Raw genomic sequence first — 55816 nt, 5'->3', positions numbered from 1 at the left:
GCGGGGCGCCGACGGCCGTCAGGCCTCGGGCGAAGCGGGCGAGGCGTGGCGCACCGGCCTCGGCCAGTCGGCCCGTGGCGGCGTCGGGGCCGAGGCCGACCGGGGTGGTGTACCCGACCCAGGCGACCACGGCGGTGCGGGCGTCCGCTGCCGCGCGCAGAGAGTGGCCCATCCCCGCCGGTGTGCCGTACTTGTCGTTGCTGCGGTCGAAGGTGCTGAGGTCGATGTCGGAGCCCGGCACGACGACTGAGACATGCTTGGCAGCGGTCAAGTCGCCGTACACTTCCGCGATTTGTCCGCGGCCGCGCGGGTCGAACGCCAGTATCTGGCGTCCGGGGGACAGCAGTTCCTCGTAGCGCACAACCAGGGAGCGGGCCCGCTCGTGGTCCTGAAGGGTGAGGTCGGGGTCGGTCGCGCGGGTGCGCTCGCGGGCGCGCTCGGATTTCAGATAGCGGGCGTTGGCCTCGTAGCGGAGAGGGACGGGGGCGCCGTCCAGGTTTCCGACGACGGACGGGTGACGTGCGACCAGTCGCTGCCGCTGAGCGGGGCTCAACGAGTCGAAGAACGCAGCGATCCGGGCGGGGGAAGCGGTCGCCGGGTCGGGCAGCCGCATGTCCAGCGAATGGTCCGCCCGCCAGGAACTCGTGCCGGGCGGCGGGCCCGTGAGCGGCTGCTGTTCATTGCCGATGGCCCAGCCCGCCGTGCCCACCATGATGGTCGTCATGAGTGAGGCGGCGACGAGCGCCCTCTTGCTCCGTGCTTTCCAGGACCGAAGCCGCATGGCCTCTCTCCCTCCCCGCTTCGTGGCGCGCTGTGGCCTGACGAAGCGAAAAGTAGGGAGACGGTGGGCGGCGGCACGTCACACCGGGGAGCCAACTCGCAGGTGATACCGGGGTATGTCCGGGTGATACTCCGGTAGGGGGGGTGGGGGCTACTGCTCGCCGGGTGTGACCAGCCCGGATTCATAGGCGAAGATCACGGCCTGGGCGCGATCCCGCAGGCCAAGCTTGCTCAGCACCCGGCCGATGTGGGTCTTCACCGTCTGCTCGGCGAGCACCAGGCGGTCGGCGATCTCCTGGTTGGACAGGCCGCGCGCGATCAGCGCCAGTACCTCGGTCTCACGCGGCGTCAGGCCGTTGAGGCGGAGGGCGTCCTTGCGGGGCGCGGGCCGCAGCGCGGCGAAGTCCGCGATCAGACGGCGGGTCACCGAGGGGGCGAGCAGGGCCTCGCCCGCCGCCACCACGCGTACGGCCGAGATGAGGTCGGCGGGCGGCGCGTCCTTGAGCAGGAACCCGGAGGCTCCGGCGCGCAGCGCCTCGTACACGTAGTCGTCCACGTCGAAGGTGGTGAGCATCAGCACCTTCGGCCGGTGCACCACGCCCGCCGGCGGGTCCAACAGGATGCGGGCGGCGTTGAGTCCGTCCATCTCCGGCATGCGGACGTCCATCAGGACGATGTCGGGGTGCGTGCTGCGGCTGACCTCGACGCCCTTCTTGCCGTCCGGTGCCTCACCCACCACGTCGATGTCGCTCTGCGCCGAGAGCAGCGCGGCGAATCCCGCCCGCACCATGGCCTGGTCGTCGACGATGATCACGCGGATGGTCATGCGGTGCCGGAGTCCTTCGGGATGAGGGGGAGTTGGGCGGCCACGCGGAAGCCGCCGTCGGGCAGCGGACCGACGTCGACCGTGCCGCCGACCAACCGTACGCGCTCGCGCATGCCGACGAGCCCGTGCCCCGTGCCGCTGCCTTCCAGGTGGGCGGGTGGTGCGTCGGACGGGCCGTTGACGACGAGGATCAGGAGGTTCCGGGTGTCCAGGGTCAGCTTGATCGAGGTGCGTGCGCCCGGCGCGTGGCGCATCACGTTCGACAGCGCTTCCTGGACGATGCGGTAAGCGGACAGGTCCACGGCCGGTGTCACGTTGGCCAGTTGCGTGAGGATCGACAGTTCGAGGTGCGACAGCTCGATCGGTACACCGGCCCGCACCGTGGCCTCGACCAGGTGCGGCAGTCTGTCCAGCCCCGGCTGGGGCGCCCGTTCACCGTCCGCGCCCTCACTGCGCAGCACCGAGAGGAGCCGCCGCATCTCGGTGAGCGATTCCCGTGCGCTCGCCGCGATGCTCTCGAACTCCTCGCACACCTCGTCGGGCAGGTCGTAGAGCCGATAGGGCGCAGAGTCGGCCTGGACGGTGATCACTGACATGTGGTGGGCGACGACATCGTGCAACTCGCGGGCGATGCGGGCCCGTTCCTCGAGGAGCGTGCGCTGGGCGCGCTCGGTCTCGCTGATGCTCTCCTGCTCGACGAGCCTGCGCCGGGCGTCGCCACGCTCCCGCAGCAGCGCGCCGAGAAGCAGCACGGCGCCGCTGAGCACGGTCAGCAGCACACCGGTGTCCTGGCCGTCGCCGTCGCGGAACGCACCGAGCGCCACGCCTGCGACCACGGTGACCAGCCAGATCCCGAGGAGCGTGCGGCGGCTCTCCCGCAGGGACAGCACGATGCACAGGAACATGTACCCCACGATGATCATGGGGGTCCAGGGGCCGGGGCGGCCCGGATCCGCGGCCAGCGTCGCGACGGCCCCGAGGACGTCCGCGACGATTACGATCCACCACGCCATGAGCGGCCGGGTGACTGCGAGGAACAGCGGCGCGGCCTGCGCCACGCCCAGGGCACCGGCGAGACCGCCGGCGACGCCGTAGTCGTGCGTCAGCACCTGGACGGTGACCGGGATGAGGACGGCGACGAAGGCGGCCGCGATGACCAGCGGCAGCATCCGCACCCAGCGCCTGGGCGCGTGCGCGAGCAGCGGCTCGGTCGGCTCCGAGGGCGCCGACAGCGCGGCCCCCGCCGTGCGCAGGCCGTCGAGGAGCGCCGTCGTGGCGCGGCGGAGGGCACCCGGGCGCCCGTCCGGCTCGGACGCGGGACGGCGGGGCTCGCGATCGGGAGGTGTCGGGTCGGGAGGCGGTGTCGGGTCGGGCGGCGTGGGAGGGGGAGATAGGGGATCGGGAGGTGTCGATGCGCTGCTCATGGCCTGATCAGAGTAGGCGTGAAGCCCTCGCCGTGGCGTCATACCGTGGAGCCGGACCGCGCCTCATACCCAGGTATCACCAGCGCCCCGCGGGTGGCACGCGCACCCGCAGGGGTTCACGCGCACCCGCAGGGGTTACAGCTCCGCCAGCAGCTCGGTCTTCTTCATCGTGAACTCGTCGTCCGTGAGCAGGCCCGCCTGGTGCAGCTCGCCCAGGTGCCGGATGCGTTCGGCGATGTCCGCAGGATCGCGCCGCACGGACGGTGTGGCGGAGGCGCCGGTGCCGACACCGTCGGAGTTCAGGGCCGGGCCCGATGCGCGCACCGCGGCGAGGACCGACGCGGCGAACGGCAGCGACTCGTGGACCGGGCCGTAGCCGAGGCCGAAGACGACGGCCGCCGGGTCCTGGTCGGCCTGTCCGGGCTGCGCCACCGGCGTCTCGCGCCGCAGCAGGCGCAGATGGCCCTCGAACACCTCCGGCGAGCGCCACTCGATGCCGCTCAGGTCGGTGACGAGGAAGCTCTGGTCACCGGCCTTCCACTTCGCCGACGAGGCACCCGTCCAGAACCAGCGGAAGGCGACCAGCTTCCCGTCGAAGGTCGCCTTCCCGTCGTACGCCTTGAACTGCAGGGGCGCCTCGGGCGGCGCCACCAGATAGCGGTCCGCGGGCTCGCCGTCGTCGGCGGAGATCTGCGCGCGCAGCTCGTCCGCGTAGTACTCGGCGAGCGTCTCCCGCTCCGCGGGCAGCACCAAGCGGTACGGGTCGCAGCTCTCCTTGAGCTGCCCCGCCGCGGCCTCCATCAGAGGATCGGCGCCCGGTCTCGGCACGGCATGCAGAATCACGGTCCCGCGTTTGCCGGGGGAGAGCGTCACCGCCGAGATCGCCTCATGGGGGATGCGCCGTTCGCCGAGTGTCTGGAACAGCTTCGGCGTGCGGATTCCCCGTTCGAAGCGGATGAGCACAGAGTCGGACTCGAACTCCCAGGCGGCATGAAATCCGGCCAGAACATCACCCATGCGGCTCATCGTAGGCGGCACGAGCGCCTCCGTCCCTCCTGCGGCGGGCCGCTGTTTCATCGATTTCTACGCGCGTCAGGCCGCTGCCCCGCCGGAAATACCCTTCCGGCAGGCACCGTCATCGCTCGCGCATCGCACCGCGTGGTACGAACCAGTCCCGATTTCTGCGAAGTTCCGCAGACTCTCCGTGCCCGGCTCGAAATAGCCGGTGTGCCCCTGCGCGCCTGCCGCGGAGAGCACGCGCGCGCCGAACCCTTCGGCCACCGGGTCGGCGCCGTGGCCGAGCCCGCCGAACTCCATGTTCGGGACATCCTGAATCCAGTCGTCGCCGTCCCGGGTGGCCCAGATCCGGGCACCCGTACCCAGCTGGGAGGCCGAGTCGGCGCGCATGCCGGGGCTGCCCGCCACCGCGATGTCGGTGACCCGCGAGGGCAGGTCATGCGCGGCCACACCGCACACCACGGAGCCGTAGCTGTGGCAGTACAGCGCGACCGGTGTGCGGCCGGGCAGGCCGCGCACCATGGCTTCGAGGCGCGTGGCCCCGTCCTCGGCGCGCATCGCCGTGGCCGCGTCGACGCCGATCCCGACGGGTGCCGTGTAGTCGGCCCAGGCGATCACGGCGGTATGCGCGCGGGGGCTGACCGAGCGCTCCGCGCGGTAGAGCGATTTCGCCATGCCCACCGGCGCCGAGTACTTGCGGAACGTCCGCTCGAAGGTGAGCACGTTGGTGTCGACACCCGGCACGACTACGGAGACGCGACGGGCCTTGTCTATGTCTCCGAAGACCTCTGCCATGCGTCCGGAGCCCATGGGGTCGAAGGCGAGGACCTGGCGTCCCGGGCGCATCATGACGCCGAACCGCTTCATCCTGCGCTCGGCCTCCTGCTGTCCCAGGGGAGAGAGGCGCTTGTCGTGCATGCGCTCATGCTCGACCTTGCGGGCCTGCCCCAGGGCGATGTGGTTCGCGCGATAGCGAAGCGTGGCTGGCGCGCCGTTCATGTTGCCGACTGCGAGCGGGTAGCGGCCGGCGAGCCGGTTGCGCTGGTGCCCGTCGAGGGAGGCGAAGAAGCGGGCGAGCTTGCCGGAGGAAGCCTCGGGGTCGGGCAGTGGGTGCCCGTCGATGCTTCCCCGCTCCCAGGCGGAGAGCGCGGCTTGGAGCGGCGAGGCGTCGCCCTTGTTGTGGCGCACGGCGGTCCAGCCGGTGGTCGCAAGCATGACGAACACGACGGCCAGCGCGAGCAGAGCGCGCCATGCGTTGAGTTGGGGGGAGGAGTCGAAGGAAGTCACTACGGAACACCCTAGGAGAACCGTGATGCCTACCGTGCATCGCGTGAGACAGATCACGTTTCTGCAGGGGTAATTGAGGCATAGCGGGCGCATCCGATGTCGCCTGGTCACGCTCTGTAAGTGGCGCACGGGCGCGACGTGACAGGGGTGGCAATGGCTCAGAGTGTACGTACGAACACGTAACGCGTGGGCGATTCCAGCTGGTTGAAGGGTTACGCGGGCGGCGTCGACGGATGTGCGCGCCAGTCCTGCGCCAACGCGGGCCCCAGGTGGTCGAGATACCTCTCCGTGAGCTCGCGGATCGACTCCGGGCTGATGTCCTCGCCCGCGCCCCACAGGCGCCCCGTGATCCGCATGACGCCGCTGAACGCGGCCACCGCCACGCGCGGGCGCGGATCGCTGTCCAGGTCGAGTTCCTCGCGCTCGGCGATCACGCGGGCGACCTCGTCCTCCATCTCGATGGAGCGGCGCAGGTGGGCGGCGATCAGCGTGGGTGTCGACTCGATCATCTGGTAAGTGCGCATGTGGAGTTCGACCGGGACGACCTCCTCGATGGACTGCCCCATCGCCTCCCAGGTGCCGAGGACGGCGCCGCGCAGCGCCTCCAGTGGGGCTTCGTGGGCGGGGCGGTCGCGCACGGCCTGGACGAACCGCGACTCGATCATCTCCTGGACCGCGAAAGCGGCTTCCTGCTTGTTGGCGAAGTACCTGAAGAACGTGCGCTGCGAGACGTCGACTGCTTCGGCGATCTCGTCGACGGTCGTCTCCTCGTACCCCTTGGTCGTGAAGAGTTCGAGTGCCGCGCGCAGGAGGGCGTCCCGGGTGCGCTGCTTCTTGCGCTCGCGCAGTCCCGGCCTGCCGACGGGCCCGGCGGGGGCGTCCTCGGTGGCCTCCAGCTGCGCTTCCAAGGGGGCCGTCACTCGCTGCGTGGTCTTCACACCGTGGTCCTCTTTCTCGCCATTTTCCCAGTTCACCATACCTGTGAGCCACGTGACAGTTACCGACTTGTGAAATGGTTTGTCAACTGTCAGTCGCTGTCACTAATCTCGATCGCATGACTAGTCAGATCACCGTCGACAAGGCGGACAAGGCGCCGGAGCCCGTACCCGTTCCGGCCCCGGCCAAGGGGCTCCGTGGCCACCCCTGGCTGACGCTGTTCGCCGTTGCGATCGGCGTGATGATGGTCGCCCTCGACGGCACCATCGTGGCGATAGCCAACCCGGCCATCCAGAAGGATCTCGGCGCCACCTTCGCGGAAGTCCAATGGATCACCAACGGCTACTTCCTCGCGCTCGCCGTCGCGCTGATCACCGCGGGCAAGCTGGGCGACCGCTTCGGCCACCGGCAGACGTTCCTCGTCGGCGTGGTCGGCTTCGCCGCCGCCTCCGGCGCCATCGGCCTGTCGGACAGCATCGCGCTGGTGGTCACCTTCCGCGTGCTCCAGGGCCTCTTCGGAGCCCTGCTGATGCCCGCCGCGCTCGGCCTCCTCCGGGCCACGTTCCCGGCCGAGAAGCTCAACATGGCCATCGGTATCTGGGGCATGGTGATCGGCGCCTCCACGGCGGGCGGTCCGATCCTCGGCGGTCTTCTCGTCCAGCACGTCAGCTGGCAGTCGGTCTTCTTCATCAACGTGCCGGTCGGCATCATCGCTCTTGTGCTCGGCGTGGTCATCCTCAAGGACCACCGCGCGGAGAACGCGCCGAAGTCCTTCGACATCGTCGGCATCGTGCTGCTCTCGGCGGCCATGTTCTGCCTGGTCTGGGCGCTCATCAAGGCCCCGGAATGGGGCTGGGGCGCCGGTATGACCTGGACGTTCATCGGTGTCTCCGTGGCGAGCTTCGTGCTTTTCGCGGTCTGGGAGTCGAAGGTCAAGGAACCGCTCATCCCGCTGACCCTGTTCCGTTCGGTGCCGTTGGCCGCGGGCGTGGTGCTGATGGTGCTCATGGCCATCGCGTTCATGGGCGGGCTGTTCTTCGTCACGTTCTACTTGCAGAACGTGCACGGGATGAGCCCCGTCGACAGCGGTCTGCACCTGCTGCCGCTCACCGGCATGATGATCATCGGCTCGCCGCTGGCGGGCGCGATGATCACCAAGATGGGTCCGCGCATCCCGCTGGCGGGCGGCATGCTGTGCACCGCCATCGCCATGTACGGCATGTCCACGCTGGAGGCGGGCACGGGCAGCGGCCTCATGTCGATCTGGTTCGCCCTCCTCGGCCTCGGCCTCGCCCCGGTGATGGTCGGCGCCACGGAGGTCATCGTGGGCAACGCGCCGATGGAGCTCTCCGGCGTCGCAGGCGGCCTCCAGCAGGCCGCGATGCAGATCGGCGGCAGCCTCGGCACGGCCGTCCTCGGCGCCGTCATGGCCTCGAAGGTCGACAGCGACCTGGCCGACAACTGGGCCGAGGCGAAGCTTCCGCCGCTCGACGAGGCCCAGCTCGACAAGGCTGCGGAGGCCGTCCAGGTCGGTGTGGCACCGGTGCCGCCGAAGGCTCCGCCGTCCATCGCCGACCAGATCACCTCGGTCGCGCACGACACCTTCATGTCGGGCATGGGCATGGCCTGCCTGGTCGCCACCGGTGTCGCCGTGGTCGCGGTCTTCGTCGCGTTCCTGACCAAGCGCGGCGACAACGCCGAGGCGGGCGCGGGCGTCGGCCACATCTGAGACGCGAATCCGAGGCGCGAGCCCTCGGTGTCAGGGAAAGCCCCTCAGGGACAATCTGGGGGGCTTTCGCCTATCAGGGTGACGCACATTCGTACCCCTTCCGATGCCCCGGCCGACGGGTCCACAGTGCAGTCAGAAGATCCGCACGGCCCGGACGATCGAGCCGTGCGAGCGATACGTGGACAACTGCGCCACATCACACGGGGGTTGAGCAGATGCGTACGACCATGACCACGACCATGACAGTGGCCACAACCGTGACGGCAGCCGCACTCGCCGCGGTCATCCTCACACCGGTACACGCCGGAGCCGCCGCTCCGCCCACACTCCGCGGATGCGGTCCGGGCGAGCTCTGTCTCTGGCAGAAGGCGGGGTTCAAGGGCGCCCGCCATACGTACGAGCTGTCGGACATCGACATCGAGAGTTGCACCGCGCTGCCGGAGGGGGGCAGCGCGGAGTCTCTCGCCAATCGCACGGGACGGCCGGTCACCGTGTACCAGTCGGGGGAGTGCGCGGAGACCGGCGAGTTCAACACGTACCCGGGCAGTGGCACCTGGGCGCCCGAATCGCCATACCGCGTACGGGCTTTCAAAGTCTGGGAAAGCTGAACGGGGGTACCCGACGGAAAGGCCCGAACCGGCTGACAGAGGAGTGATGATGGCGGGCTTCGGACACACCACGCGCAAGCGCCCCGGCTCACGCGGCCGTACGTGGTCGCGGAGTCGGCCGGATCGCGCGTCGCTCGGGATCATGAGCGCCGTCTGCGCAATCGCCGGATTCTTCGTGCTGGGGATCATCCTCGGTCCGGTGGCGATTGCCTGCGGCTGGCTGGCCATGGGTCGAAGTTGGGCCGGTGCCCGCCCGGCGCCGGCTCTGGTGGCCCTGGTCCTGGGCGTGATCGACACGGTTCTCGCGCTGATATGGATAGCGGGGACGACCACGACGAACGGCATGTTCTGACACCGAACGACTGGCCCTGAGAGCCGGGGCGGCTCTTACGCTCCGGCTCGGGACGCACCGGAACCGCCTGCGCGGGTGTCATCCATGTCAGTACCATCCACATCACCTGCACCTGCCCCCGAGCCGCCATCCTCTGCCGCCCCGGGGCGGGGCACCACACCCGCACGCGCCCCCACGCCAGGCGTACCTGGCACCCCAGGCACCCCGGGCGCCCCCGGCGCCCCCGACAACGAAGCCACCTGCGCACGCAGCGCCCTCACCTCCGCCGTCAACGCCTCGATCGCGGCTGTCTGGCGCCGCTCCTCGACGTCGTCCTTCTCGAAGCGGGCGATGAACCACGCCGCGATGTTCGCGGTGACCACACCGAGGAGCGCGATGCCCGACAGCATCAGACCGACCGCGAGCATCCTGCCGAGGCCTGTCGTGGGTGAGAGATCTCCGTAGCCGACTGTCGTCATGGTGGTGAAGGACCACCACACCGCGTCGCCGAGCGTCTTGATGTTCCCGTTCGGTGACTCCCGCTCCACGGAGAGCACCGCGAGGGAACCGAACATCAACAGGCCCACCACCGAGCCCGCGACATACGTCGTCAGCTTGATCTGCGACGCCATGCGGGCCCGTCGTCCGACGAGTGCCAGCGTGGAGACGAGCCGCAGCAGCCGCAGCGGCTGAATCATCGGAAGGAGCACGGCACACAGGTCTAGCCAGTGGGTGCGGACGAACTGCTTGCGGTGACCGGAGAGGAAGAGACGTACGGAGTAGTCGACGGCGAACACACCCCACACGAACCACTCCACCAACGAGCAGATTCTCGTCACGGACTTGCTTGCGTCGGGCGACACGATCGGCACGGCGTAGGCGACGGCGAATGCCACCGCGAGTACGAGCAGCGGGCGTTGGGTGCGCCGCTCCCAACGGGTCTGTGCCGGTTCTTCCTTCATGGGCGCATCGTAGAAAGGCATCGCGGAAAAGCCGAAGGGCGACGGGACCCGAGTCCCGCCGCCCTCCGAATAAGGCTCGTCGCCCTCCGAATGAGGCGTATGCCGTGTTGCCGAGGCGTATGCCGTGCTACGCGTCGCCCCCGGCCGCGCCCGGGTCGGCGGCCGTGACGTCGAGAAGCTGGTAGCGGTCGACCGCCTGCTTCAGGACGGAGCGGTCCACCTTGCCCTCACGGGCCAGTTCGGTCAGCACGCCGACCACGATCGACTGCGCGTCGATGTGGAAGAAGCGGCGGGCCGCACCGCGGGTGTCGGCGAAGCCGAAGCCGTCCGCGCCCAGCGACTGGTACGTGCCGGGCACCCAGCGGGAGATCTGGTCGGGGACGCTCCGCATCCAGTCGGAGACGGCCACGAACGGGCCCTCGGCGCCGGAGAGCTTCCGCGTGACGTACGGGACGCGCTGCTCCTCCTCGGGGTGCAGGAAGTTGTGGCGCTCCACGTCCACGGCCTCGCGGCGCAGCTCGTTCCAGGAGGTCGCCGACCAGACGTCCGCCTTGACGTTCCACTCCGAAGCGAGGATCTGCTGTGCCTCGACCGCCCACGGAACCGCGACACCGGAAGCGAGGATCTGAGCCGGAATGGCGCCCTGCTCGCCGGACTTGAAGCGGTAGATGCCCTTGAGGATGCCGTCGACGTCCACGTCGGCGGGCTCGGCCGGGTGCTGGATCGGCTCGTTGTAGACGGTGAGGTAGTAGAAGACGTCCTCGCTGTCGGGGCCGTACATCCGACGGAGGCCGTCCTTGACGATGTGCGCGATCTCGTAGCCGAACGCCGGGTCGTAGGCGACGCAGCCCGGGTTGGTGGAGGCGAGCAGCTGCGAGTGGCCGTCCGCGTGCTGCAGGCCCTCCCCGGTCAGAGTCGTACGACCGGCGGTCGCGCCGAGGACGAAACCGCGCGCGAGCTGGTCGGCCATCTGCCAGAACTGGTCGCCGGTGCGCTGGAAGCCGAACATCGAGTAGAAGACGTACACGGGGATCAGGGGCTCGCCGTGTGTGGCGTAGGCCGAACCGGCGGCAATGAGGGACGCCGTGCAGCCCGCCTCCGAGATGCCGTCGTGCAGCATCTGGCCCGTCGGCGACTCCTTGTACGCAAGGAGGAGCTCGCGGTCCACGGCCTCGTACTGCTGGCCGAGCGGGTTGTAGATCTTCGCGCTCGGGAAGAACGCGTCCATGCCGAAGGTGCGGTACTCGTCGGGGGCGATCAGCACGAAGCGCTTGCCGATCTCCTTGTCCCGCATGAGGTCCTTCAGGATGCGGACGAAGGCCATGGTGGTGGCGATCGACTGCTGACCCGAACCCTTCTTCGCGGCCGCGTACGTCTTCTCCTCGGGGAGCTGCAGCGGCTTGGAGCGCACGACGCGGGTCGGGACGTAACCGCCCAGGCCCTTGCGGCGGTCGTGCATGTACTGGATCTCTTCGGAGTCGCGGCCCGGGTGGTAGTACGGCGGGGCGCCGTCCTCCAGCTGCTGGTCCGTGATCGGGATGTGCAGGCGGTCGCGGAAGCCCTTGAGGTCGTCGACCGTCAGCTTCTTCATCTGGTGCGTGGCGTTGCGGCCCTCGAAGTTCGGGCCGAGGGTCCAGCCCTTGACCGTCTGGGCGAGGATCACCGTCGGCTGGCCCTTGTGGGCCTTGGCCGCCGCGTACGCCGCGTAGACCTTCTTGTGGTCGTGGCCGCCGCGGCCCAGGTGCAGGATCTGCTCGTCGGTCATGTTCTCGACCATGGCGCGCAGGCGCTGGTCGTCGCCGAAGAAGTGCTCGCGGATGTAGGAGCCGGTCTCGGTCGCGTACGTCTGGAACTGGCCGTCGGGGGTGGTGTTGAGCCGGTTGACCAGGAGGCCGTCGCGGTCCTGTGCGAGCAGCGGGTCCCAGCTGCGGTCCCAGACGAGCTTGATGACGTTCCAGCCGGCGCCGCGGAACTGGGACTCCAGCTCCTGGATGATCTTGCCGTTGCCGCGCACCGGGCCGTCGAGGCGCTGGAGGTTGCAGTTGACGACGAAGGTCAGGTTGTCCAGGCCCTCGCGGGCGGCGATGGAGAGCTGGCCGAGGGACTCGGGCTCGTCCATCTCGCCGTCACCGAGGTAGGCCCAGACGTGCGACTTGGAGGTGTCGGCGATGCCGCGCGCCTCCATGTAGCGGTTCATCCGGGCCTGGAAGATCGCGCCGAGCGGGCCGAGGCCCATCGAGACGGTCGGGAACTCCCAGAAGTCCGGCATCAGGCGCGGGTGCGGATACGAGGAGAGGCCGTTCGGGGCCTTGGACTTCTCCTGGCGGAACGCGTCGAGCTGCTGCTCGGAGAGCCGGTCGAGGAGGAAGGCGCGGGCGTAGATACCGGGGGACGCGTGCCCCTGGAAGAAGATCTGGTCGCCGCCGTCGCCCTCGTCCTTGCCGCGGAAGAAGTGGTTGAAGCCCACGTCGTAGAGCGAGGCGGAGGAGGCGAAAGTGGCGATGTGGCCGCCGACGCCGATGCCGGGGCGCTGGGCGCGCGAGACCATCACCGCGGCGTTCCAGCGGGTGGCGTTCAGGACCTTGCGCTCGATTTCCTCGTTGCCGGGGAAGAACGGCTCGTCCTTGGTGGCGATCGTGTTGACGTAATCCGTACTGCGCATTTCGGGCACGGCGACGCGCTTCTCCCGCGCGCGCTCGATCAACCGGAGCATCAGGTAGCGGGCGCGCTCACGGCCGCGTTCGTCGACCGCGGCATCGAGGGAGTCGAGCCACTCCTGGGTCTCTTCGGGATCGAAGTCCGGGACCTGACTCGGCAGGCCGCCAATGATGATCGGGTTGCGATCGGATCCGGAAGCCACGCTGTTCCTTCGCTGTTGGGGCTCTCGCCTGGGTTATGCCTGGCCGTGCACCGCTTCCCATCGTGTACCTCGCGGACGCAAACGTCATGTCTACCGATAGGTAACCGAGACGTTCATCCGGCCACCCTGGGGTAGGCTCGGCCCAAATCGCAACGATACGCCCATCCTGCCTAACCGCTTCGCAGAGCCGTTCGGTCTCGCACAGATGTGGCGACAGTTGCGGCGACACGGTCGGGAACGTCACCGTTTCGGCGGTCTCGGCGGCCGGGTACTTGCGCGATCCGTCCCGCCCGTGTGGACTACGGCCAACGCCCCGCGCACGCGCGTGGCTGACAGGCATTCCCAAAAACATGATCAGGAGGCAATCCGTGAGCGCGACCGCGGACCACGCGGAGACGAACCTGGCCGTAAGGCTTGGTTTCCAGCCCGACCAGGTGGTCCAGGAGATCGGCTACGACGACGACGTCGACCAGGAGCTCCGCGAGGCCATCGAGCAGGCCACAGGCACAGAGCTCGTCGATGAGGAGTACGACGACGTAGCTGACGCCGTGGTGCTCTGGTTCCGTGAGGACGACGGGGACCTGACTGATGCGCTGGTGGACTCCATCGCGTACATGGAGGACGGCGGCTCGATTCTGCTGCTGACTCCGAAGACCGGTCGTGACGGTTACGTCGAGCCGAGCGAGATCGGCGAGGCGGCCACCACTGCGGGCCTGTCCCAGACGAAGAGCATCAACGCAGGCAAGGACTGGAACGGCAGCCGCCTGAATACGCCGAAGGCGGCCGCCAAGAAGCGGTAAACGCTCCACTGGGCACGCATTGCGCGGCCTCCGCGGCTACGACGCGGCGGCCGCGCAATTCCCCGTGCCCCTTCGGAGCGCTCTGAGGGCCCCTGTCGACAGCATTCGTCGACGGGGGCCTTACGCATGCGTGGGGTGCGGACTGCCAGGAACGGGCGGACGTAGGGTGGACTCACTCGAACAGCCCCACTCGAATGGGCCCGTCGAAGGGATGCGTACACATGGCGCTCGTTGGAATCGCGGCCGGCACCAAGGCCCCGGATTTCGAGCTGAAGGACAACCACGGCCGGACCGTGCGGCTCGCCGATTTCCGCGGCGAGAAGAACGTGGTGCTGCTCTTCTACCCGTTCGCGTTCACTGGTGTGTGCACCGGCGAGCTCTGCGCGCTCCGCGACGAGCTGCCGACGTTCGTCAACGACGACACCCAGCTGCTCGCCGTCTCCAACGATTCCATCCACACGCTGCGCGTCTTCGCCGAGCAGGAGGGCCTGGAGTACCCGCTGGTCTCCGACTTCTGGCCGCACGGCGAGGTCTCGCGCGCGTACGGCGTCTTCGACGAGGAGAAGGGCTGCGCCGTGCGCGGCACCTTCATCATCGACAAGGAGGGTGTGGTGCGCTGGACGGTGGTCAATGACCTGCCCGACGCACGTGACCTGAACGAGTACGTGAAGGCGCTCGAAACGCTCTGAGCGAGCTTTGTTTTCGCTCGCGGCCGGGAACCGGTCACTAGGATCCACACGTTGATCCGATGGCAACGCAACGCTTGGGGCTCCCCGCCCCTGGACATCAATTGGGAGGATTCGTGGGAGTCAGCCTCAGCAAGGGCGGCAACGTATCGCTGAGCAAGGAGGCGCCTGGCCTGACCGCGGTTCTGGTCGGCCTCGGCTGGGACGTCCGCACCACCACCGGTACGGACTTCGACCTCGACGCCAGCGCCATCCTGACGAACACGGAGGGCAAGGTCACCAGTGACCAGAACTTCGTGTTCTTCAACAACCTGAAGAGCCCCGACGGCTCCGTCGAGCACACCGGTGACAACACCACCGGTGAGGGCGAGGGCGACGACGAGGCGATCAAGGTCGACCTGGCCGCGGTCCCCGCCGACGTCGAGAAGATCGTCTTCCCGGTCTCGATCTACGACGCGGAGAACCGCCAGCAGTCGTTCGGTCAGGTGCGCAACGCGTTCATCCGCGTCGTGAACCAGGCGGGCGGCGCGGAGATCGCACGGTACGACCTCTCCGAGGACGCCTCGACGGAGACCGCCATGGTCTTCGGCGAGCTGTACCGCCACGGCGCCGAGTGGAAGTTCCGCGCGGTCGGCCAGGGCTACGCCTCGGGCCTGCGCGGCATCGCGCAGGACTTCGGCGTCAACGTCTGAGCCGAGCACGTCCCGGCGTTCAGCGCCCCGGCGCTCAGCGCTCTCCGTCCGGCGCCGCACAGGTTCGAAGTGCGGCGCCGGACGTGCTCGCCATCTCGTGCGCCCGCACCGCGGCGCGCGGGCTTCCGTCACCACGGAGACGTGTGTTCCCGTCCTCAGGGGGACACACGGTCCCGGCACCGCGGGAACTTCTGCTCCCGTCACCACGGGCTTCTGCTCTCGTCACCACGGGGAGGACTTCACCATGGGCGTCACGCTCGCCAAGGGAGGCAATGTCTCCCTCTCCAAAGCCGCACCCAATCTCACCCAGGTCCTCGTAGGCCTCGGCTGGGACGCGCGCTCCACCACCGGAGCCCCCTTCGACCTCGACGCCAGCGCGCTGTTGTGCAACGCGGGCCGGGTCCTCGGCGACGAGTGGTTCGTCTTCTACAACAACCTCAAGAGCCCCGACGGCTCCGTCGAGCACACCGGCGACAACCTCACGGGCGAGGGCGACGGGGACGACGAGTCGCTCCTGATCGACCTCTCCCAGGTCCCGGCGGGCTGCGACAAGATCATCTTCCCTGTCTCGATCCATGACGCGGACAACAGGGGCCAGACGTTCGGCCAGGTCAGCAACGCGTTCATCCGCGTCGTGAACCAGGCGGACGGCCAGGAGCTCGCGCGCTACGACCTCAGTGAGGACGCCTCCACGGAGACAGCGATGATCTTCGGCGAGGTGTACCGGTACGGGGGAGAGTGGAAGTTCCGCGCGGTCGGACAGGGGTACGCGTCCGGTCTGCGCGGCATCGCTCTAGACTTCGGGGTCAACGTTTCGTAAAGGGTCATGCACGCAGCGTGGCCCGGCGACGAAGACGGAGAGCCACCTGCTGCGCCTGGAAACGAGGCAGATGACTCTCCGGGAGCTCGCCGCCCCGAAGGACGGGAGTCTGTTCATTATGCCCAAGGAAGCTCAGCCGACGGGCTTGCGCCCCGTGAGTCATGTCCTCATGTACTGCGCCGCGCTCGCCGCCGGTGTGGTGCTCGTCGTCACCGGCGGAGCCACGCCGGTCGAGGCGTCCGGCTATGTCTCTCCGTTCCTTCTGGTCTTCGAGGGGGCGAGGGCGCGCAGCTGACGCAGCACGACCGCCATCCGAGCTCTGCGTCCGGGGAGGGTCGCCCTCCCCGGACGCGTAGCGGGACCTCTACACTTCGGGGTCAACGTTTCGTAAAGCAGGGGACCGGCGCGGGGGAGACCGCTACACGGGAGCCCGTACACACACGATTGGGTAGCCAGTGCTTCTGAAAACCTTCGGCTGGTCGTTCGCGGTCACCGCGCTCGGCCTGGTCGCCGCGGTGCTCTATGGAGGGTGGACCGGCTTCGGCGTCGTGGCGATCCTGTCCGTCCTCGAGATCTCGGTGTCCTTCGACAACGCGGTGGTCAACGCCGGAATCCTGAAGAAGATGAATGCCTTCTGGCAGAAGATCTTCCTCACCATCGGCGTGCTCATCGCGGTCTTCGGCATGCGGCTGGTCTTCCCCGTCGTGATCGTCGCCATCAGCGCCTCGATCGGCCCGATCGAGGCCGTCCGCCTCGCGCTCAACGACAAGGACCAGTACCAGCAGCTGGTCACCGACGCTCACCCGTCGATCGCCGCCTTCGGTGGCATGTTCCTGCTGATGATCTTCCTCGACTTCATCTTCGAGGACCGGGACATCAAGTGGCTCAGCTGGATCGAGCGCCCGCTCGCCAAGCTCGGCAAGGTCGACATGCTGTCGGTCTGCATCGCGCTCATCGTGCTCATGATCACCGCGATGACCTTCGCCACCAAGGCCCACCAGCACGGCGGCGCCCATGTGGACAAGGCCGAGACGGTCCTCATCTCGGGCATCGCAGGTCTGATCACCTATCTCGTGGTCGGCGGACTCTCCGGATACTTCGAGAACAAGCTCGAGGAAGAGGAGGAGCGCGAGCACGAGGAGGAGGAGAAGGCCAAGCGGGCAGGCAAGAAGGTTCCTGCGGTCGTCATGGCCGGCAAGGCCGCGTTCTTCATGTTCCTCTACCTCGAGGTCCTGGACGCGTCCTTCTCCTTCGACGGTGTCATCGGCGCCTTCGCCATCACCAACGACATCGTGCTGATGGCCCTGGGCCTCGGCATCGGCGCCATGTACGTCCGTTCGCTCACGGTCTACCTGGTCCGCCAGGGCACCCTCGACGACTACGTGTACCTGGAGCACGGCGCGCACTACGCGATCGGTGCCCTCGCCGTGATCCTCCTGGTCACCATCCAGTACGAGATCCACGAAGTGATCACCGGCTCCGTCGGTGTCCTCCTGATCGCCTGGTCCTTCTTCTCCTCCGTGCGGCGCAACAAGCGGCTGGCGGCAGCCGAGGGGCAAGGCAGCCCGGGTGACAAGGCGGAGGTCTCCTCGGGCGTCTGAGACTGACTGATTCCCTCGCCGAGCTGTCCGATTCCGGTTCCCGGAGTGTGACGACGGCCAGGGTGAGGAACGCTCTGTGCGGGGCGGCCGTCGAGGAGATGTCCTCATGGCCGCCCCGTCGGTATTCGTAGGTGGTACGAGGGCACTTGGGGGCGCAATGTCCTTCTGGGACGGTCTGTGGCGTGGGCGTTCGATGGACTTCGAATCGGGCAGCGCCGCCACCAACTCCATCGAACTGACCAAACGGCACCCGACGGTCTCGCTCTCCAAACAGGGCGCGGCCACCGGCAACCTGCGCGTCAACCTGTCCTGGCAGATGCGCACGTCCGACCTGCTCGGCAAGTCGCGCGGTGGCGGCGGCGGTCTGCTGCGGCACCCCTTCCAGATGTTCCGGCCCGAGCCGGTCCAGGCGCACACGCAGAGCATGGTCAACGTCGACCTCGACCTGGGCTGTCTGTACGAGCTGAACGACGGCGACAAGGGCGTGGTGCAGCCGCTGGGCAACTTCTTCGGGAGCCTCAACTCCCCGCCGTACGTGAAGGGCAGCGGCGACGACCGGTTCGGTTCGGGGACGGGCGAGACGCTTTACGTCAATCTCGACCACCGCGAGGCGATCAAACGGCTGCTGATCTTCGTGTACATCTACGACCAGACGCCCGCCTTCGACCGCACGCACGCGAAGGTCACGCTCTACCCCAGCAACGGTCCCCGGATCGAGATCGACCTGGACGAGCGGCAGCCGCAGGCCCGCTCGTGCGCGGTGGTCTCCATCGAGAACGTCAAGGACGAGCTGATCGTGCGCCGCGAGGTGAAGTTCGTCTACGGATTCCAGGCCGAGCTCGACCGGCTGTACGGCTGGGGGCTGCAGTGGGGCCGGGGCTACAAGGCCAAGGTCGGCTGATCCGGTGTGCCCGCCAGGCCCACCGGATCCACCGGGTCGCCCGGCCGTGCCCTCAGCGGGACAGGAACTGCGGGCCCTGCGGAGGCAGCCGGAAGTTCGGGTCCGGCATCGGGGTCACCGGCTGCGGATAGCCGTACGACGGCTGGGCGACGGGGACCGGCGGCGCGATCGGCGTGGGCTGGGTGGCCGCGGCCGGCGGATAGCCGTAGGCGGGCTGGGGCGCCGGGTGCCGGGGCGGCTCGGGCGGATAGCCGTACGAGGGCTGGGGCGGCGACTGCGGGGCGGGCTGGGCGACGGACGGCGGGGCCGCCGACTGCTGCGGCATGGGCTGCTGGGGCGGCAGCGGGAAGGAGGTGGAGGGTGCGGGCTCCGGCGAGGCGGAGTCCGAGTCGTCCACGGAGATCCCGAAGTCGGAGGCGAGGCCCTCCAGGCCGTTGGAGTACCCCTCGCCGAGCGCGCGGAATTTCCAGCCCTCACCGCGGCGGTAGAGCTCCCCGCAGATCAGCGCCGTCTCCTCGCCGGTCTGCGGAGTGATGTCGAAGTGGGCGAGCGGCGCGCCGTCGGTGACGGTGGCGTCGTACAGCAGGATCCGCAGTGCGGGTACGTGCTCGAAGGGGATGCCCTCCGCCGACGCGGCCAGGAGCACCCGGCTCACGGCCGGGTCCATGCCCGCCAGATCCGTCTGGATCGTGTCGGTCAGGCCTTCGGCGGTCCGCTTCTTGCCGAGCCGCCAGACCTTGCCGCCCGGGTGGCGCGGCTGGTTGTAGAAGACGAAGTCCTCGTCCGAGCGCACCCGCCCGTCGCCGCCGAGCAGCAGCGCCGACGCGTCGACGTCCGGGACGCCCTGTCCGGGGGTCCAGCGCAGCACGGCGCGGACCGCCGAGGCTTCGAGCGGGACGTTCGACCCCTTCAACATCGCGTGCGTCATGCGGTCATCCTGCCTTCCCCCACAGGGCCGGGACAACGCGGGGGGCCGAAGGCCCCGGCCGCGTCACCAGGCTCCTGACCTGCGAGTGGTGCGAGCGTGCGACGGTTGTGTGGTGAGCATGTGTGACATGGCCGGGTTACCTGAAGTTCATGCCCGGAGGGAACCCCCGGCACCCGTCTCTACGTACTATTACCGGCCACATCCGAACGGCCCACGTCGACGAAACAGGCGATAGCAGGGAATCACATGCGTCATTTCGGGCATATCACCCCAGAGGTGCGGCACCGCCTCTTCCACCGGGAGCCGTGTGCCTTCACCGCGGACTCCGCGCCCCACCTGCTCGCGCCCGCCTTGGGCGCCACGCTCTACAGCCCGGCCACCCGTCCCCGCCTCGCCGAGGACATCCTGAAACAGGCCGGGCGCGGGGTGGTCTCCATGGTGATCTGCCTGGAGGACTCCATCGACGACGCCGAGGTCGCCGACGCCGAGGAGAACCTGGTCCGGCAGTTCGCCGACCTGGCGGAGCGGGACGTGGAGCCGCCCCTGCTCTTCATCCGGGTCCGCGCCGCCGAACAGATACCGGACCTGGTCCGCAGGCTCGGGACGAACATCCGGTTGTTGTCCGGATTCGTACTGCCCAAATTCACCGAGGAGCGGGGCGTCCCCTTCATGGAGGCGCTGGTGGCCGCGGAGGCGGAGCTTCCGGCGGGACCCGACGGCCCGGCACGGCGGCTCTTCGCCATGCCCGTCCTGGAGTCGCCCGAGCTGCTGCACCTGGAGAGCCGCGCCGAGACCCTCGCCGGGATAGCCCGCACCGTCGACAAGTACCGCGACCGGGTCCTCGCGCTGCGCCTCGGCGTCACCGATTTCTGCTCGGCGTACGGACTGCGCAGGCCGCCGGACATGACCGCGTACGACGTGCAGATCGTCGCCTCCGTCATCGCCGACGTGGTGAACGTGCTGGGCAGGGCCGACGGCACCGGCTTCACCGTGACAGGACCGGTCTGGGAGTACTTCCGCGTCCAGGAGCGGATGTTCAAGCCGCAGCTGCGCCGCAGCCCCTTCCTGGAGGGCCGGGCCGACGAACTGCGCCAGGCCCTCATCGAGCACGACATGGACGGGCTGCTCCGCGAGATCGAGCTCGACCGCGCCAACGGCCTGCTCGGCAAGACCTGCATCCACCCCTCGCACGTGCTGCCCGTGCATGCGCTCTCCGTGGTCAGCCACGAGGAGTTCAGCGACGCCGAGGACATCCTGCGTCCGGAGCGGGGCGGCGGCGGGGTCCTGCGCTCCTCGTACACGAACAAGATGAACGAGGTGAAGCCGCACCGCGCCTGGGCCGAGCGGACCCTGCGCCGCGCCGAGGTCTTCGGCGTCGCCAGGGAGGACGTCGGCTTCGTGGAGCTGCTCACCGCGGGGCTTCCCGCCTGAACCGCCGGGCCTGTCGCCCGAACGGCCGGAACCCCCGGCCGATGAACCTAAGGAACATGACGTACGTGACTGAAGACGCGGTGCCGGAGACAGCGGCGGCGGGATGGTCGGGGACCTGGGTCGCCGAGCGGCTCGGGGTCGGCCTCGAAGGCGACGAGGCGCTGCGCGGCATGCTCGGCCTCGCCCTGCGCCGCAACCCCAAGCGGGCCCACCTCCTGGTGTCGAACGTCCTGGGCAAGCACGTCCCGCAGCACCCCTCGGCCGTGTACGCGGCCGGGCGCGACCTCGGCGTCCGGGTGCGGGACCTCCTCGGCGACGACGAGGCCGGGCGCGCCGTCGTCCTCGGCTATGCGGAGACCGCGACGGGCCTCGGCCACTCGGTCGCCGACGGCGTCGCCCTCGCCCCCTACCTGCACTCCACTCGGCGCCCCGTCGAGGGCGTCGAGCGCGCGGGCGGCTTCGAGGAGTCCCACTCGCACGCCACCTCGCACCTGCTGCTGCCCGAGGACCCGCGGCTGCTCGCCGGGGACGGGCCGCTGGTCCTCGTCGACGACGAGTTCTCCACCGGCAACACCGTCCTGAACACCGTCCGCGCCCTCCACGAGCGCTTCCCGCGCGAGCGGTACGTCATCGTGGCGCTGGTCGACATGCGCTCGCCCGAGGACCAGGGGCGGCTCGCCGCCTTCGCCCGCGAGATCGACGCGCGCGTCGACCTCGTGGCGACGTTGTCCGGCACGGTGCGGCTGCCCGACGGCGTCCTGGAGAAGGGGCAGGCGCTGGTCGCCGAGCACGAGAGCGGGCCTGATGGTGCCGCCGTCCCGCAGCCCCGGGGGGAGCGCGGCCGAATCGGCCGGGTCGAGCTCGGCTGGCCCGCGGGTCTCCCCGACGGCGGGCGGCACGGCTTCACGCCCACGCACCGCGCGGCCCTGGGCGCCGCCCTGCCCGGCATGGCGGCCCGGATCGCGAAGGCGCTGCCCGACGGGGCGCGCCGCGTGCTCGTCCTCGGCTTCGAGGAGCTGATGTACGCCCCGCTCGCGCTCGGCGTCGAGCTGGAGCGGCGGACCGGCGCGGAGGTGCGGTTCTCCACCACGACCCGCTCGCCCGTCCTCGCCGTGGACGACCCCGGCTATGCGATACGCACCCGCCTCGCCTTCCCCGCGCACGACGAGCCCGCCGACGGGCCGGGGACCCGGTACGCCTACAACGTCGCCGGGGCGGGCTTCGACGCGATCGTCGCGGTCGTGGACTCGGTCGCCGACACCCCCGAACTGCACGCGCGGGACGGCCTGTTGGCGCAGCTGGCCGCGCACACCGGACACGTCCTGCTGGCCGTCGTCCCCTCGTACGTACCTGAATACGCACCTGAATACGCACCTCAGCACGTTCCTGAAAGGTCCCGCATGCTCCCCGAGCCCCTCCGCGGCCCCGACTTCTCCTCGTACGCACCCGAAGACGTCGGCTGGCTGCTCCAGGACCTCTCGGACGTGACGCTCGAAGCGCCCACGGAGGAGCGCGAGGAGGCGATACAGAGCGGTGGCGCGCACTACGCCGAGTCGCTGCCCGTCGAGTACCAGCCCAGCGAGCGCTACCAGGACCTGTTCCGCGCCGCCCTCGAGACCTCCGCCGCCCGCATCGCGCAGGCCGTCGGAACCGTCACCGAGACCGTGCTCGCCGAGCGGTCGCCGCGCCCGGTGCTCGTCTCGCTGGCCCGCGCCGGTACGCCCGTCGGCGTCCTGATGCGCCGCTGGGCCACGCACCGGCACGGCCTCGACCTGCCGCACTACGCGGTGTCGATCGTCCGCGGCCGCGGCATCGACGCCAACGCCCTGCGCTGGCTCGCCGCCCACCACGACCCGTCCGACGTCGTCTTCGTCGACGGCTGGACCGGCAAGGGCGCGATCACCCGTGAACTGGCCGACGCGGTGCGGGAGTTCGAGGAGGAGGGGGGCGCCACCGGATTCAGCCCGGAGATCGCCGTGCTCGCCGATCCCGGCTCGTGCGTCCGCACCTATGGCACCCGCGAGGACTTCCTCATCCCCTCCGCCTGCCTCAACTCCACGGTCTCCGGACTGATTTCGCGTACGGTGCTCCGCGCCGACCTGGTCGGCCCGGACGACTTCCACGGCGGCAAGTTCTACCGCGAGCTCGCGGGCACCGACGTGTCCGGCCACTTCGTCGACGCGATATCCGCCCGCTTCGACGAGGTCGCCGACGCGGTCGACGTGCGGGTCAAGGAGCTGCTGGCCGCCGACCGCGCGCCGACCTGGGAGGGCTGGGCCGCCGTCGAGCGGATCAGCGAGGAGTACGGCATCCACGACGTGAACCTCGTCAAGCCGGGCGTCGGCGAGACGACCCGGGTGCTGCTGCGCCGCGTCCCCTGGAAGATCCTGGCCCGCAAGGGCGCGGGCGCGGACCTCGATCACGTACGCCTGCTCGCCGAGCAGCGGGGCGTACCCGTCGAGGAGGTCGACGAACTCCCCTACACCTGCGTCGGGTTGATCCATCCCCAGTACACGCGCGGCGCGACGGGCGCGGACGGCAAGGCGGTGGCTTCCCAGTGACCGTGACCAGGATCGTCGCGAGTGACCTCGACCGCACCCTCATCTACTCCGCCGCCGCCCTCGGCCTGACCATGCCGGACGCCGAGGCGCCGCGCCTGCTCTGCGTCGAGGTGTACGAGGGCAAGCCGCTGTCGTACGTCACCGAGGCCGCCGCCGGGCTCCTGGCCGAGCTGGCGCGCACGGCCGTCTTCGTGCCGACCACCACGCGCACCCGCGAACAGTACGGGCGCATCCATCTCCCCGGCCCCGCACCGAAGTTCGCGGTCTGCGCCAACGGCGGGCACCTGCTCGTCGACGGCGTCTCCGACCCCGACTGGCAGTCGGCGGTCGCCCGCCGTCTCGCCGCGGAGTGCGCCTCGCTCGACGAGGTCCGCGCCCACCTCGTGCGCACCGCCGACCCCGCCTGGCTGCTCAAGGAGCGCGTCGCCGAGGACCTCTTCGCGTACCTCGTCGTCGAGCGCGCGCTGCTGCCCGACGAGTGGGTCAAGGAACTCGCCGTCTGGGCCGAGGGGCGCGGCTGGACCGTGTCGCTGCAGGGCCGCAAGCTCTACGCCGTGCCGAAGCCGCTCACCAAGAGCGCGGCCGTGCGGGAGGTCGCCCGGCGGGCCGGGGCCGAGGAGATCCTCGCCGCGGGCGACTCGCTGCTCGACGCCGACCTGCTGCTCGCGGCGGACCGCTCCTGGCGGCCGGGGCACGGCGAGCTCGCGGACACGGGCTTCACGGCGGCGGGGTTGACGGTGCTGGCCGAGCGGGGGGTCGCGGCGGGGGAGAAGATCGCCGAGGCGTTCCTGTCGGCGGTGGGGCCCCGCTAGCCTGGGGCCATGCCTCGTTATGAGTACCGGTGCCGGTCCTGCGGTGACACGTTCGAACTGAGCCGTCCCATGGCCGAGTCGGGTGCGCCCGCGGAGTGCCCTGTCGGGCATGCGGACACGGTGAAGTTGCTGTCCACGGTGGCGGTGGGGGGCGCGTCGGCTGCGCCTTCGCCTCGGGCTGGCGGGGGCGGATGCTGTGGGGGCGGTTGTTGCGGCTGAGGTCGTCCTCGGGGCGCCTGGGGGCGGCTGGTTGTGGTGAGCCGCCGGTCCGTTGTGGCTGGTCGCGCAGTTCCCCGCGCCCCTGGGTAGTCCGCCTCAGCCTTGCCACGCGCCCCCTGAGCAGTCCACCTGGGCCTGCGCGTCAGCGGACCACCGTGCCAGGGCCCGCCGTCAGCAGCGTCAGTTCCTGTCGGGTGGGGGCGCCTTCCCAGTCGCCCCGGGATGCCACCGCGAACGCGCCCGTGGTGATCGCTCGGTCCAGGCGGGTCGGTACGTTCGCGTCGTCCAGGAGTGCCGACAGGTAGCCCGCGACGAACGCGTCGCCCGCGCCGACCGCGTCCACGGCGCGGACCTCGCGTGCGGGGGAGTGCAGCGTGTCGTCCGCGGTGTGGACCGTGGCGCCCTGCGCGCCGAGCTTCACCACGAGCTCGCGGATCCCCTCGGCCAGGAGGTCCTTCTCCGGGGTTGCCGAGGGCTGCGGCGGCAGGCACAGCGGCAGTTCGTCGTCGGAGGCGATGAGCACGTCGACGTAGGGGAGCCAGGCACGCAGCTCGGTCGCCGCCTGCTCGGAACTCCACAGGCGGGAGCGGAAGTTCACGTCCAGGCAGACCTGTGTGCCGTGCTCGCGGGCGAGCCGCAGGGCGCGTCGGCAGGCCTCCGCCGCCGACGGGCCGAGGGCCGGGGTGATGCCGGTGAGGTGCAGGACGCGCGGCGGCCCGGCGGCGAAGGCCGCCTCGACCGCTTCGGGGGCGAGCCGCGAACCTGCCGAGCCCGCGCGGTAGTAGTGCACGCGGGTCACTTCCGGCAGCCGCGGCTCGAAGAGGATCAGGCCCGTCGGGGCCTCCGGGTCCCGCGTGGCCGCGCCGACGTCGACGCCCTCCGCGCGCAGCGTGCGCAGGACCAGCTCGCCCGCCTCGTCGTCGCCGACCGCGCCCGCCCAGTGGACGGTGTGGCCGAGCCGGGCAAGGCCGATGGCCACGTTGCTCTCGGCCCCGGCGACCGACAGGTCCATGGAGCCGCCCAGTTTGAGGGGACCGCTGCCGCGCAGGGCGACCATGGTCTCGCCGAGGGTCAGGACGTCGCTCATCGGGCCACCGCCTCCGCGACCCGCACGAACTCCGCCGCCCTCGTCCGCAACGCACCCAGGTCGCCGCCGTCGGCCGCATCGCCGATCAGCGGCGAGCCGACGCCCACCGCGACCGCGCCGAGCTTCAGATACGCCTCGGCGGCCACCGCGTCCACACCGCCGACCGGCACGAACGGGACGTCGGGGAACGGCGCGCGCAGCGCCTTGAGGTAGCTGGGGCCGCCCATCGCCGACGCGGGGAAGATCTTCAGCGCGGTCACGTCCGCCGCCCGGGCCGCGATGACGTCGGTGGGCGTGAGGACGCCGCCGAGTACCGGAAGCCCCAGGTGGACGGCCTCGTCCACGCCCGCGCCGAGGCCGGGCGTGACGATGAGGTTGGCGCCCGCATCGGCGGCCCGGCGGGCGTCGTCGGCGGTGCGGACCGTGCCCGCGCCGAGCCAGGCGTCCGTGCCGAGCTCGGTCCGCGCCCGGCGCAGCACGCCCAGCGCGTCGGCGCCGCTGAGGGAGACCTCGACGAGTGGGACACCGGACTCCACCAGCGTCATGACCGTACGGAAAGAGGCGTCTGGGTCGGTGCCGCGCACGATGGCGACGAGGCGCCGCGCCCGGAGAGCCGTGGGGAAGTCGAGCATCTCCCCACATTCGCACAACCGTTTCAGCCGGTCCGATCCGGGTGGCGCGCCTTCCAGTACGGGTTGTCGTGCGGCAGCCCGCCGCTGACCCTGCCGTACATCCCGAAGGTCATGAGCAGCACGCCCACCACGAAGCTGAAGAGGACGTTCTGGATCCGGAACGCCAGGATGTTGTGGCTGGAGTCCAGCAGGGCGAGGTTGACGAAGCCGCTCACGATGAACGCGACGCCGAGGACCGTGTTCAGGGTCGAGGCGAAGTTCCCGCCGATCACCATGCCGACGAGGAGCAGCAGACCGGCGACGATCGACAGGACGCTGAGGGCGCCGTTCGTACTGAGTCCGGCGACCGTGTCACCGCGGGTGTCGAAGAATCCGATCTTGTCGATGAGCCCGAGGATGCCGAACGCGAGCAGGACCAGGCCCATCAGGCCCGCGCCCGCGCGGTAGACCTGGTTCAGCCGGTGGTCGACGGGCAGATGCTCGTCGAGCGTGATGTGGCGCCGGTTTCCCCGCTTCGTCCCTGGATGGAGCACATGCGTGGCCATGCCAGCCTCCTGGTGCGGGCGGAGGACGACGTACGTCCGCACGCCGAGCCCCGTACGCCACTCCAGGATCCGCCTGCGGGAGGCGGACTGCCAACCGCAGCCGCTCCGGGCCCCTCAGGCACCCTGCCCCCGCTCCTCCCTTATCTGCGCGACCACGCGCGCCACGGTCGTGCGGACCGCCTCGGTCTCGGTCAGGAAGTGCCAGTAGTCGGGGTGGCGGCCTTCCAGGGACGCCACCGCGCGGTCCAGGCGGGCCACGGATTCGTCGAGCGGGCGGGCGTGCCGCTGCTCGGGCGTCTGGCGGCCCGCCATCGCCAGGCGCTGCGCGTCCCGGATCGCGAAGCGGGTGCGCTCGATCTCCTGCTGCGGGTCCTTCGACACCGCGTTCAGCCGCTGCAGGCGGTCGCCTGCCGCGGAGACCGCCTCGTCCGTGGTGTTCAGCAGCGCACGGACCGTGGAGAGCAGCGAGGTGGCGTCCGGCCAGCGCTGCTCGGCGCGCGCCTGCTGGGCCTCCTTCAGCTTGGCTTCGGCCTGGCGCACGTTCTCCGCGGCCTGGTCGGGGACGTGCTGCAGGTCCTGCCAGCACGCGGCGGAGAACCGGCGCCGCAGCTCGCTGAGGACCGGCTCGACCTGGCTGGTGCGGGTGGTCAGCGCCTGCGCGCGGGTGCGCAGGGAGACGAGCCGCCGGTCGGTCTCGGCGGCCCGCTCGGGCAGCTGCTCGGCCTCGGCGCGCACGGCCTCGGCGTCGCGCAGGACGCGGTCGGCGCGCTGCAGCGTCTCCGGCACGCCGTGGCGGCCCGCGCCCTGGTTGAGCTTGGTCAGCTCGGGGCCGAGGGTCGCAAGGCGGGCGGCGAGGTCGTCGGCCTTGAGTCCGGCCGCGCGCACGGAATCGAGGGCGTTGCTCGCGGCGAGCAGGGTCTGGCGGGCCCGCTCCACCGCGGGGGCGAGCCGGGCGAGCTGGGTCTCCGCCTTGTCGAGCAGCGGGCCGAGGCCCTGCTGGAAGCGCTCCAGGTCCTGCTTGGCCTTGCCCAGCTCCGTCTTCGCGGCGGTGAGCTCGGTCCTTGCGCGGGCCGCGACGGAGGACTCCAGGTCGTCCCGGTCCAGGTCGTGGGCGTCCACGGCGCTGATGTACTGATGGCTGACCTCGTCGATGCGGTGCCCGATCGCTTCGAAGTCGGAGACGGCGCGCCGGGCCGCGGGCGAGGAGTCGACGGCCACGATCGTCTCGATGGAGATGCGCAGGTCGCGCTGGGCGGTGTCCAGTTCGTAGAACGCCGCGGCGGCGGCGTCCTTGGCGGCCTGCGCCTCGGCGCGCTGACTCTCGCCGCGCCCGCCGAACCAGCGCCGGGTGCCGCCGCCCGCGAACGCGGCCGGGACGGTGAGGGCGAGCAGGGGCAGGGAGAGGGTGACGACGGTGACGAGGGCGAGGGCGTCACGCAGGGGGCCGCGGCGTGCGCTCCCGCGGCGTGCGCTTCCGCGGGGCGGGTGAGAGGGGGCTTGCGAGCGCCGCCCGCCACCCTCGGTACCACCTGCCCCTACGGCCCCTGCCTCTGCCGCGCTCTCGGCCCCTGCTCCGTCCGGTGTGTACGGCTGCGAAGGTGTCGCCGTCACTATCCCTCTCCCGTGCTGTCATCCGCCCTGCCCGGTGTCACATTCTCCCACCGGTTAAAGACGAATACACGGGCCCGTTAGTTCGCGCTGCGCACCGTGACTTTGCCGTCGGAGCTGTGGACGGACACGTGGTGGGGGCTGCCGTCGTCCCGCGGCACCGACACGTCGACGGCGCTGTCGGAGGTCTCGGTCCGTACGTCGTACCGGACGCGCTTGCCGTCCTGCTCCTTCGGCACCGCTATGTCGACGGAGCCGTCCTTGCTGCGGGCCTCGACACGGTCGGGCACGGCGGCCAGCGCCAGCCGCACGGACCCGTCCTTGGAGTCGACGGCCACCCGCCCGGACGTGACGTCGCGCGCGGTGATGGAGCCGTCGGAGCTGTGCAGGCCGAGCGGTCCCTCGGCCCCCTCGACGGTGATCGACCCGTCGGAACTGTTCACGTCGAGCGGTGCGCCGGAGTCCTTGACGGTGACGGACCCGTCCTTCGTACGCACCTTCATCGCGTCCCGGAACCCGCCGGCCGAGACGCTGCCGTCCTTGTTCTCGACGGTCACGGCGACTCCGCGGGGCACCTCCACGCGGTGCTTGGCCGAGCAGTTGGCGATGATTCCGGAGCACTCCACGCCGAGCTTCAGCCGGTCGCCGTCCATCTCCCACGTCACCTTGGGGTCGCCGCCGAGCACGGTCTCCCCGTCGAACCACCGGGTCACCTTCACGCCCTTGGCGCCGCGGCCCGCCGGGACGAGTTCGAGCGAGGTGTCGCTGGACTCGACGGTCAGCGTCTTCCCCGCCAGGGCGAAGGTCCGGTGCTCCGGTTCCGTGTCGCCATCGGCGTCGGCCCCGCACGCGCCGACGAGCAGGGCGACGGCCACGGTCCCGCCGACGGCGGCGAGGGCGCGGGCGGCGCGTGGACGGCGGGTGCGGACGGTCATGACGGATCCCCCTGTAATGATCTTGCTCGTCTCCGACAGACTCTACGGAGCCGCCCGAGTCGGCAGGATCCGGACCGCCACCGGATTCGGGGTGGGGTTAACCCCCGGACGCGGGGCCTCCGGCGGCGCAAAAGGGGTTTGCGGGGCACTGCCTGCGGCAAGGTAGGCTGTCCACTCGTTCCCGGGCGCGTAGCTCAGGGGTAGAGCGCCTCCCTTACAAGGAGGATGTCGGCGGTTCGAAACCGTCCGCGCCCACCGGGTTTTACCTGCACAAAGGCCCCTCACCGTGATCGGTGAGGGGCCTTTTGCAGATCGTTGGGGAGTTCCTCAGGAGATCAACCCTCGGTCTCGCAGGGGTCGATGGTGAGCGTCCGGTTCGAGGGTCTCGGACCGTTGAGGTCCTCGGCTGGAAGGCGTAGCTCGAATGGGCTAATCGAGGGGTCGTGGGGCAGAGCGGGTGGATCGCCTCAGGCGTGCCGCTGGGCCGGTTCCGTGGCGCTCTCCGCGTACGTTCCGTCACTTTCCTGGTTGCGGTGGGCGGCAACGCGGAGCGCGATGGAGGGGAAGCGTGCGTCTGCCGTGGCGAGAGTCGATTTCGTCCGTCGCGCGCTCCGAGGGAGTGATCACCCATGACGCAGGGCGAAGGCTTCACCAACTCCGACGGACTCGCGGGCATGACGGCCTACGACCGGACCGGCGAGAAGATCGGCAGCGTCGAGCAGGTGTATCTCGACGACCGCAACGGTCGCCCCGAGTGGGTCACCGTCAAGACCGGTCTCTTCGGTATGAAGCAGAGCTTCGTCCCGCTCGCCGGAGCCCGCCGCCAGGACGACCAGCTGCACGTCGCGACGACCAAGGAGGCCGTCAAGGACGCTCCCCGTATCGACGCCGACCAGCACATAGAGCCGGGTGAGGAGCACGAGCTGTACGCCCACTACGGGCTCACCCGGCCCGAGGCGACCGCCCGTGGCGTGGCCGGCGGCGCGGCCGGTGGCGCGCCGATGGCCGGTAAGCGGGGCCGTGAGGGCATGCGTGAGCGTGAGGGCATGGCCGGAATGGCTGGTGCTGGTGCTGGTGCTGGTGCCGGGATGGTTGGTGCGGGGGCCGCCAGTCGGTCCGCCGGGCGTGACGACGGCAAGGCCGACGAGATGATCCGCTCCGAAGAGCGGCTGCGGGTCGGCACGGAGGAGGAAGTGGTCGGGCGGGCCCGGCTGCGCAAGGTCGTCGTCACCGAGAACGTGAAGACGTCCGTGCCCATCTCCCACGAGGAGGTGCGCGTCGTCCGCGAGCCCATCCGCGAGGGCGACGGCACGCGCGCCACTATCGGCGAGGCCGAGACCGAGGTGACCCTGCACGCCGAGAAGGCGGTGGTCCGCAAGGAGTCCGTGCCGGTCGAGCGCGTGCGGCTGGAGACCGAGAAGGTCACCGAGACGCAGGAGATCTCCGACACGGTGCGCAAGGAGCAGATCGAGTACGACGGCGGCAAGGGCGAGCGCGGTGCCAAGGGCGAGGGCTGGCGCGACCGGAAGCAGGGCCCGCGTCACTGATGGCGCTGATGTGCCCTGTCCGTGCGAAGGCCCCCCGCCGATCCGGGCGGGGGGCCTTCGCGCGTGCAGGTGACGACCTGCCCGACCTGCGGCGGTGTCAGCGGGAGCCGGGGTGCGTTCTGCGGTACCGACGGTCCCAGCGCTCCATGCGTTCCTTGCGGATGCGGTAGTCGCGGTAGGTCTTGGGGTAGCTGCTGCCCCCGCCTCCACCTCCACCGGCGCCCCCGCCCATGCCACCGCTCGCGGAGCCGCTCCCCGAACTGCCGCCCGAGTCGCTCTTCTTGGCGGACGAGCCGCTTTCGTAGAAGCGCGCCAGGTAGAAGACGAGCGCCGCTGCGGCAAGCCACAGCAGTGGTTGGCTGAAACCCAGGCCGAAGAGGGCCAGGATCGCGACAACTATCAGGACGTTCAAGGCAGCACCTCCATGGCTCGAAGGGGGCTCTCGTGCGGGGCTGATAGGGAGTCAACGCCCGCGGTCTGCGCCTGTCAATGGCTAGGCGGAGAGGGAGTCGCCGGCTTCTCATGGGCGTGCTTGAGGGCCGCGCGCGCGGCGACGGCGTCCGGTCCAGTGACTTGTTCCCAGTACTTGTGACACGTCACGAAAACAGCCAACTCACGCTCTCTGGAACGGAGTTCCTCCACTTCGGCCTGTTCGTCCCTGCTCCAGCCGGGAGAGGCGGGGCGTTCCACCTTTCGCCAGCCGCCGGTGTCGCTGAACCCGTCGAGGGGCTCGACCGACCAGGGCAGACGTTTGAGCAGTGCGAGGAGCACGGAGCGGATCTGGTGCAGTTCCTCCTGTCCGGCGAGGAGGTCGCTCGGGAAGTCATGGGCTGGGGTGACAGGCACGCCGTAATGGTACTCCTGTTCGAATTGCGTGTGCGAGTGGCGCGCGCAACGATCCGGCCGAGTTGTCAGTGGGCGGTGGCAGGCTGGAAGCATGTGCCGAAGCATCAAGACGCTCCGCCCGCCCGCGATCCCCGAGGACGCCACCGAGGAGGAGATCCGCGCGGCCGCGCTCCAGTACGTCCGGAAGGTCTCCGGCTTCCGCGCCCCGGCCGCCCACAACCGCGAGGTCTTCGATCACGCGGTGGACGCGGTGGCGAAGGCGACGACGGAACTGCTGGCGGGCCTGGAGGTGCGCGGGGCGGCGCGGGCGTCATAGCTGTGTAGGCGTGTCCGTGCCAAGGGCCACGCAAAAGACCGCGCCCAGGACGGAATCCTGTGCGCGGTCGGTTGCGCGGTCGGAGGGTGGTCGGTCCGCTGTCGCGGGGCGGGTCAGCTCGCCGTCGTGGGGCGGCGGACCAGGAACGCCGCGCCCGCGCCCGCCGCGAACAGCGCGAGCAGGGAGACGCCCGTGGCCAGCCAGGTCGCGCCGAGCCACTGCCCGCCGAAGTAGCCGAGGGCGACGCTGTAGCCCGCCCAGGCCAGGCCCGCCAGGGCGGACCACGGGAGGAACTCGCGCACCTTGCGGTGGGCCGCGCCCGCGCCGAGGGAGACGATCGAGCGGCCCGCGGGTGCGAAGCGGGCGATGACGACGAGGACGCCGCCGCCCCGCGCGAGCGCCGTGCCGAGGCGTTCCTGCGCGCTGGTCAGGCGCCGGGAACGGGCGATCGCGCGGTCGAGGCGTGCGCCGCCGCGCCAGGCGAGCCGGAAGGCGACCATGTCGCCGAGCACGGACGCGGTGGCGGCACAGAGCGTGAGCATCAGGATGTCGGGCACGTTGTGCGGGACCTGCCCCGCCGCCCCGGTCCCCGCCGCCGCGGCCGCGGTCGCCGACATGATGACGATGACCCCGCTCGGCAGGACGGGCACGAAGACGTCGAACAGGACAGACAGGGCCACGACCGCGTAGATCCACGGACTGCCGGTCAAGGCCCCCACACTCTCAAGCACCGTAACTCCCCGTTACTCCCCGATCGGCAGCGCGTTGCCGCTGTGTCGCGCGGAGAACGGCAGGGGCGGCCTTGGTGACAGCTGTACAGCGTACGCGGCGCGAAGGGCGGGAGATCCACTGGGGGCTTAGATGTTCCCTACATCACGTTCACCCGGCTGCCTCCCCTGGTGAGGCGTACGGCCCCGAAGTCCCGTACGAACGAGTCAGTACCCGAGCGGAGCACGGGCGGAAACGCGCGCGGAAACACGAGCGGGACACGGGCGCGACACGGGCGGTACGAGGGACGGAGCGGGCGATGGTGGCAGGGATGCTGGCCGGTGCGGTGGCGGCGGCGATGCTGGCCACGGGCGGCGGCGTGGCCGAAGCGGCGGTGGGGAGCTCATGGGCGCGGGCCGAGGCGTGGTTCGCGCCGCCGACGGCCTTCATCCCCTCGCCCGCGGTGACGTACGACGTGGGTCTGGTGCCCGCGGCGTCCTGGATCGAGGTCGAGCAGCGCAGCTTCGAAGGCGGCGACACGACCGTCACGCTGCGGGTCAGGGGCATGAAGCCGGGCCACGCGTACGGCGTGCACGTGCACCAGAAGCCGTGCGGCGCGAACCCGGAGGCGGCGGGCGGCCACTACCAGCACCGCGTCGACCCGGTCCAGCCGTCGAAGGACCCTGCCTACGCCAACGCGGAGAACGAGGTGTGGCTGGACTTCACCGCCTCAGTGGACGGCTCCGGAGCGGCGAGCGCACAGCACGACTGGGCGTTCCGGCCGGGCGAGGCCGCTTCCGTGGTGCTGCACGACGAGCCGGGCGGCGCGGGCGACCGGGCCGCCTGCTTCACGGTGCCGTTCGCGGCCCTGCCGGAGGCGCAGCAGTCGGGCAGCGCGTGGGGCGTGTAGACGCTTAGAGCCGCCGGTACGGGCTCGGTACGGCGACGGCGCCCCCTTCCCCGTACGTACGAGGAAGAGGGCGCCGTCGTCGGAACCGGAGCGTGCGCCGCAGGTCAGGCCGCGACCGGCGTGTGCTTCGCGTCCGCGCCCTCCTTGTCCGCGCTCTTGGCGTCTTCCGCCCGCGAGGCGAAGAACCGGTCGAGGCCGAACGCGCCGGACCCGGTGAAGACGAAGAGCAGCATCGCCCAGCAGAAGATCGCCGCGGCCTCGCCGCCGTTCTCCATGGGCCACAGGGCCTCGGGCTGGTGGACCTTGAAGTAGGCGTAGGCCATCGAGCCGGACGAGATGAACGCGGCGGCGCGGGTGCCGAGGCCCAGCAGGACCAGGACGCCGCCGACGAGCTGGATGACGGCCGCGTACCAGCCGGGCCAGGTGCCGACGTCGATCGTGCCGCCGCCCGACGCGCCGCCGAGGACGCCGAAGAGCGAGGCGGCGCCGTGGCAGGCGAAGAGCAGGCCGATCACTATGCGGAACACGCCGAGGGCGTAGGGCTGGGCGCTGTTGAGACGTCCAGTCATGGTGGGGACTCCTTCGGTTTGGGGACGGTAACCGAGCGGAGGCCCAAGATTAGGGCAACCTAATTAGTGCTTGCAAGTTCAACATTCGGTCAATCGGAGGTTCCGCTTCGGCTCGGCCCGGGGTTCGGGCGGCGATCCGGCGGTCCCGGTGGCCGTGCGCAGGGCGGCCCGCGCCACCGCGTCGGCGTCCGACAGCGTGACCGAGTCGACGCCGGGCCTCGCACCGGCCGCGGTCACCCAGTGGACCCCTTCCGTGGGCACTCCGAACGCGAACCTGCGGGCGTGGGACCGGCCTTGACGGTCGATCAGGTGATAGGGGCGCGGAGTCACGTCCAGGCCTCCGGTTTCATAGCCGTCGACCACATGGGCCCGGCACCGGCCGTCCGTCAGGAGCCGTCCGAGCAGCGCGTCGCCGGTGCGGCGCAGGTCCGGCTCGGGCAGCCTGGCCTCGATCAGCGAGGTGACGCGGACGACGGAGTCCTGGACGTCGGGGGAGTGCGCGAGGAAGGAGCCGTCCTCGGGCCGCAGGCTCAGGCGGGGCCCGAGCACCTCAAGGACCCCCGCCTCGATCAGCGCCGCCATCTCCTCGATGCGGCGGCGCGGCGGGCCGATGGAGAGGAAGGCGTTGAGCGGCGTGTACCAGCGGTCGAGGTGGTCGCGGCGCGAGACACCGGAGAGGCCGCCGTGGTCGACGACTCCGCGGAGCTCGTTGCGCAGATCGCGGAGCACGTCGAGCGCGGCCTTCAGCGGGCCCGCGACATTGCCGAGCGCGGCCTGCGCGACGTCCTCGCGCAGCCGGTCGAGAAGCCAGGCGCGGTGTGCCTGCGGGGAGGTGAAGGGGCGGGACGGGTGCGGCTGGGAGAGCCGCTCCCAGGACCAGCGGTCGGCCTCCGCGACCCCGAACGCGTCAAGCACCAGCGCCTCTTGGGGGCTCTGGTGCCCGACGGCCAGAAACCGCCCCCGGAAGTCGCACGCGTCCGGGACGCCGCTCCCGCCCTCGCCCTCCAGCAGCGCCGCGTAATAGACCGTCTCCACCTCCTTCGCGATCAGCGGCCATATCTCGCCGAGGAAGTCGGGCGCGTCGCCGCTGTCCGCGCGCTTGCGGAAGCGGGCCACGACGTCGGCGGTGAGGACGGCGGGCTCGTGCCGTCCGTACGGGCCCTTCGCGTTGTCGCCGCGCGCCTGGTACGGCACGCCGCGCCGCGATCCCGCGTACAGGCGCGGCTCGCGGCCCGAGGGCTCGTACCGCAGCGCCCCGCCGGGCGTTCGTGCGTACCGTCCGCCGCGCGCCTCGGTCAGGAGCGCCATGTGGTCGAAGAAGTTGAGGCCGAGGCCGCGCAGCAGTACCCGCTCGCCGGGGGCGATGACGGACAGGTCGAGGTCGGCGGGGTTGGCGGGCGGGAAGTGGCGCAGGCCGTGCCGTGCCGCGTGGTCCGTCAGGCGCCGCTGCTCCGGCCCGGCGGCGGCAGGCAGGTGGCCCTGCGCGAGCACGACCGCCGAGAGGCCGGAGAGTTCGAGACCGTCGTCCAGTACGAGGGTCTGCAGCCCGTCGGCCGTCTCGTCCAGGCGCACCGCGCGCGCCGCGTGGACCTGGACGCGGACCGTGCCGGGGGCGCGGCGCACCGCTTCGGCGAAGACCCACTCCAGATAGCGGCCGTAACAGGCGCGGGTCGGATAGTCGTCGGGCCCGAGCCCCGGAACCCGCCCGTCGGCGGCCCATTCGTACAGGCTCGGACCCGGGCGTATCGGCCCCGAGCAGTCGACGCTCGCGTCGGTGAAGAGGGTCACCTGGGAGGCGACGGTGTTCATCAGGAGCTCGGCGGGCTGCGCCGTGCGCCAGACGCGGCCCGCGCCCGGCGGGTCCGGGTCGACGACGTGGACCGTCAGCCGCGCCCCGGTCGCGAGGAGCCCGGCCGCCGACGCGCAGAGCCGTTCGAGCACGCTGGTGCCGCGGGGGCCCGCGCCGACCAGGGCGAGCGCGGCCGCGTCGGATGCGGTCCTGCGCCGCGCGGGTGGGAGCGGTGCGGGTACAGGTGCAGACAAAAGCGTGACTCCTGGGGCATAGAGAACGCTGGAACCGGACGGTCCGCATCATCATGCCGTCGGCACCCTCGATGCCGAACCCCGAACGTCGCACAGTCCCTTATGCGAGCCGTGTCTCGTCTATGAGAGCCGTGTCTCGTCCGCCTTCTCCAGGCGTACGCCCCCGCCGCGCACCGCCCGCGCCTGATCCAGCCGGAGCCGGGCCGAACGGCCGCGCAGCGTCAGGGTCATGAGCTGGTTGCCGAACCAGGGCCCGCCCGTCCTGCGCCAGTCGATGCCCGCCTGCGACACCCCGCCGTGCCGGGCGAAGCGCCGTCCGAGGCCGCGCCCCACGCGGCTCCAGCCGAAGCGGAAGCCGAGCTTGAGCACCGAGGGGATGGAGTTGTGGACGGGGGAGCAGGTCAGCTGGAGGACCCGGGCGTCGGGCCCGTCGCCCGAGGGCCAGCTCGGCTCGGCGACGTAGGCGTGGTGGACGTCGCCGGAGAGCACGCACACCGTCGCGGGGGCCTGCGGGCCCGAACCAGCCTCCGTGATCAGCGCGGTGAGCGCTTCGAAGGAGGCGGGGAAGGCGGCCCAGTGCTCCAGGTCGGAGCGCCTGCGCAGGTTCTCCCCGAAGCGGGCCCAGCGCTCGCCGCGCGCACCGCTGCAGAGCGCGGCGTTCCACCCCTCGGCGTCATGGATGAGGTGGGGGAGCAGCCAGGGCAGGGAGGTGCCGATGAGGAGGTGGTCGTACGTGCCCGGGTCCGCCAGCGCCTGCTCGCGCACCCAGTCGGCCTCGTCGGCGTCGAGCATGGCGCGCTCGCCCTCCGCAAGGACGCGGGCCGCGCGGGTGTCCACCATCAGCAGCCGGACCCGCCCGAAGTCCCGCCGGTAGCTCCAGCGGGCGGCCCGCGCGTCCGCGTCCGCCGCGGCGGCGAAGGCGCGCAGCTCGTCCGTGCCGTCCGGGGCCGCGCACACGGAGGCGTAGAGGTCGTCGCGCGCCAGTTCCTCGGGCGGCAGATTGCCGAGGTGCTGATGGACCCAGTACGACATGAGGCCGCTCAGGATGCGCTCGCGCCACCAGGGCGTGGCCCGCATCTCGGCGAGCCAGGCCGCACTGGTGTTCCAATCATCGATCACGTCATGATCGTCGAAGATCATGCAGCTGGGGACGGTCGACAGCAGCCAGCGGACCTCCGGGTCGAGCCAGGACTCGTAGTAGAGGTGGGTGTACTCCTCGTAGTCCGCGACCTGGACGCCCGGCGGGTCGGTGAGGTCCCGGCGGGCGGCGAGCCAGCGCTGGGTGGCCTGGGACGTCTGGTCCGCGTACACCTGGTCGCCCAGGAGCAGCAGGACGTCCGGGCGCTCGGCGTCCGGGTCGGCGGCTATGCGGGCGGCGAGGGTGTCCAGCGCGTCGGGCCCCACGGGATCGTGCTCGCCGGACGGCGGGGCGGCCCAGCGGCAGGAGCCGAACGTGACCCGCAGCTCCTGGTCGTCACCCGGCTCCGCGGGGGTGCGGATGGTGCTCGCGGGGTAGGGCGAATCGGGCAGCGGCCACACGGCGGCCCCCGCGCCGTCGCCGAGCCGCACCTCGTACGCCGTCTCCGTGCCCGGCGTCAGTCCGGTCACGGGGACGAGCGCGTAGTGGTGCCCCGCGATCTGGAAGGTCCGCGCCGTACCTCCCGCGCCGTCCGCGCACCGCACCTCGGCGGTGCAGGGCCGGTCGGCCTCGACCCAGACGGTTGCCGTCGAACCGTCGACGTACCTCAGCAGTGGACCCAGGCGCAGCCGTGCCACAAGTGATCACCCTCCTCTGTCGCCCCGTACGGTACGGAACGCCAGAGGAGGGCGGGCCGGTTCCGCGACAACCCGTCCGGCTTCTCCGAGGTCAGCAGCCGTTGAGGATCGAGGAGAGCTTGCTCTTCTCCTCGGTGTTCACCGTCAGCTTGTAGTGGTGCTTCACGTCCACCCACATCCGGGCGTAGTAGCAGTGGTACGAGGCGGTGGGCGGCAGCCACTCGGCCGGGTCCTTGTCGCCCTTGGCCTGGTTCACGTTGTCGGTCACGGCGATCAGCTGCGGCCGGGTCAGGTCGTTGGCGAAGCCCTCGCGCTGTGCGGTGGTCCAGCTGTTCGCGCCGGACTTCCAGGCCTCGGAGAGCGGCACGACGTGGTCGATGTCGAGGTCGGACGCGACGGTCCAGGTGGCGCCGTCGTAGGCGGACTTCCAGGTGCCGGAGGTCGCGGCGCAGCTGGAGTCCTGCTCGACGTCGGTCCCGTCGCGCTTGAGGACGACCTCTCGGGTGTTGCAGGCGCCGGACTGCGTCTTCCAGTGCGGGAACTTGTCGCGGCTGTAGCCGTCGGAGGAGCCCTCGGCCTTGACGGTGAGGTCGCCGAGGTAGGTGCGGGCGGTGGCGGCGCTGACCGGGGCCGGGGGAGCGGCCTGGGCGGTGGAACCGGTGACGAGGGTGGCGGCGGCGGCCAGGGCGACGGCCGCGGCGGCGAAGGCGGGCCGGGTGTACCGGGCGGGCCGGGTGCTTCGGGTGCCCGGGGTGTGTCGACGCGCGTAGACAGCGGACATGCGAACTCCTCTGGTGTGGGGGGAAGTTGACCGGTGGGGCGGTCATCGTTGCGGGCAGGGGTTACTGGCGGATGTGCGTCTGGTGACAGGGTCGCGTCAAATAGGTGCGGACTTCAAGAGTTCTGGCGCCGCGTCATATGCGTGTCGCGCGCCCGGAGTTGCGTTCGAGTGACCCAGGTCACTGTCAGGCGGGGCGAAAGTCCCTGGCCAGGGGCGGTCGAAGGTCGCGTACGATGGATGGCGCAGAAGGGGAGTAGCTCTTCGCCGGACCGTCGACATACTGCTCAGCTCGTCTGAGCCGGCGCCCGGAGGCAGGCCCCATGGGGCAGGCCAGCGAGACCTTCGGCAAGCAGTGCAGACGTACGCATCCCGCGTACGTCCAGACGTCCACATCCGTGTACGTCCGTGTGCGCTGCCGTGCCGAGGTGTCGTACGCGAAACGGTGGAACACTCTCGGTGGGGCGGCTCCCGACCGATTGAGGAACCCTTGATCAGCTTCAGCGTGATGGCGCTCGTCTTCGGCGTCGTCTTCCTGGCCGAGCTGCCGGACAAGACGGCGCTGGCCGGTCTCGTCCTCGGTACGCGCTACCGCGCCTCCTACGTCTTCGCCGGTGTCGCGGCGGCCTTCACCGTCCACGTGGTGCTCGCCGTCGCGGCGGGCAGCGTCCTGACCCTGCTCCCGCAGCAGCTGGTCCATGCGCTGACCGGCATCCTCTTCCTCGCGGGCGCCGCGATGCTGCTGCTCAAGGGCGGCGACGACGATGGTGAGGTCAAGCAGCCCGAGAACCAGAGCTTCTGGAAGGTCTCCGGCGCGGGCTTCATGCTCATCCTGGTCGCCGAGTTCGGCGATCTGACGCAGATCATGACCGCCAACCTGGCGGCCCGCTACGACGACCCGCTCTCCGTGGGTCTCGGTGCGGTGCTCGCGCTGTGGGCGGTCGCGGGCCTCGGCATCGTCGGCGGCAAGGCGCTGATGAAGCGGGTGCCGCTGGCGCTCATCACGAAGATCGCGGCGCTGCTGATGCTGGGGCTCGGGGTGTGGAGCCTGTACGAGGCGATTGCCTGACGGCGATTGCCTGACGGCGATTGCGTGGCGGTGGGTGCGTGACGGCGATTGCGTGACGGGGATTGCGCCCACTTTAGGGCGCTTAGGTGGTGTGACCTGCGGCGTTGGCTTTTGTGGCCCACGTTTTGTACCGTGCAGGAACAAAGTGGCTCCGCCCGTACTCCCTGACCGGCGGGCGGGGCTGCCTTGATCTTCCGCCGCCTCTGCGCTCTGGAGCACCCCGATGACGGCCACGACCGCCGACCCCGTCGCCCCCGTTCTGACCGCCCGGGCCGTGCTCCTCGACATGGACGGCACCCTCGTCAACTCCGACGCCGTTGTCGAACGCTGCTGGCAGCGCTGGTCCACGCGGCACGGGCTCGACTTCGACGAGGTCATCAAGGTCGTCCACGGGCGGCAGGGGTACGCGTCCATGGCGGTGCTGCTGCCGGAGCGGTCCATGGCGGAGAACCACGCGGAGAACCGCGAGATGCTCGCCGCGGAGACCGCCGACATGGAGGGCGTCGTCCCGGTGCCCGGCGCGCCCGCGTTCCTGGCGTCGCTGACCGGCCTCCGGCTGCCGCACGCGCTCGTGACCTCCGCCGACGTGCCGCTGTCCACCGGACGCATGGCCGCGGCCGGGCTCGCCCTTCCGGACGTGCGGGTGACCGCCGAGAGCGTCGGCGCGAGCAAGCCCGACCCCGAGGGGTTCCTCAAGGGCGCGGCGGCGCTCGGCTTCGAACCTGCGGACTGCGTGGTCTTCGAGGACTCCGGGGCGGGGATCCGTGCGGGGCAGGCGGCGGGCATGCGGGTCGTGGGCATAGGCCCCCGCGCCGCGGAGTTCGGCCCCACGGTGCACGTCGAGGACCTCACCTCGGTGCGGGTTGCCGACGCGGGCGACGGCTCGATCCGGCTGACGTTCGGCTGATCGCCTGCGGTTGATCGCCTTCGGCTTCGGCTGAAGTTCTCGCTTCTCGCTGGTGTTCGGTTCTTCGCCGGACCTCAGGGTTCCGTCGTCTCCGACTCCAGGCTGTGTCGCGTCTCGCGGCCGTATTCGCCCGGTGCGTCGTCCCTGAGGCCGCGGGCCCACTGGTAGCGGCTCACCGCGTCGGTGACCTCGGACGTGTACGTGCCGTCCCGCTCACCCATGTACAGGTACAGCTGCGCCAGCCTGTCCTGTAGTTCCGTGACCCGCGCCCCCTTGTCCCCCTGCCGCAGCGTCGCGTCGGTCGTCCTGCGCGGCGGTGACGCCGAAGCCGACGGTCCGACCGATCCCGTCGCGCGGGACGTCGGCGGCGGCGAGGACGAGGACGAGGGCGTGGACGACGTCGAGCGGGTGGGCGTCGGCGGCGCGGACTGCCGGGCGCCCGGCAGGGCGGAGGGGGCCCGCGAGGCCGACGCCGACGGGTTCGCCGAGGGCGGCGCGGGCTTGGTCGGGTCCGCGTACGCCGACGTCAGGTCGTCCGACAGCGCCCGGTCCCGGGTCGGTCCGTCCGAGGCCGAGGAGAGCAGCCCCATCGCGAAGACGGTGGCGGCTGCCACGGCCGCGACGGCGCCCGCGCCGACGAGCAGCATGAGGCCGCGTTTGCGGGCGGGGGACTTGTCGCGCGGATCTTCGTGCGGCGCGGAAGCCGGGTCCGTACCCGTGTCCGCGGCGAAGAGGCGTACATCCGTGGCTGCGGGTGGAGGATCGCCCGGACCCTCGGCCGCACCGGCACCGGCACCGGCACCGGCACCGGCACCCGCAATCGGGCCGCTGCCCCCCTCGTGATCTTCCGGCGGAGCCGAGGGCTCCGGCTCCGGCTCCTGCAGCGAAACGTACGGCCGTATCCGCAGCGGATCGAAGTCGGCCGCGGCCGCTGCCGCGGCAGACCGCTCCCGTGCCCGGTCCCGCCCGTCGCGCTCGCCGTCAGCGGCACCGTCCTGACGTTCTCTTTCTTCTTCCTGTCCGGCCACCGGCCGTCCCTCCCCTCATCAGTCCCGCCCGCCCCGAGAGCTCCAGCGATTATGCAGAACCCTGCTTCAACAGGCCATAACGGGAGACACGGACCAGGATGGAAAGGGAAGACGGACTCCCAGGAGGTGTCCATGTCGCAGGATGCCAGCGCCCACCCCGCGGGGGAGGGGGCCCGCCCGGCCCCGGCCCACGTCGGCAACGGGCATCCGCCGGGAGGCGTACTGATCTCCATCGGCGCGCTGCTCCTCGGCATGCTGCTCGCCGCGCTCGACCAGACCATCGTCTCCACCGCGCTGCCGACGATCGTCAGTGACCTCGGCGGCATGGACCACCTGTCCTGGGTCGTCACCGCGTACATGCTGGCCGCGACGGCCGCGACACCGCTGTGGGGCAAGCTCGGCGACCAGTACGGCCGCAAGAAGCTGTTCCAGACCGCGATCGTGATCTTCCTGGTCGGCTCGGCGCTGTGCGGCATGGCGCAGAACATGCCGCAGCTCATCGGGTTCCGCGCGCTGCAGGGCCTCGGCGGCGGCGGTCTCATGGTGCTGTCCATGGCGATCGTCGGAGACCTCGTGTCGCCGCGCGAACGCGGCAAGTACCAGGGCCTGTTCGGCGCGGTCTTCGGCGCGACGAGCGTCCTCGGGCCGCTGCTCGGCGGGCTCTTCACCGAGCATCTGAGCTGGCGCTGGGTCTTCTACGTCAACTTGCCCATCGGGGTGATCGCGCTCGTCGTCATCGCCACGACGCTGCACATCCCGGTGCGCGGAACCCGGCACACCATCGACTATCTCGGCACCTTCCTCATCGCCTCCGTCGCCACCTGCCTGGTCCTGGTCGCCTCGCTCGGCGGCACCACCTGGGCCTGGGGCTCGCCGCAGATCATCGGGCTCGCGGTGCTCGGCGTGGTGCTCGCCGTGGCCTTCGTCGCGGTGGAACGCAAGGCCGCGGAACCGGTGCTGCCACTGAAGCTCTTCCGGATCCGCACCTTCACGCTCTCCGCGGTGATCAGCTTCATCGTGGGCTTCGCGATGTTCGGGGCGATGACGTACCTGCCGACGTTCTTGCAGGTCGTGCAGGGGGTCACGCCGACCATGTCGGGCGTGCACATGCTGCCCATGGTGGCCGGAATGCTCATCTCCACCACCGCGTCCGGCCAGATCGTCAGCCGCACGGGCCGCTGGAAGGTCTTCCCGATCGCGGGCACGGCCGTCACCACGCTCGGGCTGCTCCTGCTCCACCAGCTGAACGAGAACAGCGGCACCGGCGAGATGAGCGCGTACTTCTTCGTCTTCGGCCTGGGCCTCGGCCTGGTCATGCAGGTCCTCGTCCTCATCGTGCAGAACGCCGTCAGCTACGAGGATCTGGGCGTCGCCACGTCCGGCGCGACGTTCTTCCGCTCCATCGGCGCCTCCTTCGGCGTCGCGATCTTCGGCACGATCTTCACCAACCGGCTCGGCGGCAAGCTGACCGACGCCCTCGCCGGGCAGCAGCTGCCGCCGGGGCTGAGCGTGGACACCCTGGAGGCGGACCCGCGGGGCATCGCGCGGCTCCCCGCCGACCTCCGCCCGGACGCCCTGCACGCGTACGCCTCGTCGATCACGGACGTCTTCCTGTACGCGGCGCCGGTCGCCCTGGCGGCCTTCGTCCTCGCCTGGTTCCTGCGCGAGGACAAGCTGCGCGCCTCGGTGACGGCGCCCGACCCGACGCAGACGCTGGCCAGCAACCCCGTGGAGCGTTCGTCGTACGACGAGTGCGCGCGGGCGCTCTCGGTGCTCGGGACGCGCGAGGGGCGGCGTGCGGTCTACGAGAAGATCACGGAGCGGGCGGGCCACGACCTGCTGCCCGCGTCGAGCTGGCTGCTCCTGCGCATCGCCCGGCACGGCTCCGTCGAACCGGGCGTACTGGCGGAGCGCACCACGGTGCCGCTCACCGTGATCACGGCGGCCGCCCGCCAGGTCGAGGAGCGGCGCCTCGCGGAGCGGCAGGGCCTGGAGATGATCCTCACCGACCGGGGCCGCGAGGTCGCAGCCACCCTGGCCAGGGCCCGCGAGGAGTCCCTGTCGGAACTGCTCGGCGACTGGTGGAGCCCCGACCGCCCCACGGACCTGGTCCAGCTGGTCGAGGAGCTCAGCGCCGAACTGTGCGGCTCGGAGTCGGAGCGGCCGCAGGGCGGGGGGACGGTGGTACGTGCGGCGTGAGCGGTGAGGTGCCAGGCGTGCGACGTCAGGCGTGAGCCGTCAGGCGTTGGGCCGGGTCCCCAGCTTCTTGGCGAACCAGTGCTCGGCGTACGGCCGGACGGTCAGCGGCTCGGTCTCCTCGTACCCGTGCCGGGCGTACAGCGCGCGGGCCTCCACCAGGTCGGTGCGGGTGTCGAGGACGATGCGCTCGGCCCCGAGCGTGCGCGCCGCGTCCTCGGCGGCGGCGAGGAGGACGGGTGCGCCGCCCTTGCCGCGCATGTCCTCACGTACGAACACGCGCTTGAGCTCGGCGGTCGTGGCATCGAGCAGCCGCACCCCCGCCGTGCCGACGGGCTCGCCCCCGTACCGCGCGACGAGCAGCACCCCGTCCGGCGGCGCGAGATCGGCCCCCGTCTCGGCGGCGATCTCGCGCTCCAGCTCCTCGGGATCCGTGCCGCGCCCTTCGTTCAGCAGATACCAGCGGTCGCTGACCTCCGTGTAGTACGCACGCCAGAGCGCGAGGGCGACGGACGAGTCATGCGCCTCCGGACCGACGCTCCAGGAGGCGGTGCCGACAGGGACCACGGTGACAGGCTTGCTCATACGCTCATTCTGAGCCGACGCACACATCGCTCCGCAAAGGGTTTTGCGCCTACGCGCTCTTCGGGGCCGCCTGCTGGACGACCTCGAAGGACCACACCGAGGAGCCGCTGGCCGCGGGCTTGGGGCGGTCGCCGCCGCCTTGGTGGGCCGACTTCATCGGGCCCTCCATCCAGGCCTGGAACGACTCCTCGTCACGCCAGCGCGTGTAGACCAGGTAGTCATCGGTGCCCTCGATGGGGCGGAGGAGCTCGAACCACTCGAAGCCGTCGGAGTTCTCCACGGCGCCGGCGCGGGCGGCGAAGCGCTTTTCGAGGGTTTCCCGCTGGTCGGCGGGGACGGTCAGGACGTTGATCTTCACTACGCTCATACGGCCATCCTGCCGTACGGGGGTGTCGGAGCGGCGTGAGCCCCGGGGCCGTGGGTCCGGATGTCACGGAGGTCCGGAGGATGGTGGTCCCGGGGCTCGGTTCGGTGGTGCCGTTACAGGCGCAGCAGGCGTTCCGCCGTCTCGCGGTAGTCCTGCAGGGTGAGGCGGAGTTGTTCCGTGTCGCCGGTGGGTGAGGGCGGGGGCGGGGTGGCTTCCGGCGTGTGGGGATCGGCCGGGGTGGGGGCCGCGGTTTGGGGCTGCCACGTCGTGCGCAGGGTGCGGCGGCGCTCCGCGAGGGTGTGCGTCAGGTCGGCGATCGCCTCCTCCAGGATGCGGTCGGCGTTCTCCACGGCGGCACGGGGGCCGTCGACGAAGCCGTTGACCGCGTTCTGCAGGCGCAGCGCCAGCTTGTCGCGTGCGTCGATCGGGAAGAGAGCGGTCCCGTCAGCCATGCTGAACTCCCTTGGGGGTGATGCCGGTCGAGCGCTTGCGGGTGTCGTGCCTGCCGGTGGGTGTGGCGTCGGCGTCCGCGTCGGCCTGCTGCTCCGCCACCAGCGCCTCGAAGAGCGCCCGGGCCTCGACCAGGGCCGCGCGCATCTCCTCGGTGTCGGCGCCGGTCAGGGGGCCTGTGCCGGTCGTGCCGAGCGCCGTGCGGTGCACCTTGCGGTAGCCGTGCACGTGGTGGGCGTGGTGGACGGAGAGCGCGTCGATCTGGTCCTCGTAGTGACCGGCGTCGGGGAATCCGCGGGCACCGGCCAGCTCGGCGACGAGCCGGTCCGCCTCGGTCACCGCCTTGCGCGGGGAGTCGACGAAGTGCTCCTGGACCACGGTCCAGCGGGCCGTGTACTGCTCGCGTGCGGCGGGGTCCAGCGGCCGCGTACGCAGGGAACCGTGCCGCTTCACACGCTCGCCGAGGTCGCGTTCGGCGGCCTTGGTGTCGCCGTCGTGCCGGGCGACCGCGCGGTCGTACTCGGGTCCGAAGCGGCGCTTGAGGCCGCGCCTGCCGCCCGCACCCTGCTGCCTGCGGTTCAGCACGGCGACGGCGGCGCCAGCGAGGACGGCGACTACCACGATCAGGAGAATGACCATGAGTGTGGACATGGGTGGGTGCCCTTTTCGGCTCGGGGATCGGCCTGGGGCGCGGGGCCCGGTGAGGCCCCGACACCCGTTCCCCGGAACGAGTTGCCCGGAATCGGACCGCCAAACAGCCCGTGCACGGAGCAGGACCGTCCGGAGTCGCTGCCGAGGTGGGCCTCAGCCCGGATGGCGCTCCCGCCAGTCGCGGGCCACCTCGTCGACGTCGACAGGGGTGAGACCGACCGGCGGGCCGGGCGGCGGCGTGCGCAGTGCAGTGCTGATCTTCTCGTTGAGGTCCGTCACGAGCTTGCGCGCCATGCGTTCGGACGGCGCCTCCGCCGCCGCGGCCAGCGTGTCCTCGGCCTCCTTGCGCAGGGCGAGGGTGGGGGACATGTAGGAGAGGCCTTCGCGGGCCATCTTCTGCTTGACCCACCACATTTCGTCGTACGTGGGATTCGGCCCCTCGGGCAGCGGTTTGCCCTTGCCGGGCAGGGACGCGAAGTCCCCGCGTTCTTCCGCCTCACGGATCTGCTTGTCGATCCAGGACTCGAAGTTGACTCCAGGTGGCTTGCGCTCAGTCATGGGGTCATTGTCCCAGGGTGCTCGTGCGACTGCCCCGGGGCACTTAGGATGCGGCAGCGCGCGACACGTCAAGCAGGTTCGCGCCACCGTGAGTTCAAGGTGAAGGAGCGTGCTTACGTGCTGGAGCTGACCATGGCCTCGGTGTCCGGGGCGGACGCGGGTGCCACCGCAGGCATGCTCATGGCCGACGCGCCGAGCGAGCCGGGTGCGGTGCTGCGTGTGGGGCGGGACAGGAACGTGTGCCGTCTGGTGACGCCCGACGACTGGCTGTTCGTGTCCCGTACGCATCTGGAGTTCCGCTGCGGGCCCGACGGGGACTGGTCCGTGAACTGGCTGCGCGGCTCGAACCCCGATCCGGCCTCCGAGGTGCGGCTGGTGTCCGGGGGCGCGGCGCGGACCCTCGTGTACGGAGGGGCGGCGCCGCTGCCCAGGGGCGGCTCCGGCGAGGTGGTCATCCAGGACAGGTACGGGCCGCGGAGTGTGAACGTCGGGTACTACCACGAGGGTTGAGTGTGGCCGCGGTAGTTGTTTGGTGCTAGTTGCTAGTTGCTAGTTGCTAGTTGCTAGTTGCTAGTTGTGGGTTGCTAGTTGGTGGTCGTCAGTCGAGTACGCGGGCCAGCGCGAAGCCGTCGTACCCCTTCGTGCCCACCGTCTGCACCGCCGTGCCGGTCAGCTTGGGGTGCTCCGCGATGAGTTCGAGCGCGGAGCGGGTGCCGCGCACGCTCGGGTCGGTGCTGGTGGCTTCGGTCACCGCGCCGCCCCGTACGACGTTGTCGAGGATGATCAGGCTGCCGGGGCGGGTCAGTTCGATCGCCCACTCCAGGTAGCGCGCGTTGTTGGCCTTGTCGGCGTCGATGAAGACGAGGTCGAAGGGCTCGGGGTGCGCGGCGTGCTCGGCGCCGAGGGCGGTGAGGGAGTCCAGGGCGGGGCCGACGCGGACTTCGGCGATCTTGTCGAGTCCGGCGCGGGCGAGGTTGCCGCGGGCGACGGCGGCGTGCTCCGGCTTGAACTCGAGGGTGACGAGGCGGCCGTCGGCGGGCAGGGCGCGGGCCAGCCAGATGGTGCTGTAGCCGCCGAGGGTGCCGACCTCCAGGATGCGGCGGGCGCCCTGGACCTGGGCGAGGAGGTGGAGCAGCTTGCCCTGGTTCGGGGCGACGGCGATCTGCGGAAGTCCGGCCGCGTCGCTGTCGCGGAGGGCCGCGGTCAGGGCCTCGTCCGCGGGGGCGAGGAGGCCGGTGAAGTAGTCGTCGACGGAGTCCCACTGCTGCTGGGTCATGTGATCGTGAGTTCCCTTCGGCTGTTCTGTGGTGCGACTGTTCGACTGTCTAGTTAGTTTCGCTAAGGAGTCTACGGCGGGGTGCGGGGGCTTGTCAGCCGGATTCTCGGCCGGGTCGCCGGGTCGCCGGGGGCTTGGGTGTCGGTGTTGTTGTCAGTGGGGGCTCGCATACTGGGCGTTGAAGATCGGTGGAGCGGGTTCGGGGGAGATGGCGTGACGTACGGGGCTGCGGTGCACGGGTTTGCCGAGCGGTGGCTGCCCGAGGTGGAGCGGGCGGTCGAGGGCGACGGCGGGGCGGGGGACTTCGTGTGCTCGCCCGTCGGCATGTGGCTCGCGCTGGCCTCCGTCGCGGTGGGCGTGCGCGGGGAAACCGCCGATGAGCTGGGGGAGTTGCTCGGCGTCGCCGGGCCCGGGGCGGCGCGTGCCGTGACGGACGGAGCGCGGGCCCTCGCGGACACGGATGCGCTCGGCGTCGCCACGCGCGTGTGGAGCCGGGTGCCGGTGTTCCGGGAGTACGAGGAGGCGCTGCCGGACATCGGGTTCGGCCCCATGGATGCGGCTGCCGCGGATGCGTGGGTGAGGGAGGCCACGGACGGCATGATCGAGCGCCTGCCGGTGGTGATCACTCCGGACACCCTGCTGCTCCTGGTCAACGCGCTGGTGCTGAGGGCGCGTTGGGAGGACCCCTTCGAGGGGGCGGGTACGTCTGATGCCGCCTTCACGGATGCGGGGGGCGTCGAGCATCAGGTGCCCACGATGCGGCGGCCGGTGGGGGCGGGGGACGCGTGGGTGGTCGACGGGGGCCGTAGCGACCGTGTCGCGGCTCGGGTCGTCGAGATGCGGGGCGCGGCTCGGGGTGGCGGGGCGGCGCCGGTGCGGGTCCGGTTCGTCCTGGGGGAGCCGGGGGCGGGGGCCGCCGCCGTGCTGCCGCTCGCCTGGGCGTCCCGCGCGCGCCGCTCGGTGATCGACGCCGAGCAGGTCACCATGGCCCTGCCCCGCCTGTCCCTGCGGACGCGGACCGACGCGACCGATCAGCTGGCCGCGCTCGGGGTGCGGTGGGCCATGAGCGACGCGGCCGACTTCTCCGGGATGTCACCGGAGAGGCTCGCGATATCGCAGGTGGTGCAGGAGGCGGTCGTCCGGATCGCGGAGCGGGGGGTCGAGGCGGCGGCGGTGACGGCGGTGCCCATGGCGCCGGGCGGTGCGTATCGGCTGCGCCGGGCCGAGCGGATCGCCTTCGACCGGCCCTTCGGGCTGGTCGTCCTCGATGGCGCGGAGGAAGTGCCGCTGTTTGTGGCGTGGCAGGCGGGTTGTCCGGGCCAGCCCGGAGTGTGACCTCCGACGTTGCCCCCAAAGGGCGGCCGGTTGTACGTCGTCTGGCGGTGGGTGTCGGCTGGGTGCGCAGTTCCCCGCGCCCCTGGGTGGTCCTGCCTGCGCTCGCCGTTCAGTGCCGTTTCCCTGAGCGGGGTGGTCGGTTGTGGGTCGTCTGCCGGTGGGTGTCGGCTGGGTGCGCAGTTCCCCGCGCCCCTGGGTGGTCCTGCCTGCGCTCGCCGTTCGGTGCTGTACCCCTCAGCGGGGCGGCTGGTCGGGTTTACCGGTCAGGCCCCGCGCAGCGCCATCGCTTCCGATTCCGTTTCCACCGCCGGAGGCGAACCCGGCAGGGGCCTGCGGGCCGATTCCGTCATGTACCAGACGGCGATGCCGCCGATCACTGCCGCTGCCATCATGTAGTACGCGGGCATCATCTTGTCGCCCGTCGCGCCGATCAGTGCCGTCACGACCAGCGGTGTCGTGCCGCCGAAGACCGAGACGGAGATGTTGAAGCCGATGGAGAGGGAGCCGTAGCGGACCTTCGTCGGGAAGAGGGCCGGGAGGGCCGACGGCATCGAGGACGTGAAGCAGACCAGGAGCATGCCGAGCGCGCCGAGGCCCAGGGCGATCGCCCACAGGGAGCCGTCGCGGATGAGGAGGAGCGCGGGGATCGAGAGCAGGAAGAAGCCCGCGCAGCCCGCGGCGATGACCGGGCGGCGGCCCACCCGGTCCGTGAGCGCCCCCATGAAGGGCTGGGCGCACATCATCAGCGCCATGACGGCCAGGATGACCAGCAGCCCGTGCGTCTCGTCGTACTTGAGCTCGCTGGTCAGATAGCTCGGCATGTACGACAGCAGCATGTAGTCCGTGACGTTGAAGACCAGGACCAGGCCCATGCAGAGGAGGAGCGCCTTCCACTGGCCCGTGACCATGTCGCGCAGCCGCACCTTCGCGCGGGTCTGCTCGTCCTTGTGGGCCTTCTCCAGCTCGGCGGCGAACGCCGGGGTCTCCTCCAGCTTCATCCGCAGATAGAGGCCGATCAGGCCCATCGGGCCCGCGATGAGGAACGGGATGCGCCAGCCCCAGGAGAGCAGGTCGTCGGAGGAGAGCAGGGCCGTCATCAGAGTGACCAGGCCCGCACCGCCGATGTAGCCCGCCAGCGTGCCGAACTCCAGCCAGCTGCCGAGGAAGCCCCGCTTCTTGTCGGGGGCGTACTCGGCGATGAACGTGGAGGCCCCCGCGTACTCGCCGCCCGTCGAGAAGCCCTGCACCAGGCGGGCGAGCAGGAGCAGGATCGGTGCCCAGACGCCGATCGACGCGTACGACGGGATCAGGCCGATCGCGAACGTGCCCGCCGCCATCATGATCATGGTCAGCGCGAGGACCTTCTGGCGGCCCACGCGGTCGCCGAGCGGGCCGAAGACCATGCCGCCGAGCGGCCGGATCAGGAAGGCCGCGGCGAAGGCGCCGAAGGTGGAGAGCAGCTGCGCCGTCGGGTTGCCCGAGGGGAAGAAGACCTTGCCGAGCGTCACGGCGATGTAGCTGTAGACGCCGAAGTCGAACCACTCCATCGCGTTGCCGAGGGCGGCCGCCTTCACCGCGCGCTTCACCATCGCGGGGTCGGTGACGGTGACCTCCTGGGCCGCGGCTGCCTCTCCCCGCGGCCTGGGCAGGGGGGTGTCCGACGGCTCGGGCTTCCGTAGTGCGACGGGGGTGGCGCTCGCCAAGGGTTCGCTCGCCTGCTTTCGGTCGACGACAAGGACGAGGCCGCACCCGTAAACCGGGGCGGCCCGAAAAGCGACCATAGGTGCAAGGGGCATCATTACGGTCGGTGTCCGGTCGGCCGCACAGCGCCGCAAAACGGCTGCTGTCCAGGTCAAACGGCATTTACCCAGGTGGCAGGGGTTATGCACCCATGTGATCTTTGTCGCGGCCGGGCCCGGGAACCGCCGCGTCACGGGGGCCGAAAGCGTCGCGCCACGGGGCCGGGAACCGCCGCCGCCGAGTGGGGGCCCTGTTGGGCGCGTCGGACAAAGGCGATAGAAAGCGATGTGGCTGCCAGGTGAAATGGGGGTTGCGTGCGTCTCCATGTCGGGGACGAGAACTTCACATCCGAGGCGAGGAACGAAGCGGGCGGAGGGTCGACGGGGCGTGGCGAACGTTGAGCACAGGGGACCGGGCGATGTCTTGGGAGCGGGGCAGGCCGGTGGACCCGGGGCGCGGATGGGAGCGGCCCGTGTCGTCCTCTGGCTGGTCGCCGCCGTCCTCGCGATCCGGCAGATGGCCGTCGTCCTGCGCACCCCCGAGGGCGACCGGCTGACGGATCTGGAGACCTGGATCGGTCCCGAAGGCGTCCTGCATGTGAACGGCTCCTTCTACGACACGGACAAGTTCACCGGCACACCGTTCGCAGGCCTCGTCCTCAAGCCCCTCACCCGCGCGGGCGAGCAGGCGCTCGGCTGGATGTGGACGTTCGGCACGCTCGGGCTCGTCGTCGTGCTCGGCGTCGTCGCCGCCCGCGCCCTGCCGCAGCCCGTCGCCCGGCGCACCTCACTGCTCGCCGCCCCCGTGGCGGTCAGCCTGCTCATCCTGTCGCTGCCGGTGCGCAACACCCTGTACCTCGGCCAGACCAGCATCCTGCCCGTGCTGCTCGTCCTGCTCGGCCTCTTCGCCGTCCGCGGGCAGCGGACCTGCGGCGTCCTGATCGGCATCGGCGCGGCCCTGCAGCCGACCATGCTGCTCTTCGCCGCCCTGCTCTGGTTCACCGGCCGCAAGCGCGCCGCCGCGACCACCGGCGGCGCCTTCGCCGCCTGCACCGCGCTCGCCTGGGCCGCCATGCCGAGCGACTCGACGACGTACTGGATCCACCACCTGGCGGGCGCGGGCCTGGGAGCCAACCCGGACGCCAACGCCAACCAGTCGCTGCACGGCATGCTGCTCCGCGCCGGTCTCGAAGGCCCGCTGGAGATCGGGATCTTCCTGGTCCTGAGCGCCGCCGTCATCGCCCTCGGCCTGCGCCGCGCCGTGCGCTACGCACAGGACGGACAGCTGCTCCTGGCCGTCGCGATCACCGGCTGCGTCGCCGTCGCGGTGTCGCCGACCACCTGGCAGCACCAGCTCCTGTGGGTGCTCTTCGCGGTGGTCGGCCGGGCCGGAAAGCGCCGGTCGGACCGGTACATGTGGCCGGTGGCCGTCGTCCTCGTGTCGACGCTGCCCGCCAAGATGATGCTGCCGAACATGCCGGTCACCGAGCCGATCCGCGACAACATCGTGCTGATCGCGGCGCTCGCCGCGGCCACCGTCGTGCCGTTCCTGTCCCGGCAGCACCCGCAGTACCGCAGCCCCATCCCCACGGAGTACGCCGAGCCCGTCCCGGCCCGCTGGAGCCGGGTGCCGCTCGTCCCGTTCTGGCGGCGCGTCCTGGCCCGTCCGAACCTGCTGCTCGAACTGCTCCTGATCCGCGTCGGCTACTCCGCGTACCAGCAGGTCAGGCTGGCGGCGACCGGCGGCACGATCTCCGGGGGCCGGGCCGACGCCGAGCACCACGGCGAACAGGTGCACGCCATCGAGCAGTTCCTGCACATCGACATCGAGCACTGGTTCAACCACCTCACGGCGCGGACCGGCTGGATGCAGGACTTCTTCAACTTCTACTACACGTCGTTCCACTTCCTGGTGCCGCTCACCGTCCTCGGTGTCCTGTACGTCCGCAGGCCCGCCGACTACCGCTGGGCGCGCTCCGCGCTCGGCTTCGCGACGGTCCTCGCGCTCATCGGCTTCTGGGCCTACCCGCTCGCCCCGCCGCGCCTGATGCCGGAGCTCGGCTTCATCGACACCGTGCACGGCGTGCAGGACTTCACCCAGCCCGACTACGGCACGCTGACGCAGCTCACCAACCAGTACGCGGCGATGCCCTCGCTGCACTTCGGCTGGTCGCTGTGGTGCGGTCTGGTCATCGCGGTCATCGCGCCGCGGTGGTGGATGAAGGCCCTCGGCCTGGTGCACCCGTTCTTCACGGTCTGCGCGATCGTGGGGACCGGCAACCACTGGGTGCTCGACGCGGTGGGCGGCGCGGCCGTCGTGGGCGCGGGCTTCGGCCTCACCTATCTGCTGTCCGGACCCCGGGTGCGGCAGTCGCTGAAGGTGGCCACGGGCGCGGAGCCGGTCAGCGGCAGGTCGAAGGTCGACCTCGTGAAGGCCCGTACCCCGAGCTGATCTCGTAGGTGCCGGGTGCGGGCACCGACAGGCGCGTGAACTCGCCGTGCGGCTTCAGGCACGCTCCCTCCGCCCGGAGCCACGGCGAGTACACCAGGCGCAGGGTGACCGAGCCCCGCTTGGGCACCCGCACCACCATGTTCGAGCCGTCGGAGCGCACGACGGCCGCGGGCTCGGAGACCAGCGGCACCGGGTTCTTCACCCGGAAGATCTGCCAGTGCGCGTCCTTCCACACCGGCTTCAGCCACTTCTCCCCGCTCGCCACCAGCGCCGCCTCGTCCTCGGCGAAGCCGTCCGGCTTGCCCGCGGGCAGCACGACGTAACCGACGGCCCAGCGGTCGAGCCATGCGCGGTAGGTGGCCGCCGAGAACGAGCCGTCGTAGAAGAGACGGCCGCGCTCGATGTCGAGCTGGCGGTTCCAGCCGCGCGCCATGTTCACGTACGGGGCCAGTGCGGTGGCCTCCCGGTGGTTGCGGGTCGGGACGACCTCGACGCGGGTGCGGTTGGCCTCCAGGCGCTCCAGCTCCCGCACCACGCCGTGGGTGTCGACCGCCCACTTCGGCACCTTCGTCGACACCGCGAGGTCGTCGAAGGTCTTCTGCGTCACCCACGCGGATGACAGCACGAGCGCCACCGTCAGCGTGACCCTGCGGACCCGGGTCAGGCCCGGCACGAGCAGGGCGGCGAGCAGCACGGCGGGGCCGATCAGCTCCGCGAGCCGCTCGACGTTGGTGCCGATGGGGGAGGGGATGAGGTACGTCAGGACGGTCCCGACCGCGTAGACGGCCGCGCCCCACCGCAGCACCCGCCACTCGCGCGGACCCGCCACGATGAGGGCCAGGCTGAACAGCACGGGCGGGAAGATCCGGTCGAAGGGCATCAGGTGCTCGCCGGTGAACGGGAAGAGCACCGTGGTCGCCGCGACGACGACGACCGGCGGCAGGATCAGCGCGGCCGACCGCGCCCAGTCGCGTACGAAGAAGTAGCCCGCGCCCGCCACGACGAGGAAGAGCCCCGCGACGGGGGAGCCCATGGTGGCGAGGGCCGCGCACACCACCGCGACCACCGTGTGCCGTTGCCGGACCAGGGCGAGACAGGCCGCGAGCGCGAAGGCGAGGCCGAGCGCGAAGGTCGTGCGCCCCGATGCGACGTTGCACCACACCGCGAGCGAGGCGAGCACCGCGGGCCACAGGGGTCTTCGGACGCCGGTGCGCGCGATGAGGGCGGCGACCAGCCAGGCCCCCGCAACCCCGGAGAGCACCGTCACGGTCCGCACGCCGAGTGCGGCCATCAGGTACGGCGAGATGAGGCTGTAGTTGGCGGTGTGCATCCCGCCGTACCAGAAGAGGTTGTACGCGGCCGTGCCGTGCTCGGAGGCGAACCGCGCCCACGCCTCCTGCGCCGCGAGATCGCCCCCGCCGGTGGCGAGGAACGCCGCCCACACCACGTACAGGGGAAGGGTGGGGACGGTGGCCAGGAGGGGGACGCGATAGCGCCGCAGGAAAGGCCGGAGCGGTGCCCTCCGGCCGGTGGACGTGCTGTCGGACGGGGCGAGCGTTACGTCGGCAGAGGCCACGGCCACCGTTTCCGTTCGAGTCCGGGGAAGGCAAGGTTCACTTCCCCAGACGCCGGATGCAACGGAAACGTTGGTTCCGTAAATGTAATTGACCTGATAGGTCGCCTTATGACGCTCTATCGGCTCAGGGGCGGGGTGTCGGCTCAGGGGCGGGCGCTGACCCGGAGCTCCTTGACCCCGTTGAGCCAGGCGGAGCGGAGTCTGCGCGGGTCGCCGGTCAGGTGCAGACCGGGCATGGCGTCGGCGATGGCGTTGAAGATGAGGTTGATCTCCAGGACTGCGAGGGACTTGCCGAGGCAGAAGTGCGGGCCCCCGCCGCCGAAGCCGAGGTGCGGGTTCGGGTCGCGGCTGACGTCGAACTTCTCGGGCGATTCGAACACGTCGGGGTCGTGGTTGGCCGAGGAGTAGAAGATGCCGACCCGGTCGCCCTTCTTGATCCGCGCGCCGCCCAGCTCCATGTCCTGGGTGGCCGTGCGCTGGAAGGAGACCACCGGGGTCGCCCAGCGCACGATCTCCTCCGCGGTGGTCGCCGGGCGCTCGCGCTTGTAGAGCTCCCACTGGTCCGGGTGGGTCAGCAGGGCGTGCATGCCGTGGGTGATGGCGTTGCGGGTGGTCTCGTTGCCGGCCACCGCGAGCAGGATCACGAAGAAGCCGAACTCGTCGGAGGAGAGGTTGCCCTCGTCCTCGGCCGCCACCAGCTGGCTGACGATGTCCTTGGCGGGGCACTCCTTGCGGGCCGCGGCGAGGTTCATCGCGTAGGAGACGATCTCCATCGCGGCCTCGGCGCCGACCTCCTCGGTGATGGCGTACTCCGGATCGTCGTACGCCGCCATCTTGTTGGACCAGTCGAAGATCTTGGAGCGGTCCGCCTGGGGCACGCCGATGAGCTCGGCGATGGCCTGCAGCGGCAGCTCGACGGCGACGTTCGTCACGAAGTCGAAGGAGCCGTCGGGGCCCGCGTTCGCCAGCGCCGCCTCGACGATGGACCCGGCGCGGTCCCGCAGCGCGTCCTCCAGCGAGCGGATGGCGCGGGGGGTGAAGCCGCGCTGCACGATCTGGCGGACCCGGGTGTGCTCGGGCGGGTCCATGTTGAGCATGATCATCTTCTGGACTTCG

General features: G+C 70.8%; 54 protein-coding genes and 1 tRNA gene (2 of these 55 running past the window's edge). 24 read left to right on the top strand and 31 right to left on the bottom strand.

Features of this window, described 5'->3' with window-relative positions; all coding sequences use genetic code 11:
• The 6 genes from ABZV77_RS27125 to ABZV77_RS27100 form a co-directional block, all read right to left on the bottom strand.
• Positions 1–781 carry the 5' portion of an alpha/beta hydrolase gene (locus tag ABZV77_RS27125; RefSeq protein ID WP_356261903.1) on the bottom strand. 383 nt of this gene lie to the left of the window's left edge, so 781 of the gene's 1164 nt are visible here — the first part of the coding sequence; it begins with the start codon at positions 779–781; the stop codon falls past the left edge of the window.
• Between the two features lie 150 nt (positions 782–931).
• Complete coding sequence (locus ABZV77_RS27120; RefSeq protein ID WP_356261900.1) at positions 932–1606, bottom strand: response regulator transcription factor; 675 nt, start codon at positions 1604–1606, stop codon at positions 932–934.
• Complete coding sequence (locus ABZV77_RS27115) at positions 1603–3030, bottom strand: sensor histidine kinase (RefSeq protein ID WP_356261897.1); 1428 nt, start codon at positions 3028–3030, stop codon at positions 1603–1605. Before ABZV77_RS27115 ends, ABZV77_RS27120 begins: the two co-directional genes overlap by 4 nt.
• A gap of 135 nt (positions 3031–3165) precedes the next feature.
• Positions 3166–4056 carry a DUF4429 domain-containing protein gene (locus ABZV77_RS27110; protein WP_356262691.1) on the bottom strand — a complete coding sequence of 297 codons (891 nt, stop codon included), beginning with the start codon at positions 4054–4056 and terminating at the stop codon, positions 3166–3168.
• A gap of 66 nt (positions 4057–4122) precedes the next feature.
• A complete protein-coding gene (locus tag ABZV77_RS27105) occupies positions 4123–5334 on the bottom strand; it encodes an alpha/beta hydrolase (protein WP_356261894.1) in 1212 nt (403 codons plus the stop codon).
• Positions 5335–5546: 212 nt separating this feature from the next.
• Positions 5547–6230: a TetR family transcriptional regulator gene (locus ABZV77_RS27100; protein ID WP_356262688.1), complete on the bottom strand. Its 684-nt coding sequence runs from the start codon at positions 6228–6230 to the stop codon at positions 5547–5549.
• A gap of 158 nt (positions 6231–6388) precedes the next feature.
• Here ABZV77_RS27100 and ABZV77_RS27095 point away from each other — a divergent pair, with 158 nt between their 5' ends.
• From ABZV77_RS27095 to ABZV77_RS27085, 3 genes are all read left to right on the top strand, one after another.
• Positions 6389–7999, top strand: coding sequence for an MFS transporter (locus ABZV77_RS27095; protein WP_356261891.1), 1611 nt, complete (start codon positions 6389–6391; stop codon positions 7997–7999).
• A 215-nt stretch (positions 8000–8214) separates the two neighbouring features.
• The gene (locus ABZV77_RS27090; protein WP_356261888.1) at positions 8215–8607 is read left to right on the top strand and encodes a peptidase inhibitor family I36 protein; all 393 of its coding nucleotides are present in this window, start codon (positions 8215–8217) and stop codon (positions 8605–8607) included.
• A gap of 46 nt (positions 8608–8653) precedes the next feature.
• Positions 8654–8959, top strand: coding sequence for a small hydrophobic protein (locus tag ABZV77_RS27085; protein WP_356261885.1), 306 nt, complete (start codon positions 8654–8656; stop codon positions 8957–8959).
• 35 nt (positions 8960–8994) lie between these two features.
• On the opposite strand, the gene ABZV77_RS27080 is transcribed toward ABZV77_RS27085, so the two are convergent.
• Complete coding sequence (locus ABZV77_RS27080) at positions 8995–9900, bottom strand: potassium channel family protein (RefSeq protein ID WP_356261882.1); 906 nt, start codon at positions 9898–9900, stop codon at positions 8995–8997.
• A 127-nt stretch (positions 9901–10027) separates the two neighbouring features.
• Positions 10028–12760: a pyruvate dehydrogenase (acetyl-transferring), homodimeric type gene (gene aceE / locus ABZV77_RS27075; RefSeq protein WP_356261879.1), complete on the bottom strand. Its 2733-nt coding sequence runs from the start codon at positions 12758–12760 to the stop codon at positions 10028–10030.
• Positions 12761–13128: 368 nt separating this feature from the next.
• Between aceE and ABZV77_RS27070 the strand changes: the two genes are divergently transcribed.
• From ABZV77_RS27070 to ABZV77_RS27040, 7 genes are all read left to right on the top strand, one after another.
• Complete coding sequence (locus tag ABZV77_RS27070; protein WP_356261876.1) at positions 13129–13560, top strand: DUF3052 domain-containing protein; 432 nt, start codon at positions 13129–13131, stop codon at positions 13558–13560.
• A gap of 221 nt (positions 13561–13781) precedes the next feature.
• Entirely contained in the window at positions 13782–14249 is a 468-nt protein-coding gene (locus ABZV77_RS27065; protein WP_356261873.1) for a peroxiredoxin, read from the top strand.
• A gap of 113 nt (positions 14250–14362) precedes the next feature.
• Entirely contained in the window at positions 14363–14938 is a 576-nt protein-coding gene (locus ABZV77_RS27060; protein WP_055564366.1) for a TerD family protein, read from the top strand.
• Between the two features lie 244 nt (positions 14939–15182).
• Positions 15183–15758: a TerD family protein gene (locus ABZV77_RS27055; protein WP_356261870.1), complete on the top strand. Its 576-nt coding sequence runs from the start codon at positions 15183–15185 to the stop codon at positions 15756–15758.
• Positions 15759–15912: 154 nt separating this feature from the next.
• Positions 15913–16053, top strand: a complete 141-nt coding sequence (locus ABZV77_RS27050; RefSeq protein ID WP_356261868.1) for a hypothetical protein — start codon at positions 15913–15915, stop codon at positions 16051–16053.
• Between the two features lie 160 nt (positions 16054–16213).
• Positions 16214–17359, top strand: coding sequence for a DUF475 domain-containing protein (locus ABZV77_RS27045; RefSeq protein WP_356261865.1), 1146 nt, complete (start codon positions 16214–16216; stop codon positions 17357–17359).
• Between the two features lie 157 nt (positions 17360–17516).
• Positions 17517–18260, top strand: coding sequence for a Tellurium resistance (locus ABZV77_RS27040; RefSeq protein ID WP_356261863.1), 744 nt, complete (start codon positions 17517–17519; stop codon positions 18258–18260).
• Between the two features lie 52 nt (positions 18261–18312).
• Here the strand turns inward: ABZV77_RS27040 and ABZV77_RS27035 are convergent, their stop codons facing one another.
• The gene (locus ABZV77_RS27035) at positions 18313–19188 is read right to left on the bottom strand and encodes a TerD family protein (protein WP_356261860.1); all 876 of its coding nucleotides are present in this window, start codon (positions 19186–19188) and stop codon (positions 18313–18315) included.
• Between the two features lie 246 nt (positions 19189–19434).
• Here ABZV77_RS27035 and ABZV77_RS27030 point away from each other — a divergent pair, with 246 nt between their 5' ends.
• Genes ABZV77_RS27030 through ABZV77_RS27015 form a run of 4 tightly spaced genes read left to right on the top strand, consistent with a single transcriptional unit; the run spans position 19435 to position 24211 of the window.
• On the top strand, positions 19435–20619 hold the full coding sequence (locus ABZV77_RS27030) for an HpcH/HpaI aldolase/citrate lyase family protein (RefSeq protein WP_356261858.1): 1185 nt from the start codon (positions 19435–19437) through the stop codon (positions 20617–20619).
• Between the two features lie 56 nt (positions 20620–20675).
• The gene (locus ABZV77_RS27025) at positions 20676–23180 is read left to right on the top strand and encodes a phosphoribosyltransferase (RefSeq protein ID WP_356261856.1); all 2505 of its coding nucleotides are present in this window, start codon (positions 20676–20678) and stop codon (positions 23178–23180) included.
• A gap of 2 nt (positions 23181–23182) precedes the next feature.
• The gene (locus ABZV77_RS27020; protein ID WP_356261853.1) at positions 23183–23992 is read left to right on the top strand and encodes an HAD family hydrolase; all 810 of its coding nucleotides are present in this window, start codon (positions 23183–23185) and stop codon (positions 23990–23992) included.
• A gap of 9 nt (positions 23993–24001) precedes the next feature.
• Positions 24002–24211 carry a zinc ribbon domain-containing protein gene (locus ABZV77_RS27015; RefSeq protein WP_356261850.1) on the top strand — a complete coding sequence of 70 codons (210 nt, stop codon included), beginning with the start codon at positions 24002–24004 and terminating at the stop codon, positions 24209–24211.
• Positions 24212–24353: 142 nt separating this feature from the next.
• Here ABZV77_RS27015 and ABZV77_RS27010 read toward each other — a convergent pair whose 3' ends face one another.
• The 5 genes from ABZV77_RS27010 to ABZV77_RS26990 all read right to left on the bottom strand — a co-directional run bounded on the left by ABZV77_RS27010 (position 24354) and on the right by ABZV77_RS26990 (position 29018).
• Positions 24354–25298 (bottom strand): sugar kinase, encoded by a 945-nt coding sequence (locus ABZV77_RS27010; RefSeq protein WP_356261847.1) that lies wholly within the window; start codon positions 25296–25298, stop codon positions 24354–24356.
• Entirely contained in the window at positions 25295–25930 is a 636-nt protein-coding gene (locus tag ABZV77_RS27005; RefSeq protein WP_356261845.1) for a bifunctional 4-hydroxy-2-oxoglutarate aldolase/2-dehydro-3-deoxy-phosphogluconate aldolase, read from the bottom strand. The genes ABZV77_RS27010 and ABZV77_RS27005 overlap by 4 nt, the downstream gene beginning before the upstream one ends.
• A 23-nt stretch (positions 25931–25953) precedes the next feature.
• On the bottom strand, positions 25954–26475 hold the full coding sequence (locus ABZV77_RS27000) for a DUF4383 domain-containing protein (RefSeq protein ID WP_356261842.1): 522 nt from the start codon (positions 26473–26475) through the stop codon (positions 25954–25956).
• Between the two features lie 114 nt (positions 26476–26589).
• Positions 26590–28086: a hypothetical protein gene (locus ABZV77_RS26995; protein ID WP_356261840.1), complete on the bottom strand. Its 1497-nt coding sequence runs from the start codon at positions 28084–28086 to the stop codon at positions 26590–26592.
• Positions 28087–28163: 77 nt separating this feature from the next.
• Positions 28164–29018 carry a DUF4097 family beta strand repeat-containing protein gene (locus ABZV77_RS26990; protein ID WP_356261837.1) on the bottom strand — a complete coding sequence of 285 codons (855 nt, stop codon included), beginning with the start codon at positions 29016–29018 and terminating at the stop codon, positions 28164–28166.
• A gap of 183 nt (positions 29019–29201) precedes the next feature.
• Between ABZV77_RS26990 and ABZV77_RS26985 the strand changes: the two genes are divergently transcribed.
• Positions 29202–29273 (top strand) — tRNA-Val (locus ABZV77_RS26985).
• 374 nt (positions 29274–29647) lie between these two features.
• On the top strand, positions 29648–30565 hold the full coding sequence (locus ABZV77_RS26980) for a PRC and DUF2382 domain-containing protein (protein ID WP_356261835.1): 918 nt from the start codon (positions 29648–29650) through the stop codon (positions 30563–30565).
• A gap of 97 nt (positions 30566–30662) precedes the next feature.
• Here ABZV77_RS26980 and ABZV77_RS26975 read toward each other — a convergent pair whose 3' ends face one another.
• A complete protein-coding gene (locus ABZV77_RS26975) occupies positions 30663–30977 on the bottom strand; it encodes a hypothetical protein (RefSeq protein ID WP_356261833.1) in 315 nt (104 codons plus the stop codon).
• A gap of 74 nt (positions 30978–31051) precedes the next feature.
• Positions 31052–31411 (bottom strand): hypothetical protein, encoded by a 360-nt coding sequence (locus tag ABZV77_RS26970; RefSeq protein ID WP_356261831.1) that lies wholly within the window; start codon positions 31409–31411, stop codon positions 31052–31054.
• Between the two features lie 91 nt (positions 31412–31502).
• On the opposite strand from ABZV77_RS26970, the gene ABZV77_RS26965 reads away from it, so the two are divergent.
• Entirely contained in the window at positions 31503–31727 is a 225-nt protein-coding gene (locus ABZV77_RS26965) for a DUF2277 domain-containing protein (protein ID WP_356261829.1), read from the top strand.
• 113 nt (positions 31728–31840) lie between these two features.
• Here the strand turns inward: ABZV77_RS26965 and ABZV77_RS26960 are convergent, their stop codons facing one another.
• Entirely contained in the window at positions 31841–32458 is a 618-nt protein-coding gene (locus tag ABZV77_RS26960) for a VTT domain-containing protein (protein ID WP_356261826.1), read from the bottom strand.
• A gap of 296 nt (positions 32459–32754) precedes the next feature.
• On the opposite strand from ABZV77_RS26960, the gene ABZV77_RS26955 reads away from it, so the two are divergent.
• Entirely contained in the window at positions 32755–33345 is a 591-nt protein-coding gene (locus ABZV77_RS26955; protein WP_356261824.1) for a superoxide dismutase family protein, read from the top strand.
• 104 nt (positions 33346–33449) lie between these two features.
• Here the strand turns inward: ABZV77_RS26955 and ABZV77_RS26950 are convergent, their stop codons facing one another.
• From ABZV77_RS26950 to ABZV77_RS26935, 4 genes are all read right to left on the bottom strand, one after another.
• Positions 33450–33914: a DoxX family protein gene (locus ABZV77_RS26950; protein WP_356261822.1), complete on the bottom strand. Its 465-nt coding sequence runs from the start codon at positions 33912–33914 to the stop codon at positions 33450–33452.
• A gap of 78 nt (positions 33915–33992) precedes the next feature.
• Complete coding sequence (locus ABZV77_RS26945) at positions 33993–35885, bottom strand: FAD/NAD(P)-binding protein (RefSeq protein ID WP_356262685.1); 1893 nt, start codon at positions 35883–35885, stop codon at positions 33993–33995.
• A 192-nt stretch (positions 35886–36077) separates the two neighbouring features.
• Positions 36078–37733 carry an alkaline phosphatase D family protein gene (locus tag ABZV77_RS26940; protein ID WP_356261819.1) on the bottom strand — a complete coding sequence of 552 codons (1656 nt, stop codon included), beginning with the start codon at positions 37731–37733 and terminating at the stop codon, positions 36078–36080.
• 91 nt (positions 37734–37824) lie between these two features.
• On the bottom strand, positions 37825–38514 hold the full coding sequence (locus ABZV77_RS26935) for an HNH endonuclease family protein (RefSeq protein WP_356261817.1): 690 nt from the start codon (positions 38512–38514) through the stop codon (positions 37825–37827).
• A gap of 487 nt (positions 38515–39001) precedes the next feature.
• Between ABZV77_RS26935 and ABZV77_RS26930 the strand changes: the two genes are divergently transcribed.
• Complete coding sequence (locus ABZV77_RS26930; RefSeq protein ID WP_356261815.1) at positions 39002–39580, top strand: TMEM165/GDT1 family protein; 579 nt, start codon at positions 39002–39004, stop codon at positions 39578–39580.
• Between the two features lie 223 nt (positions 39581–39803).
• Positions 39804–40487 (top strand): HAD family hydrolase, encoded by a 684-nt coding sequence (locus ABZV77_RS26925; RefSeq protein ID WP_356261814.1) that lies wholly within the window; start codon positions 39804–39806, stop codon positions 40485–40487.
• A 74-nt stretch (positions 40488–40561) separates the two neighbouring features.
• Here ABZV77_RS26925 and ABZV77_RS26920 read toward each other — a convergent pair whose 3' ends face one another.
• Positions 40562–41515, bottom strand: a complete 954-nt coding sequence (locus ABZV77_RS26920) for a peptidoglycan-binding domain-containing protein (protein ID WP_356261812.1) — start codon at positions 41513–41515, stop codon at positions 40562–40564.
• Positions 41516–41647: 132 nt separating this feature from the next.
• Here ABZV77_RS26920 and ABZV77_RS26915 point away from each other — a divergent pair, with 132 nt between their 5' ends.
• A complete protein-coding gene (locus ABZV77_RS26915) occupies positions 41648–43714 on the top strand; it encodes an MFS transporter (RefSeq protein ID WP_356261810.1) in 2067 nt (688 codons plus the stop codon).
• A 39-nt stretch (positions 43715–43753) separates the two neighbouring features.
• Here ABZV77_RS26915 and ABZV77_RS26910 read toward each other — a convergent pair whose 3' ends face one another.
• The 5 genes from ABZV77_RS26910 to ABZV77_RS26890 form a co-directional block, all read right to left on the bottom strand.
• Positions 43754–44296 (bottom strand): GNAT family N-acetyltransferase, encoded by a 543-nt coding sequence (locus tag ABZV77_RS26910; RefSeq protein WP_356261808.1) that lies wholly within the window; start codon positions 44294–44296, stop codon positions 43754–43756.
• A 49-nt stretch (positions 44297–44345) separates the two neighbouring features.
• On the bottom strand, positions 44346–44663 hold the full coding sequence (locus ABZV77_RS26905; RefSeq protein ID WP_356261806.1) for an antibiotic biosynthesis monooxygenase: 318 nt from the start codon (positions 44661–44663) through the stop codon (positions 44346–44348).
• A gap of 113 nt (positions 44664–44776) precedes the next feature.
• Positions 44777–45115 (bottom strand): hypothetical protein, encoded by a 339-nt coding sequence (locus ABZV77_RS26900; RefSeq protein ID WP_356261804.1) that lies wholly within the window; start codon positions 45113–45115, stop codon positions 44777–44779.
• Complete coding sequence (locus ABZV77_RS26895) at positions 45108–45764, bottom strand: hypothetical protein (RefSeq protein ID WP_356261801.1); 657 nt, start codon at positions 45762–45764, stop codon at positions 45108–45110. The genes ABZV77_RS26900 and ABZV77_RS26895 overlap by 8 nt, the downstream gene beginning before the upstream one ends.
• Before the next feature lie 153 nt (positions 45765–45917).
• Positions 45918–46322 (bottom strand): DUF1992 domain-containing protein, encoded by a 405-nt coding sequence (locus tag ABZV77_RS26890; protein WP_356261798.1) that lies wholly within the window; start codon positions 46320–46322, stop codon positions 45918–45920.
• A gap of 117 nt (positions 46323–46439) precedes the next feature.
• Between ABZV77_RS26890 and ABZV77_RS26885 the strand changes: the two genes are divergently transcribed.
• A complete protein-coding gene (locus ABZV77_RS26885) occupies positions 46440–46832 on the top strand; it encodes an FHA domain-containing protein (protein WP_356261795.1) in 393 nt (130 codons plus the stop codon).
• An 88-nt stretch (positions 46833–46920) separates the two neighbouring features.
• On the opposite strand, the gene ABZV77_RS26880 is transcribed toward ABZV77_RS26885, so the two are convergent.
• Positions 46921–47598 carry an O-methyltransferase gene (locus tag ABZV77_RS26880; RefSeq protein WP_356261792.1) on the bottom strand — a complete coding sequence of 226 codons (678 nt, stop codon included), beginning with the start codon at positions 47596–47598 and terminating at the stop codon, positions 46921–46923.
• A 255-nt stretch (positions 47599–47853) separates the two neighbouring features.
• On the opposite strand from ABZV77_RS26880, the gene ABZV77_RS26875 reads away from it, so the two are divergent.
• Positions 47854–48933, top strand: coding sequence for a serpin family protein (locus tag ABZV77_RS26875; RefSeq protein WP_356262682.1), 1080 nt, complete (start codon positions 47854–47856; stop codon positions 48931–48933).
• Between the two features lie 263 nt (positions 48934–49196).
• Here the strand turns inward: ABZV77_RS26875 and proP are convergent, their stop codons facing one another.
• Complete coding sequence (gene proP / locus ABZV77_RS26870; protein WP_356262680.1) at positions 49197–50582, bottom strand: glycine betaine/L-proline transporter ProP; 1386 nt, start codon at positions 50580–50582, stop codon at positions 49197–49199.
• Between the two features lie 550 nt (positions 50583–51132).
• Between proP and ABZV77_RS26865 the strand changes: the two genes are divergently transcribed.
• On the top strand, positions 51133–53124 hold the full coding sequence (locus ABZV77_RS26865) for a bifunctional glycosyltransferase 87/phosphatase PAP2 family protein (protein ID WP_356261789.1): 1992 nt from the start codon (positions 51133–51135) through the stop codon (positions 53122–53124).
• Here the strand turns inward: ABZV77_RS26865 and ABZV77_RS26860 are convergent.
• Positions 53075–54625, bottom strand: a complete 1551-nt coding sequence (locus ABZV77_RS26860) for a hypothetical protein (protein WP_356262677.1) — start codon at positions 54623–54625, stop codon at positions 53075–53077. The genes ABZV77_RS26865 and ABZV77_RS26860 overlap by 50 nt on opposite strands.
• Before the next feature lie 218 nt (positions 54626–54843).
• Positions 54844–55816: the 3' portion of a cytochrome P450 gene (locus ABZV77_RS26855; RefSeq protein ID WP_356261786.1), read on the bottom strand. It continues 275 nt past the right edge of the window; 973 of the gene's 1248 nt are visible here — the last part of the coding sequence; its start codon lies off the right edge, out of view; it ends in the stop codon at positions 54844–54846.

This window comes from Streptomyces sp. NPDC004732, from assembly GCF_040609235.1.
GTDB lineage: Bacteria > Actinomycetota > Actinomycetes > Streptomycetales > Streptomycetaceae > Streptomyces.
Note: the sequence above shows the minus strand (reverse complement) of the source record. Positions and strands in the feature narration are given on the sequence as shown.

What these genes read in the sequence shown, in the direction of transcription:
- ABZV77_RS27005 (WP_356261845.1), bottom strand. Translation starts at nt 25,930, where the DNA reads ATGCTCGACTTCCCCACGGCTCTCCGGGCGCGGCGCCTCGTCGCCATC.
- ABZV77_RS27115 (WP_356261897.1), bottom strand. Translation starts at nt 3,030, where the DNA reads ATGAGCAGCGCATCGACACCTCCCGATCCCCTATCTCCCCCTCCCACG.
- ABZV77_RS26890 (WP_356261798.1), bottom strand. Translation starts at nt 46,322, where the DNA reads ATGACTGAGCGCAAGCCACCTGGAGTCAACTTCGAGTCCTGGATCGAC.
- ABZV77_RS27040 (WP_356261863.1), top strand. Translation starts at nt 17,517, where the DNA reads ATGTCCTTCTGGGACGGTCTGTGGCGTGGGCGTTCGATGGACTTCGAA.
- ABZV77_RS27090 (WP_356261888.1), top strand. Translation starts at nt 8,215, where the DNA reads ATGCGTACGACCATGACCACGACCATGACAGTGGCCACAACCGTGACG.
- ABZV77_RS26965 (WP_356261829.1), top strand. Translation starts at nt 31,503, where the DNA reads ATGTGCCGAAGCATCAAGACGCTCCGCCCGCCCGCGATCCCCGAGGAC.
- ABZV77_RS27095 (WP_356261891.1), top strand. Translation starts at nt 6,389, where the DNA reads ATGACTAGTCAGATCACCGTCGACAAGGCGGACAAGGCGCCGGAGCCC.
- ABZV77_RS26905 (WP_356261806.1), bottom strand. Translation starts at nt 44,663, where the DNA reads ATGAGCGTAGTGAAGATCAACGTCCTGACCGTCCCCGCCGACCAGCGG.
- ABZV77_RS27120 (WP_356261900.1), bottom strand. Translation starts at nt 1,606, where the DNA reads ATGACCATCCGCGTGATCATCGTCGACGACCAGGCCATGGTGCGGGCG.
- ABZV77_RS27010 (WP_356261847.1), bottom strand. Translation starts at nt 25,298, where the DNA reads ATGAGCGACGTCCTGACCCTCGGCGAGACCATGGTCGCCCTGCGCGGC.
- ABZV77_RS26910 (WP_356261808.1), bottom strand. Translation starts at nt 44,296, where the DNA reads ATGAGCAAGCCTGTCACCGTGGTCCCTGTCGGCACCGCCTCCTGGAGC.
- ABZV77_RS26990 (WP_356261837.1), bottom strand. Translation starts at nt 29,018, where the DNA reads ATGACCGTCCGCACCCGCCGTCCACGCGCCGCCCGCGCCCTCGCCGCC.
- ABZV77_RS26935 (WP_356261817.1), bottom strand. Translation starts at nt 38,514, where the DNA reads ATGTCCGCTGTCTACGCGCGTCGACACACCCCGGGCACCCGAAGCACC.
- ABZV77_RS27015 (WP_356261850.1), top strand. Translation starts at nt 24,002, where the DNA reads ATGCCTCGTTATGAGTACCGGTGCCGGTCCTGCGGTGACACGTTCGAA.
- ABZV77_RS26980 (WP_356261835.1), top strand. Translation starts at nt 29,648, where the DNA reads ATGACGCAGGGCGAAGGCTTCACCAACTCCGACGGACTCGCGGGCATG.
- ABZV77_RS26950 (WP_356261822.1), bottom strand. Translation starts at nt 33,914, where the DNA reads ATGACTGGACGTCTCAACAGCGCCCAGCCCTACGCCCTCGGCGTGTTC.
- ABZV77_RS27000 (WP_356261842.1), bottom strand. Translation starts at nt 26,475, where the DNA reads ATGGCCACGCATGTGCTCCATCCAGGGACGAAGCGGGGAAACCGGCGC.
- ABZV77_RS27080 (WP_356261882.1), bottom strand. Translation starts at nt 9,900, where the DNA reads ATGAAGGAAGAACCGGCACAGACCCGTTGGGAGCGGCGCACCCAACGC.
- ABZV77_RS27025 (WP_356261856.1), top strand. Translation starts at nt 20,676, where the DNA reads ATGACGTACGTGACTGAAGACGCGGTGCCGGAGACAGCGGCGGCGGGA.
- ABZV77_RS26915 (WP_356261810.1), top strand. Translation starts at nt 41,648, where the DNA reads ATGTCGCAGGATGCCAGCGCCCACCCCGCGGGGGAGGGGGCCCGCCCG.
- ABZV77_RS26865 (WP_356261789.1), top strand. Translation starts at nt 51,133, where the DNA reads ATGGGAGCGGCCCGTGTCGTCCTCTGGCTGGTCGCCGCCGTCCTCGCG.
- ABZV77_RS27110 (WP_356262691.1), bottom strand. Translation starts at nt 4,056, where the DNA reads ATGAGCCGCATGGGTGATGTTCTGGCCGGATTTCATGCCGCCTGGGAG.
- ABZV77_RS27030 (WP_356261858.1), top strand. Translation starts at nt 19,435, where the DNA reads ATGCGTCATTTCGGGCATATCACCCCAGAGGTGCGGCACCGCCTCTTC.
- ABZV77_RS27085 (WP_356261885.1), top strand. Translation starts at nt 8,654, where the DNA reads ATGATGGCGGGCTTCGGACACACCACGCGCAAGCGCCCCGGCTCACGC.
- ABZV77_RS26925 (WP_356261814.1), top strand. Translation starts at nt 39,804, where the DNA reads ATGACGGCCACGACCGCCGACCCCGTCGCCCCCGTTCTGACCGCCCGG.
- ABZV77_RS26900 (WP_356261804.1), bottom strand. Translation starts at nt 45,115, where the DNA reads ATGGCTGACGGGACCGCTCTCTTCCCGATCGACGCACGCGACAAGCTG.
- ABZV77_RS27035 (WP_356261860.1), bottom strand. Translation starts at nt 19,188, where the DNA reads ATGACGCACGCGATGTTGAAGGGGTCGAACGTCCCGCTCGAAGCCTCG.
- ABZV77_RS27055 (WP_356261870.1), top strand. Translation starts at nt 15,183, where the DNA reads ATGGGCGTCACGCTCGCCAAGGGAGGCAATGTCTCCCTCTCCAAAGCC.
- ABZV77_RS27065 (WP_356261873.1), top strand. Translation starts at nt 13,782, where the DNA reads ATGGCGCTCGTTGGAATCGCGGCCGGCACCAAGGCCCCGGATTTCGAG.
- ABZV77_RS26955 (WP_356261824.1), top strand. Translation starts at nt 32,755, where the DNA reads ATGGTGGCAGGGATGCTGGCCGGTGCGGTGGCGGCGGCGATGCTGGCC.
- ABZV77_RS26895 (WP_356261801.1), bottom strand. Translation starts at nt 45,764, where the DNA reads ATGTCCACACTCATGGTCATTCTCCTGATCGTGGTAGTCGCCGTCCTC.
- ABZV77_RS26880 (WP_356261792.1), bottom strand. Translation starts at nt 47,598, where the DNA reads ATGACCCAGCAGCAGTGGGACTCCGTCGACGACTACTTCACCGGCCTC.